The organism is Pseudomonas proteolytica (genome assembly GCF_007858275.1).
GTDB lineage: Bacteria > Pseudomonadota > Gammaproteobacteria > Pseudomonadales > Pseudomonadaceae > Aquipseudomonas > Aquipseudomonas proteolytica.
In genome coordinates this window covers 57,672-114,302 of the sequence record NZ_VFEV01000018.1, presented here as the reverse complement: position 1 = coordinate 114,302, position 56,631 = coordinate 57,672, and the positions used below count along the sequence as shown (strand labels likewise).

Annotated in this window: 56 protein-coding genes (2 of these 56 running past the window's edge); 33 read left to right on the top strand and 23 right to left on the bottom strand. The window is 60.8% G+C overall.

What is annotated here, in order from left to right:
* On the bottom strand, positions 1-986 hold the 5' portion of the coding sequence (locus tag FIV38_RS15110; protein WP_092236413.1) for a nitrite/sulfite reductase. Its footprint begins 685 nt before the window's first position; the window shows 986 of its 1,671 coding nt (coding positions 1-986); its start codon is at positions 984-986; its stop codon lies beyond the left edge, outside the window.
* A 239-nt stretch (positions 987-1,225) separates the two neighbouring features.
* Between FIV38_RS15110 and ccoN the strand changes: the two genes are divergently transcribed.
* Positions 1,226-2,653 carry a cytochrome-c oxidase, cbb3-type subunit I gene (gene ccoN / locus FIV38_RS15105; protein WP_029294717.1) on the top strand — a complete coding sequence of 476 codons (1,428 nt, stop codon included), beginning with the start codon at positions 1,226-1,228 and terminating at the stop codon, positions 2,651-2,653.
* Positions 2,653-2,874, top strand: coding sequence for a CcoQ/FixQ family Cbb3-type cytochrome c oxidase assembly chaperone (locus FIV38_RS15100; RefSeq protein WP_092236410.1), 222 nt, complete (start codon positions 2,653-2,655; stop codon positions 2,872-2,874). The genes ccoN and FIV38_RS15100 overlap by 1 nt, the downstream gene beginning before the upstream one ends.
* Positions 2,875-3,039: 165 nt before the next feature.
* On the opposite strand, the gene FIV38_RS15095 is transcribed toward FIV38_RS15100, so the two are convergent.
* Positions 3,040-3,534 carry a hypothetical protein gene (locus FIV38_RS15095; protein ID WP_029294714.1) on the bottom strand — a complete coding sequence of 165 codons (495 nt, stop codon included), beginning with the start codon at positions 3,532-3,534 and terminating at the stop codon, positions 3,040-3,042.
* Positions 3,535-3,653: 119 nt separating this feature from the next.
* Between FIV38_RS15095 and FIV38_RS15090 the strand changes: the two genes are divergently transcribed.
* Positions 3,654-4,355, top strand: a complete 702-nt coding sequence (locus FIV38_RS15090) for an aspartate/glutamate racemase family protein (protein WP_092236407.1) — start codon at positions 3,654-3,656, stop codon at positions 4,353-4,355.
* On the opposite strand, the gene FIV38_RS15085 is transcribed toward FIV38_RS15090, so the two are convergent.
* The 3 genes from FIV38_RS15085 to FIV38_RS15075 all read right to left on the bottom strand — a co-directional run bounded on the left by FIV38_RS15085 (position 4,343) and on the right by FIV38_RS15075 (position 7,519).
* Positions 4,343-4,855 carry a GNAT family N-acetyltransferase gene (locus tag FIV38_RS15085; RefSeq protein ID WP_092236404.1) on the bottom strand — a complete coding sequence of 171 codons (513 nt, stop codon included), beginning with the start codon at positions 4,853-4,855 and terminating at the stop codon, positions 4,343-4,345. The two genes, FIV38_RS15090 and FIV38_RS15085, sit on opposite strands and share 13 nt — an antisense overlap.
* A gap of 60 nt (positions 4,856-4,915) precedes the next feature.
* Positions 4,916-6,064: a glycerate kinase gene (locus tag FIV38_RS15080; protein ID WP_092236401.1), complete on the bottom strand. Its 1,149-nt coding sequence runs from the start codon at positions 6,062-6,064 to the stop codon at positions 4,916-4,918.
* Positions 6,065-6,412: 348 nt separating this feature from the next.
* On the bottom strand, positions 6,413-7,519 hold the full coding sequence (locus tag FIV38_RS15075) for a sugar diacid recognition domain-containing protein (protein ID WP_092236399.1): 1,107 nt from the start codon (positions 7,517-7,519) through the stop codon (positions 6,413-6,415).
* A gap of 170 nt (positions 7,520-7,689) precedes the next feature.
* On the opposite strand from FIV38_RS15075, the gene FIV38_RS15070 reads away from it, so the two are divergent.
* From FIV38_RS15070 to FIV38_RS15015, 10 genes are all read left to right on the top strand, one after another.
* Positions 7,690-8,988, top strand: a complete 1,299-nt coding sequence (locus tag FIV38_RS15070; protein ID WP_092236396.1) for an MFS transporter — start codon at positions 7,690-7,692, stop codon at positions 8,986-8,988.
* Positions 8,989-9,414: 426 nt separating this feature from the next.
* Positions 9,415-11,544 carry a TonB-dependent receptor family protein gene (locus tag FIV38_RS15060; RefSeq protein ID WP_235861040.1) on the top strand — a complete coding sequence of 710 codons (2,130 nt, stop codon included), beginning with the start codon at positions 9,415-9,417 and terminating at the stop codon, positions 11,542-11,544.
* Between the two features lie 16 nt (positions 11,545-11,560).
* Positions 11,561-13,273: an ABC transporter substrate-binding protein gene (locus FIV38_RS15055; RefSeq protein ID WP_092236393.1), complete on the top strand. Its 1,713-nt coding sequence runs from the start codon at positions 11,561-11,563 to the stop codon at positions 13,271-13,273.
* Positions 13,270-14,193 (top strand): ABC transporter permease, encoded by a 924-nt coding sequence (locus tag FIV38_RS15050; protein ID WP_029294693.1) that lies wholly within the window; start codon positions 13,270-13,272, stop codon positions 14,191-14,193. The genes FIV38_RS15055 and FIV38_RS15050 overlap by 4 nt, the downstream gene beginning before the upstream one ends.
* Before the next feature lie 186 nt (positions 14,194-14,379).
* Positions 14,380-15,621, top strand: a complete 1,242-nt coding sequence (locus tag FIV38_RS15040) for an acyl-CoA dehydrogenase family protein (RefSeq protein WP_092236389.1) — start codon at positions 14,380-14,382, stop codon at positions 15,619-15,621.
* 14 nt (positions 15,622-15,635) lie between these two features.
* The gene (locus FIV38_RS15035; protein WP_092236386.1) at positions 15,636-16,973 is read left to right on the top strand and encodes an LLM class flavin-dependent oxidoreductase; all 1,338 of its coding nucleotides are present in this window, start codon (positions 15,636-15,638) and stop codon (positions 16,971-16,973) included.
* 175 nt (positions 16,974-17,148) lie between these two features.
* The gene (locus tag FIV38_RS15030) at positions 17,149-17,916 is read left to right on the top strand and encodes an ABC transporter permease (RefSeq protein WP_235861039.1); all 768 of its coding nucleotides are present in this window, start codon (positions 17,149-17,151) and stop codon (positions 17,914-17,916) included.
* A complete protein-coding gene (locus FIV38_RS15025) occupies positions 17,913-19,553 on the top strand; it encodes a dipeptide ABC transporter ATP-binding protein (protein WP_029294685.1) in 1,641 nt (546 codons plus the stop codon). Before FIV38_RS15030 ends, FIV38_RS15025 begins: the two co-directional genes overlap by 4 nt.
* A gap of 8 nt (positions 19,554-19,561) precedes the next feature.
* The gene (locus tag FIV38_RS15020; protein ID WP_092236381.1) at positions 19,562-20,734 is read left to right on the top strand and encodes an acyl-CoA dehydrogenase family protein; all 1,173 of its coding nucleotides are present in this window, start codon (positions 19,562-19,564) and stop codon (positions 20,732-20,734) included.
* 54 nt (positions 20,735-20,788) lie between these two features.
* Entirely contained in the window at positions 20,789-21,799 is a 1,011-nt protein-coding gene (locus FIV38_RS15015) for an aldo/keto reductase (RefSeq protein ID WP_092236378.1), read from the top strand.
* 64 nt (positions 21,800-21,863) lie between these two features.
* On the opposite strand, the gene FIV38_RS15010 is transcribed toward FIV38_RS15015, so the two are convergent.
* Both FIV38_RS15010 and FIV38_RS15005 read right to left on the bottom strand, forming a co-directional pair.
* Entirely contained in the window at positions 21,864-24,638 is a 2,775-nt protein-coding gene (locus tag FIV38_RS15010) for a hypothetical protein (protein ID WP_092236375.1), read from the bottom strand.
* Positions 24,639-24,784: 146 nt separating this feature from the next.
* On the bottom strand, positions 24,785-25,261 hold the full coding sequence (locus tag FIV38_RS15005; RefSeq protein WP_029294676.1) for an Lrp/AsnC family transcriptional regulator: 477 nt from the start codon (positions 25,259-25,261) through the stop codon (positions 24,785-24,787).
* A 133-nt stretch (positions 25,262-25,394) separates the two neighbouring features.
* On the opposite strand from FIV38_RS15005, the gene rarD reads away from it, so the two are divergent.
* Positions 25,395-26,276, top strand: a complete 882-nt coding sequence (gene rarD, locus FIV38_RS15000) for an EamA family transporter RarD (RefSeq protein WP_092236372.1) — start codon at positions 25,395-25,397, stop codon at positions 26,274-26,276.
* 47 nt (positions 26,277-26,323) lie between these two features.
* Here the strand turns inward: rarD and hppD are convergent, their stop codons facing one another.
* Positions 26,324-27,400 carry a 4-hydroxyphenylpyruvate dioxygenase gene (gene hppD, locus FIV38_RS14995; RefSeq protein ID WP_029294672.1) on the bottom strand — a complete coding sequence of 359 codons (1,077 nt, stop codon included), beginning with the start codon at positions 27,398-27,400 and terminating at the stop codon, positions 26,324-26,326.
* A gap of 269 nt (positions 27,401-27,669) precedes the next feature.
* On the bottom strand, positions 27,670-28,599 hold the full coding sequence (locus tag FIV38_RS14990) for a DMT family transporter (RefSeq protein WP_092236369.1): 930 nt from the start codon (positions 28,597-28,599) through the stop codon (positions 27,670-27,672).
* 78 nt (positions 28,600-28,677) lie between these two features.
* On the opposite strand from FIV38_RS14990, the gene FIV38_RS14985 reads away from it, so the two are divergent.
* From FIV38_RS14985 to FIV38_RS14975, 3 genes are all read left to right on the top strand, one after another.
* Positions 28,678-29,565 carry a LysR family transcriptional regulator gene (locus FIV38_RS14985; protein ID WP_092236365.1) on the top strand — a complete coding sequence of 296 codons (888 nt, stop codon included), beginning with the start codon at positions 28,678-28,680 and terminating at the stop codon, positions 29,563-29,565.
* Positions 29,566-29,779: 214 nt separating this feature from the next.
* On the top strand, positions 29,780-31,321 hold the full coding sequence (locus FIV38_RS14980; RefSeq protein WP_092236363.1) for an EAL domain-containing protein: 1,542 nt from the start codon (positions 29,780-29,782) through the stop codon (positions 31,319-31,321).
* Between the two features lie 198 nt (positions 31,322-31,519).
* Positions 31,520-31,885: a histone-like nucleoid-structuring protein, MvaT/MvaU family gene (locus FIV38_RS14975; RefSeq protein WP_092236360.1), complete on the top strand. Its 366-nt coding sequence runs from the start codon at positions 31,520-31,522 to the stop codon at positions 31,883-31,885.
* A gap of 200 nt (positions 31,886-32,085) precedes the next feature.
* On the opposite strand, the gene FIV38_RS14970 is transcribed toward FIV38_RS14975, so the two are convergent.
* Positions 32,086-32,622: a DUF4946 domain-containing protein gene (locus tag FIV38_RS14970; protein WP_092236358.1), complete on the bottom strand. Its 537-nt coding sequence runs from the start codon at positions 32,620-32,622 to the stop codon at positions 32,086-32,088.
* 192 nt (positions 32,623-32,814) lie between these two features.
* On the opposite strand from FIV38_RS14970, the gene gloA reads away from it, so the two are divergent.
* The gene (gene gloA / locus FIV38_RS14965; RefSeq protein WP_092236355.1) at positions 32,815-33,336 is read left to right on the top strand and encodes a lactoylglutathione lyase; all 522 of its coding nucleotides are present in this window, start codon (positions 32,815-32,817) and stop codon (positions 33,334-33,336) included.
* Positions 33,337-33,424: 88 nt separating this feature from the next.
* Here gloA and ahpF read toward each other — a convergent pair whose 3' ends face one another.
* The 3 genes from ahpF to FIV38_RS14950 form a co-directional block, all read right to left on the bottom strand.
* The gene (ahpF, locus tag FIV38_RS14960) at positions 33,425-34,978 is read right to left on the bottom strand and encodes an alkyl hydroperoxide reductase subunit F (protein ID WP_092236353.1); all 1,554 of its coding nucleotides are present in this window, start codon (positions 34,976-34,978) and stop codon (positions 33,425-33,427) included.
* A 127-nt stretch (positions 34,979-35,105) separates the two neighbouring features.
* The gene (gene ahpC, locus FIV38_RS14955) at positions 35,106-35,669 is read right to left on the bottom strand and encodes an alkyl hydroperoxide reductase subunit C (RefSeq protein WP_010210361.1); all 564 of its coding nucleotides are present in this window, start codon (positions 35,667-35,669) and stop codon (positions 35,106-35,108) included.
* A 132-nt stretch (positions 35,670-35,801) separates the two neighbouring features.
* Complete coding sequence (locus tag FIV38_RS14950; protein WP_029294651.1) at positions 35,802-36,734, bottom strand: site-specific integrase; 933 nt, start codon at positions 36,732-36,734, stop codon at positions 35,802-35,804.
* Positions 36,735-36,930: 196 nt separating this feature from the next.
* Between FIV38_RS14950 and FIV38_RS14945 the strand changes: the two genes are divergently transcribed.
* Entirely contained in the window at positions 36,931-37,938 is a 1,008-nt protein-coding gene (locus FIV38_RS14945) for a DNA-binding protein (RefSeq protein WP_092236350.1), read from the top strand.
* Here the strand turns inward: FIV38_RS14945 and gorA are convergent, their stop codons facing one another.
* Together gorA and galU are read right to left on the bottom strand one after the other, a co-directional pair.
* Positions 37,939-39,297 carry a glutathione-disulfide reductase gene (gene gorA / locus FIV38_RS14940; RefSeq protein ID WP_092236348.1) on the bottom strand — a complete coding sequence of 453 codons (1,359 nt, stop codon included), beginning with the start codon at positions 39,295-39,297 and terminating at the stop codon, positions 37,939-37,941. It abuts the gene before it with no gap.
* A gap of 101 nt (positions 39,298-39,398) precedes the next feature.
* Positions 39,399-40,238 carry a UTP--glucose-1-phosphate uridylyltransferase GalU gene (galU, locus tag FIV38_RS14935; RefSeq protein WP_029294645.1) on the bottom strand — a complete coding sequence of 280 codons (840 nt, stop codon included), beginning with the start codon at positions 40,236-40,238 and terminating at the stop codon, positions 39,399-39,401.
* 309 nt (positions 40,239-40,547) lie between these two features.
* Here galU and FIV38_RS14930 point away from each other — a divergent pair, with 309 nt between their 5' ends.
* Together FIV38_RS14930 and FIV38_RS14925 are read left to right on the top strand one after the other, a co-directional pair.
* A complete protein-coding gene (locus FIV38_RS14930) occupies positions 40,548-40,733 on the top strand; it encodes a hypothetical protein (RefSeq protein WP_049713265.1) in 186 nt (61 codons plus the stop codon).
* Between the two features lie 144 nt (positions 40,734-40,877).
* Entirely contained in the window at positions 40,878-41,159 is a 282-nt protein-coding gene (locus tag FIV38_RS14925; RefSeq protein WP_029294641.1) for a YgdI/YgdR family lipoprotein, read from the top strand.
* 9 nt (positions 41,160-41,168) lie between these two features.
* Here FIV38_RS14925 and FIV38_RS14920 read toward each other — a convergent pair whose 3' ends face one another.
* The 4 genes from FIV38_RS14920 to FIV38_RS14905 form a co-directional block, all read right to left on the bottom strand.
* Positions 41,169-41,399, bottom strand: coding sequence for a hypothetical protein (locus FIV38_RS14920; protein WP_029294639.1), 231 nt, complete (start codon positions 41,397-41,399; stop codon positions 41,169-41,171).
* Between the two features lie 74 nt (positions 41,400-41,473).
* Positions 41,474-42,397 (bottom strand): c-type cytochrome, encoded by a 924-nt coding sequence (locus FIV38_RS14915; RefSeq protein ID WP_092236345.1) that lies wholly within the window; start codon positions 42,395-42,397, stop codon positions 41,474-41,476.
* Positions 42,394-43,044, bottom strand: coding sequence for a c-type cytochrome (locus tag FIV38_RS14910; protein WP_029294635.1), 651 nt, complete (start codon positions 43,042-43,044; stop codon positions 42,394-42,396). Before FIV38_RS14910 ends, FIV38_RS14915 begins: the two co-directional genes overlap by 4 nt.
* A gap of 182 nt (positions 43,045-43,226) precedes the next feature.
* Entirely contained in the window at positions 43,227-43,577 is a 351-nt protein-coding gene (locus FIV38_RS14905) for a hypothetical protein (protein ID WP_029294633.1), read from the bottom strand.
* A gap of 213 nt (positions 43,578-43,790) precedes the next feature.
* Between FIV38_RS14905 and FIV38_RS14900 the strand changes: the two genes are divergently transcribed.
* The 11 genes from FIV38_RS14900 (at position 43,791) to FIV38_RS14855 (ending at position 54,168) form a co-directional block, all read left to right on the top strand.
* The gene (locus FIV38_RS14900) at positions 43,791-44,093 is read left to right on the top strand and encodes a DUF1883 domain-containing protein (RefSeq protein ID WP_003173824.1); all 303 of its coding nucleotides are present in this window, start codon (positions 43,791-43,793) and stop codon (positions 44,091-44,093) included.
* Positions 44,094-44,119: 26 nt separating this feature from the next.
* Positions 44,120-44,287: a hypothetical protein gene (locus FIV38_RS29975; RefSeq protein ID WP_092236342.1), complete on the top strand. Its 168-nt coding sequence runs from the start codon at positions 44,120-44,122 to the stop codon at positions 44,285-44,287.
* 32 nt (positions 44,288-44,319) lie between these two features.
* Positions 44,320-44,988 (top strand): DNA oxidative demethylase AlkB, encoded by a 669-nt coding sequence (alkB, locus tag FIV38_RS14895; protein ID WP_092236339.1) that lies wholly within the window; start codon positions 44,320-44,322, stop codon positions 44,986-44,988.
* A 575-nt stretch (positions 44,989-45,563) separates the two neighbouring features.
* The gene (gene ada, locus FIV38_RS14890; RefSeq protein ID WP_092236336.1) at positions 45,564-46,640 is read left to right on the top strand and encodes a bifunctional DNA-binding transcriptional regulator/O6-methylguanine-DNA methyltransferase Ada; all 1,077 of its coding nucleotides are present in this window, start codon (positions 45,564-45,566) and stop codon (positions 46,638-46,640) included.
* 70 nt (positions 46,641-46,710) lie between these two features.
* Entirely contained in the window at positions 46,711-47,775 is a 1,065-nt protein-coding gene (locus tag FIV38_RS14885) for an NAD(P)H-dependent flavin oxidoreductase (RefSeq protein ID WP_092236334.1), read from the top strand.
* Between the two features lie 113 nt (positions 47,776-47,888).
* Positions 47,889-48,644, top strand: coding sequence for a molybdate ABC transporter substrate-binding protein (gene modA, locus FIV38_RS14880; RefSeq protein ID WP_371923826.1), 756 nt, complete (start codon positions 47,889-47,891; stop codon positions 48,642-48,644).
* Positions 48,645-49,325 carry a molybdate ABC transporter permease subunit gene (modB, locus tag FIV38_RS14875; RefSeq protein ID WP_070996299.1) on the top strand — a complete coding sequence of 227 codons (681 nt, stop codon included), beginning with the start codon at positions 48,645-48,647 and terminating at the stop codon, positions 49,323-49,325.
* On the top strand, positions 49,325-50,410 hold the full coding sequence (gene modC / locus FIV38_RS14870) for a molybdenum ABC transporter ATP-binding protein (RefSeq protein ID WP_092236331.1): 1,086 nt from the start codon (positions 49,325-49,327) through the stop codon (positions 50,408-50,410). Before modB ends, modC begins: the two co-directional genes overlap by 1 nt.
* Positions 50,411-50,476: 66 nt before the next feature.
* Complete coding sequence (locus FIV38_RS14865; RefSeq protein WP_092236327.1) at positions 50,477-51,493, top strand: DNA topoisomerase IB; 1,017 nt, start codon at positions 50,477-50,479, stop codon at positions 51,491-51,493.
* 255 nt (positions 51,494-51,748) lie between these two features.
* Positions 51,749-53,383, top strand: a complete 1,635-nt coding sequence (locus tag FIV38_RS14860; RefSeq protein WP_092236324.1) for an ABC-F family ATP-binding cassette domain-containing protein — start codon at positions 51,749-51,751, stop codon at positions 53,381-53,383.
* A gap of 80 nt (positions 53,384-53,463) precedes the next feature.
* Positions 53,464-54,168 (top strand): YoaK family protein, encoded by a 705-nt coding sequence (locus tag FIV38_RS14855; RefSeq protein WP_029294615.1) that lies wholly within the window; start codon positions 53,464-53,466, stop codon positions 54,166-54,168.
* A 137-nt stretch (positions 54,169-54,305) separates the two neighbouring features.
* Here the strand turns inward: FIV38_RS14855 and FIV38_RS14850 are convergent, their stop codons facing one another.
* The 4 genes from FIV38_RS14850 to FIV38_RS14835 form a co-directional block, all read right to left on the bottom strand.
* Positions 54,306-54,659 carry a hypothetical protein gene (locus FIV38_RS14850; protein ID WP_029294612.1) on the bottom strand — a complete coding sequence of 118 codons (354 nt, stop codon included), beginning with the start codon at positions 54,657-54,659 and terminating at the stop codon, positions 54,306-54,308.
* 69 nt (positions 54,660-54,728) lie between these two features.
* A complete protein-coding gene (locus FIV38_RS14845) occupies positions 54,729-55,040 on the bottom strand; it encodes an AzlD domain-containing protein (protein ID WP_092236320.1) in 312 nt (103 codons plus the stop codon).
* The gene (locus tag FIV38_RS14840; RefSeq protein ID WP_070996350.1) at positions 55,037-55,732 is read right to left on the bottom strand and encodes an AzlC family ABC transporter permease; all 696 of its coding nucleotides are present in this window, start codon (positions 55,730-55,732) and stop codon (positions 55,037-55,039) included. The genes FIV38_RS14845 and FIV38_RS14840 overlap by 4 nt, the downstream gene beginning before the upstream one ends.
* 191 nt (positions 55,733-55,923) lie before the next feature.
* A complete protein-coding gene (locus tag FIV38_RS14835) occupies positions 55,924-56,139 on the bottom strand; it encodes a hypothetical protein (RefSeq protein WP_003212603.1) in 216 nt (71 codons plus the stop codon).
* Positions 56,140-56,281: 142 nt separating this feature from the next.
* On the opposite strand from FIV38_RS14835, the gene FIV38_RS14830 reads away from it, so the two are divergent.
* On the top strand, positions 56,282-56,631 hold the 5' end (the start) of the coding sequence (locus FIV38_RS14830) for an arsenic transporter (RefSeq protein ID WP_070996302.1). Its footprint extends 934 nt past the window's final position; the window shows 350 of its 1,284 coding nt (coding positions 1-350); its start codon is at positions 56,282-56,284; its stop codon lies beyond the right edge, outside the window.

The following is a 56,631-nucleotide window of genomic DNA, read 5'->3' as shown; positions in this document are numbered from 1 at the left end:
TGGGGCTGCACATTACGCGTCACCCAACGTGCGAACGCCGGGCTGTCAGCCATCTGCGTGCCATAGTCCAGGTCGGTATCGGGCAGTGCCTGATAGGGCGGTGGCACAAAGGCTGCGGCCACGCGCTGGTACTCGTCCGTGGTCAGTTGCGCCGGGCCGTCGCGCAGGTGCTGCCACTCCTCTTCCACTTCCCGGGAAAACGCCTCGATGCCCAGGGCCTTGACCAGGATCTTGATCCGCGCCTTGTACTTGTTATCGCGTCGGCCATGGCGGTTATACACCCGCAATACCGCCTCGACATAAGACAGCAGGTGCTGCCAGGACAAGCCGTCGCGAATCTGCAACCCGAGGATCGGCGTGCGCCCAAGGCCACCGCCTACCAGCACGCGCAACAGCATCTGGCCGTCGGTATCCGGATAAAGATAGAGACCGATGTCATGCATCATGATCGCCGCCCGGTCCTGGTGTGCCGAACAGATGGCGATCTTGAACTTGCGCGGCAAGAACAGGAATTCGGGGTTGATGGTCGACCACTGCCGCAGGATTTCCGCGAGCGGGCGCGGGTCCAGCAGCTCGTCGGCGGCCACCCCGGCAAAGGCTTCGGTGGTGATGTTGCGCACGCAATTGCCGGAAGTCTGGATCGCATGCATGTCGACTTCGGCCAGGCGCTGCAGGATGTCGGGCACCTGCTGTAGCTCGATCCAGTTGAACTGCATGTTCTGGCGCGTGGTGAAGTGGCCGTAGCCGCGATCGTAATCCCGGGCAATGCTCGCCAGGGTGCGCAACTGCTGTGCACCGAGGGTGCCGTAGGGAATCGCCACACGCAGCATGTACGCATGTTTTTGCAGGTACAGGCCGTTTTGCAGGCGCAGCGGCAGGAACTCTTCTTCGCTCAAGTCGCCAGCGATAAACCGTTCGACCTGATCACGGAATTGCGCCACACGCTCGAATACCAGCGCCCGGTCGTACTCATCGTACCGATACATCTCGCTACCTCATCATGGCTGACCGCGCTCGACGGCAGCGGTTTCTATGGGGGCGACTATGCACCTACAGCTCAAGACGTCACAGATTCAGCTAAAAACTAAAAAACCATATCAGCCATGGAATACCCTATGTTTTCAGGGATGTATTCTGATCCGTATTAATGTAGTTTTTCTGAGCCTGTTTTGTTTTTCATGGATTTACTACAGTGCCCGGGACTTGAAACCGTGGAAGACTGACCATGAGCACAGCATCAACCGGGCAGGCCTATAACTATAAGGTTGTCCGTCAATTCGTCATCGCTACCGTGGTATGGGGCGTTATCGGCATGGCCATGGGGGTGTGGATCGCCTCGCAACTGGTGTGGCCGGACATGAACCTGGACCTGCCCTGGACCACGTTCGGCCGGTTGCGACCGCTGCACACCAGCCTGGTGATTTTCGGCTTTGCCGGCAGCGCGCAATTTGCCGCCAGTTACTACGCGGTACAGCGCACCTGCCAGGTGCGCCTGTACTCCGATTGGCTCGCCGCCTTCACGTTCTGGGGTTGGCAGTCGGTGATCGTGATCATGCTGGTCACCCTGCCCCTGGGCTACACCACCACCAAGGAATACGCCGAGATCGAGTTCTCCGGTGCGGTGTGGATGACCGTGGTGTGGGTGGCCTATGCGATTGTGTTCTTCACCACCGTGGTGCAGCGCAAGACCCAGCACATCTATGTCGGCAACTGGTTCTTCGGCGCGTTTATCGTGGTGATCGCCATGCTGCACGTGGTCAACCACCTGTCGATCCCGGTGGACTGGTTCAAGTCCTATCCAGTGTATTCCGGCGCCACCGACGCCATGGTGCAGTGGTGGTACGGGCATAACGCGGTAGGGTTCTTCCTGACCACCGGGTTCCTGGGGATGATGTATTACTTCGTGCCCAAGCAGGTCGGGCGGCCGGTGTACTCCTATCGCCTGTCCATCGTGCACTTCTGGGCGTTGATCACCCTGTATATCTGGGCCGGCCCCCACCACCTGCACTACACCGCGCTGCCAGACTGGGCGCAGTCGCTGGGCATGGCCATGTCGCTGATCCTGCTGGCACCCAGCTGGGGCGGGATGATCAACGGCATGATGACCCTCTCGGGCGCGTGGCATAAATTGCGCACCGACCCGATCCTGCGGTTCTTGGTGTTGTCGCTGGCGTTCTACGGCATGTCGACCTTCGAAGGGCCGATGATGGCGATCAAGACGGTCAACGCCCTGTCCCACTACACCGACTGGACCATCGGCCACGTACACGCCGGCGCCCTGGGCTGGGTGGCGATGATCACCTTTGGCTCGCTGTACCACATGATCCCCAAAGTCTTCGGCCGCGAGCAGATGTACAGCGTGCCGCTGATCAACCTGCACTTCTGGCTGGCCACCATCGGCACGGTGCTGTACATCGCCTCGATGTGGGTCAACGGCATCACTCAAGGCCTGATGTGGCGGGCGGTCAACGACGATGGCACCCTCACCTACTCCTTCGTCGAAGCGTTGCAGGCCAGCCACCCGGGGTTTGTCGTACGGTTTGCCGGGGGCGTGTTCTTCCTCGGCGGCATGTTGCTGATGGCCTACAACACCTGGCGCACCGTGCGCGTCGCGGACTTGAAGGTGGCGCACCGTGATGCGCAGATCGCCTGATGTGGGAGATCATCCTCAACCTGGCGGCGGTCATCTGCCTATATGGCACCGTGGAATATTGCCTTCGGGACCAGTCGGGGGAAGCCTTGGATGAGGCCAGTCTGATTCCGTTTGCCGACGACCCGGAAGTGGCACGCCGGGTGAAGTTGGCGACGGGCAAACAGGTCAAGGCAGTGGCGCCTGAAGAGGCCAAGCCCGGTTGGGGCAACGTAGAGGTCTGAAGGCCTGAAGGCCTGTTGAGCTTTGTGTGGGAGCGGGCTTGTGTGGGAGCGGGCTTGCCCGCGATGACGGTGTGTCAGTCAAGTATTCCTAACCTGACACACCGCCTTCGCGGGCAAGCCCACTCCCACATAAAGCCCCTCCCCAGCGCCCAGATTTACTTGGGATCAGCCGCGTTCGCGAGGAATCAGGCTCTGCAACTGCAAGGCCAGGAAATTGGCATCGAAGGTGAAGGTATCCGGGTCTTTCAAGCCATTGGTTTTCTTCCATAGCCAGTCGTCAGATCCCGGCAGCAGCACGAGGGAAATGCTGCCGTAGCGGGCCGCCGTCAGCCCAATGACGGACAACGAAATCAAGCCACCCGCCCCCATCACATCCGGTACGAACTCCACCGGTTTGCCAGCAATATGAATGGTCAACTTCTCGGTCTTGAACGTCGAAGTCTCCACCGGCACGCTCGGCCCGGACGCCACATAGGCCTCACGCTGCACCTGCAGTAAACCGTCGCTCTTGACCGGCGCCAGCCATTGCTCGATATGACCGTACAGCTCGGTGATTTTCTGGGTCCAGTGGGCTGACTGCACCTCGAACTGTTGGCGCTTGTGCGCTTCGCTGTCGGCGTAATGACGAAGCATCTCGCCCAGTTGCTGTACATCGTCCATTGCGGTGTTCCTCGGGGACTGCAAACAACGATCATGGCAGATGCAGCCACCGCGCGTATGACTAACGCTCGCGGGTTGAGTAAGGTGTGGCTTTCGCCCAACAGCTTGGAGAGTTTCGCATGCGCACCATCGGCCTTATCGGCGGCATGAGCTGGGAGTCCAGCGCCGAGTACTACCGGATCATCAACCAGCAGGTCCGCGACCGATTGGGGCCATTGCGCTCGGCACAAATGCTGCTGTACAGCGTCGACTTCGGTCCGGTGGAACAAGCCCAGCACGCCGGGCGCTGGGATGACACGGCGCTGATCCTGCAAGACGCCGCACGTCGTCTGCAAGCGGGTGGCGCCGACTGCATCGTGCTGTGTACCAACACCATGCATTTGGTCGCACCGCAGATCGAAGCGGCCGTGTCGGTGCCGTTCCTGCACATTGCCGATGCGGCGGGCGCGGCGGCGGTCAAGGCCGATACCCTGACCGTCGGCCTGCTGGGCACGGCGTTTACCATGGAACAGGACTTTCTCAAGACGCGCCTGGCGGCCCAGGGCTTGAACGTACTGGTGCCCGACGCGCAAGAACGCCGCGCCGTGCACCGGATCATCTATGAAGAGTTGTGCGTCGGGGTCATCAGCGAGGCGTCACGCCAGGTTTACCAACAGGCCATCGCGAACCTCGCGGCCCGTGGCGCCCAGGCGATTATCCTGGGGTGTACCGAGATTGGCCTGTTGATCAAGCCCGAGCACAGCGACCTGCCCTTGCTCGACACCACCGAGCTGCATGCGCAGGCTGCGGTGGCGTTTGCCCTGGGGGATCAGGCGGTCTGACGCAGGCGGGACATGCTCAGGGCATCGACCCATACGCCGTCACGCACGGCGTAATCGCGCAACCGGCCTTCGGTCTCGAAACCAAACTTGCGGTACAGCGCCTGGGCCGGCTCATTGTCGACATACACCGTCAGCTCCACCCGGTGCAGGTTCATCCAGTTGTCAGCCACCTCCAGCGCCGCACCCAATAACTGGCTGCCCACCCCCTGGCCCTGCCAGGCCACTGCCACCCCCATGCCGATGCTGCCGACATGGCTCTGGCGACTGCGCGCATATTGCTCCAGGGTGCAACTGCCAATCACCTCGCCTGCGTGCACCGCCACCAGCCTGAGCAGTCGCTCATTGGTATCGGCCAGGCGCTTGCGCCAGATTTCCAGTGACTGGAAAGGCATCTGCAGCACCTGACGGCACACGGCCGGGTCGTTGTAGAGCGCCTGCATGCCTTCGAGATGGCTTTCGGCAAAGCGCTGGATCACGATCTTGCTGTCGGGTACAGGCATTGTGTTTCATCCTTTGAAAGACAAGTGGCCGATCAGTGTAGGGGGCAGCGACAAGCGCTGTCATCCGCGACTGCGTTGTGCACCCAGCCGCCACACCCGTGCAATATCCGCCGCCCGTTCACGCAACAGCCTCGGCGCTTCGCTGCAGGCCTGCTCCAGGCTCATCGGCCCACCTGGCAAGGCGAACGCGGCGTCGACGCCATGGGCGTACATTTGCTCGTAGCCCTCGCCCAGCGTCCCGGCGATCACAATCACGGGAACGCCGTGCTGCTTGGCCACCCGTGCCACGCCAAACGGGGTTTTGCCGCGCAGGGTCTGGGCGTCGAAGCGGCCTTCGCCGGTGATGACCAGGTCGGCGCCGCTTACCGCATCTTCCAGGCCCACCAATTCGGCGACCACGTCCACACCTGCGCGAAACTGCGCACCGAGGAAGGCTTTGGCAGCAAAGCCCAGGCCCCCCGCGGCGCCGCTGCCCGGCTCGTCGCGCACGTCCCGGGGCAACACCTCGGCGCAGTGGTCGGCGAAGTGTCCCAGGGCCTGGTCCAGTTGCTCGACATGGCGTGCAGTGGCGCCTTTTTGCGGGCCGAAAATCGCCGAGGCGCCGTGGGGGCCGCACAGGGGGTTGTTGACGTCAGCGGCGATCTCGAAGCGCACCTGGGCCAGCCGCGAATCCATCGATTCAAGATTGATGCGAGCCAACTGCGCCAGGGCCAGGCCGCCGCGCGCCAGCGTTGCGCCTTGGGCGTCGAGCAGTTGCACGCCAAGGGCCTGCATGGCACCGGCGCCGCCGTCATTGGTGGCGCTGCCGCCAATCGCCAGGATGATCCGCTGGGCCCCGGCATCCAGGGCGGCGCGGATCAGCTCACCAGTGCCGAAGGTGCTGCTGGAACAGGCATCGCGCTGCCCCGGCGGGACCAGTTGCAAGCCGCTGGCTTCGGCCATCTCGATGATTGCCGTGGCACTCTCGGCCAACCAGCCCCAGCGGGCCTCAACGGTCCCGCCCAACGGGCCTTGCACGGTGCAACTGCGCAATTGGCCATGGCAGGCGGCGAGTACCGACTCCACCGTGCCCTCACCACCGTCCGCCATCGGGCACTTGATCAGCTCCGCATCGGGCCAGACCTGGGCCAACCCTTGGGCAATGGCCTGGGCTACGCCTTCGGCACTCAGGCTGTCCTTGAACGAGTCGGGGGCGATGATGACTTTCATGGGCTTTCTCCGGTTTTTATGACACCCATGCTGCCAGCTGGCACCGGCAATGACGCCTGTCCGATGCACAAGCGTGGCTGGGGTTTATTGTTCATTTGGACAAAACCTGCACAAACCATGGCTAACCTTTGGCCAGTAAGCTTACCTGTGGCCAGGGGGCTTGCTTGTGGCGAGCGGGCTTGCCCCGCGCTGGGCTGCGTAGCAGCCCCAATAAGCCCACCGAGTTTTACCAGGTAGTCCGAGGGTGCAGGGTTTGGGGCTGCTGCGCAGCCCAGCGCGGGGCAAGCCCGCTCGCCACAGACAAGCCACAGCCATATCCATAGCCATATCCATAGCCGCAGCCCAGGATCAGAGGTGCGGGCCTTGGGGCAGCAGTTGCACCCCAAGGTACAGTGCAAGCATGCCATCCAGGGTCAAGGGGTCGACACCACTCAACTCGGCAATGCGTTCCATGCGGTAGCGCAGGCTGTTGCGGTGGATGCCCAAGGCGTCGGCGCAGGCCTGGCTTTGTCCGTCGTGCTCGCACCAACTGCGCAGCGTGGCCTGCAACTGGCCGTTGCTGTCCTTGGCCAGGACCTTGCGCAACGGGTTGAGTAACTCGTCCAGCGCATCGTCGTTGCGATGACGCCAGAGCATCACTGGCAACCGGTAGCGATTGAGGGTCAGCAGGCGCGACTGGGGTAGCACGTCGCGGCCATAGGCGAGCAAGTCCGCCACGCGACGATAACAGCGGCGCAAGCCCGTCAATCCATCGGCCTGACCACCCACGGCTACCCGCAAGACGTTCCAGCCCGAGGCATCGAGCTTTTCCAGCAGGCGCGGGTTGTCGATCGGCACCGTCGCAGGGCGACACCACAGCAACGAAAACTGCGCGGAGCTGACGCACCAGCTGTCCGGGTAACGCGATGCCAGCCAGGCCGCCAGGGTTTCGGCGCTCTGGCCGGGGCCCAGTTCAAACAGATAGGGGGTGCGCGGCAACTGCGGCTTGAGCCCCAGGTGCTGGGCCTCATCCACCAGGCGCGGTGATTCGCCACTGTCGGCCAGCAGCAACGCCAGCAGATCATCACAGCGTTGGCGCCGCCACTGTTGCTCGGCCTGTTGATGGCGTTGGCTGACCAGCATTTCGGCGGTCATGCGCACCAGCTCCGCATAGGTGCGCAGCAGCTGCGGTTCACCACTGATGCCCAGCACTCCGATCAGGCGCTGGTCATGCAGCAACGGCAGGTTGATCCCCGGCGCCACGCCCTTGAGATGCTTGGCGGTCTGGCTGTCGATTTCCACCACGCGACCGTTGGCCAACACCAATTGCGCGCCTTCATGGCGGGTATTGATCCGCTCCGGCTCGCCGCTGCCGAGGATCAGGCCCTGGCTGTCCATGACGTTGACGTTATAGGGCAAAATGGCCATCGTGCGATTGACGATATCCTGCGCCAGGTCATGATCGAGTTCGAACATGGGGCTAAATTCCTTGAAAGCGCTGCATTAAGCGATTGTTCAAAGGCACAGCGCAATGGATCGATCGCTGTGCGGGGGCACAAAGACACGGCACCGTCCCGTGACCGAGACTCTTGGGGCGATCAACGTTACCCTCGCATCGCGAAAAATCATAATAAAGAGAGAACGCCATGTCACAGAGCGCCGCCGCTACCCAGGCCAACGATGACGACAAAAACGCCGTCTACAAGCGCATCACCCTGCGCCTGATCCCCTTCATTTTCATCTGCTATCTGTTCAACTACCTTGACCGCGTCAACGTCGGCTTTGCCAAGCTGCAGATGCTCGACGCCTTGAAGTTCAGCGAGACCGTGTACGGCCTCGGTGCCGGGATTTTCTTTATCGGCTACGTGCTGTGCGGCGTACCCAGCAACCTGGCGCTGACCAAGTTCGGGCCACGGCGCTGGATTGCGCTGATGATGATCACCTGGGGCACCCTGTCCACCTGCCTGTTGTTTGTCACCACACCGACGCACTTCTACACCTTGCGCCTGTTTACCGGTGCCGCCGAAGCGGGCTTCTTCCCGGGGGTGGTGCTGTACCTCTCGCAGTGGTTCCCGACCTTCCGCCGTGGGCGGATCATGGCACTGTTCATGTCGGCGATCCCGGTGTCGGGCCTGCTCGGCAGCCCGTTCTCCGGCTGGATCCTCAACCACTTCGCGGCCGGCCAGGGTGGCCTCGCGGGCTGGCAGTGGATGTTCCTGCTGCAAGGTGTGCCGACGGTCATCCTCGGTGCCCTCGCCTACTTCCTGCTCAGCGACAGTTTTGCCAATGCCAAGTGGCTGACCGCCCATGAGCGCGCGGTGCTCGAGGCCGACCTGGCCAACAAGCCCAAGACCACCACAGATTCGCTGCTGGAAGTGTTCAAGAACCCGGCGATCTGGGCGTTTGGCCTGATCTACTTCTGCATTCAGAGCGGCGTGTACGCCATCAACTTCTGGCTGCCGTCGATCATCAAGAACATGGGCTTTAGCGATAACCTGGTAATTGGCTGGCTCAGTGCGATTCCCTACCTGCTGGCGGCGGTGTTCATGCTGGTAGTGGGCCGCTCTGCCGACCTGCGCAAGGAGCGACGTTGGCATTTGGTGGTGCCGATGCTGATGGGCGCTGTCGGCCTGATCATCGCAGTAAACTTCGCCACCACCCCGGCCATTGCCATCCTCGGCCTGACCATCGCCACCATGGGCGCCCTCACCGGCCTGCCGATGTTCTGGCCGGTGCCCACCGCCATGCTCAGCGCCGGCGCAGCAGCGGGAGGCCTGGCGTTGATCAACTCCATGGGCCAGATGGCGGGCTTCCTGAGCCCGTATGTGGTGGGTTTTGTGAAGGATGCCACCGGATCAACCGACCTGGCGTTGTACTTGCTGGCAGCGGTGATTGTCGCGGGTAGCGTGCTGGCGTTGCGCATGACCCGTACCCTGAAGGCCTGACACGCTCAAAAACATGTAGGAGCCGCTTTTTGTGGGAGCGGGCTTGCTCGCGAAGGCGGTGGATCAGTCAACCTATGTATTGACTGAGACACCGCTTTCGCGAGCAAGCCCGCTCCCACATTTGGTTCGGTGTTTACAGCAGGCCGCCGCTGTCGAGGCCGGTGATATCTGTGCCGAGTTGCTCGGCGAATGATCTAACCTCATAACCAAAACCGCTCTAGTACGGGCTCCTCAGTACTGTTCAAAATCGAACAGTGGTTCAACACAGGTGTCGTTTTTTGGCATAAGCGAACCGCTGATTAAAACCAAATACCCCACAAAAACCCGCTTTGGCTCTTGGCATGCTTTCTGCTCTATCCCTGCCAGAGATTGACTATACGAATAGAAACTCGCCTCCACTCGTAGCCAATCACAGGGAATGCACAATTGAAGTTGATCTCAAGGCCTCTGCCTCAACTCTCCTCCAGCTCGTTTAAAACCGTCAGTGCCCTGACCTTGATCCTCGCCTCCCAATGGGCCCACGCCGAGGATTCGCGCCTGCAGACCGTAACGGTGCAGGCGAGCAAGGTCACCGCCAGCGAAGAAGCCCAGCTCAAGCTCGACGAGGTGGCCGGCGGCGTCAGCCTGGTCAAGGCCGCCGATGTCGAACGCGGCCGCTCGGCGACCCTGGAAGACACCCTCGCCTATCAGCCCGGCGTGTACGCGCAGTCGGCGGGCGGCAACGATGCCATCAAGATTTCCATACGCGGCTCCGGGGCCAATACCTCCCCTGGGTACTTTCGCGAAGGCACCAAGTTCCTGTTCGATGGCCTGGCCCTGACCGGCTCCGGCGGCACGCCTTATGAGCTGCTGGAAACCCAGGGCTTGGACTACACCGAAGTACTGCGCGGGGCCAATGCCTTCCAGTACGGCGCGCTGTCGCTGGGTGGCGCGATCAATATGGTGACCCACTCTGGCCTGACTGCACCGGGCAATCACGCACGCTTGGAGGCCGGCAGCTTTGGCTGGCGCAAGCAGCAACTGAGCACCGGCGGCGTGGTGGGCAATGGTGACTACTACGTCAGCCTGAGCAACTCCGCACGCGACGGTTACCAGGACTGGACCTTCACCAAGGCCAAGGGCGTGGTCACCAACTTCGGCTACCGCTTCAACCCCAAGCTGGAGACCCGGCTGTTCGTACGCTACCGCGAGGAATACCACGAAAGCTCCGGCACCCTGACCAAGGCCCAGCTCAAGCACAACTCGTCGCGAACCAACCCGGTGGCCCTGGCCAGCCGCGATGATTCGACCAAGCGCGGGTCGACCTGGGTCGGCAGCAAGACCACCTATACCTTCGACGATGACGCGACCCTGGATTTTGGCCTGGTCTATCACAACTATCCGCAGGTGCTGTACCGCAAGAGCACGGTCAACCCCAACTACTGGGACTGGCGCGACCTGAACCTGTCGCTGACCTACAACCGCAGCGACCAGATCCAGGGCCATACCAGCAATACGTCCCTGAGCCTGACCAGCACCCAGCACCTGCAGGCCGGGGTCAAGACCTACAATGGCAACCCCGCCTCCAGCACCTACGGCGCCCTGCAGAAACAGACGCGCTACACCGGCTCGTTCGACCGCGTGTTTGCCGCCGGCAACGACCTGCAACTGACCGATCGCCTGTGGTTGTCCACCGGGCTGTCGCTGAGCCAGATCAAGCGCGATATCGAAGTGCTTTACTCGGACCGCGCCAATACGTCGCCCTACCCTGACCACTACGACTACGACAGTTGGAACGTCGCGCCGCGCCTGGGCTTGCGCTATGAAATCACGCCCAACTTCCAGGTGTTCGGCAACGTCAGCCGCTCCATCGACCCGCCCAGCAGTTGGTCGTCTTCAGGCTCTGGGGTGGCCAGCAACTACGCCAAGACCCTCACCGAGCAGAAGGCCAATACCGTTGAGTTTGGCGTGCGCGGCAAAGCCGGGATTTTCGACGGCAGCCTGGCGGTGTACCGCTCGTGGATCAAGGATGAACTGCTCACCGTCGAGGTGATTCCAGCCACCAACACCACCGCGGCGGTCAACTCCACCTCCAACGCCAGCCCGACCATCCACCAGGGCGTCGAAGCCGGCCTGGATACCGAGCTGTGGCACAGCGCGCGCGGCGAAACAGTCAGCCTGCGCCAGGCCTACACCCTCAATGACTTCTACTACCGCAACGACGCACGCTTTGGCTCCAACGAGCTGCCGGGGCTGCCCAAGCACGTGTACCAGGCCGAGCTGCAATACCGCCATCCCGACGGGTTCTATGCCGGGGTCAATGTGCGCTCGGTATCGAGTACCGCCGTGGACTACGCCAACACCCTGTATGCGCCCTCCTACACGATCTTCGGCGCCAAGCTGGGGTACGAAGCCCCAAGCAAGAAATGGCAGGTGTACCTGGACGTGAAAAACCTCACCGACCAGAACTACGTTACTGCCATCCAGCCGATCTACGACGCCCAGGGCAAGGACGTTGCCGCGCTGTATCCAGGGGACGGCTTTGGTGCCTTCACCGGTGTGGCGTTCAACTTCTAAGGTGGGAGCTTTCACGATGCCGATCAATCACTGGAGCAGGTTCGGCCTGCTCCTGGGGTTGCTGCTGGTGAGCGCCTGCTCGCCGGACGCCCCACCGCCCAGCTCGGTGCAGCGGGTGGACGGGCACCTGGACGCCCAGGGCCTGCTCAGCTATGACCCCAGCGACTACCACGAAACCCGCCAGGGCACGCCGGGCGGCACCTTGCGCGTGTCGGCGGCGTTGGATACCGGCACCTTCGATGTGCATTCCAGTTACCACGGCAACGTGCAATGGCTGGCGCGCATCGTCTACGACTGCCTGCTGTATCAGGACGAGAACGGCAAGATTTCGCCCTGGCTCGCCAAGTCCTGGGACGTCTCGCCGGATGGCAAGACCTACACCTTCCACCTGCGTGACGACGTGACCTTCAGCGACGGCGAAAAATTCAATGCCGAGGCGTTGCGGGTCAACCTGGAGCATATGCGCGACCCGGCCACCAAATCACCGCTGGCCGCCGCGTATATCGCGCCCTACGTCGACGGCCGGATCATCGACGACTACACCTTCGAAGCGCACCTGCGCGAACCTTACTCGCCGTTCCTGTATGTGCTGGCGCAGTCCTGGCTGAGCATGGTCTCGCCCAAACAGATCCGTGAAGCGCCCAAGAGTATTGCCGAACACCCCATCGGCTCCGGGCCGTTCGTGCTGCAAAGCTATACCCGCGAACAAGGGGCGACCTTTACCAGGCGCGCCGATTACCACTGGGCCCCACCGGTCACCCGGCACATCGGCCCGGCCTACCTGGACCGTATCGAGCTGAGCATCGTCCCCGAGGCCATGACCCGCTACAGCACCCTGCAATCCAAGCGTTCTGACTTCACCCTGGATGCCCCGGCGCAGAATACGGCGGCAATGCGCGCCTCGCAGAACCTGGTGGTACGCAACCGGATTCGCATGGCCAGCCCTTACCGCAGCCTCACGTTCAACACCCTGCGCTTCCCGTTCGACGATGTACGGGTGCGCAAAGCCGTCGCCCAGGCCATCGACCGTGACGGCCTGGCCTGGATCGCCGGGTTCGGCGAGTTCCTGCCCAAGAGCGATTACCTGGCGGTGAACACGCCGTTCTACGATCCGGCCTACCGCGATGTACTAAAGTACGACGTCGACGCCGCCAACCGCCAACTGGACGAGGCCGGCTGGACCGCGCGCGATGCCGAGGGCTATCGGGTCAAGAATGGCCGGCGCCTGTCGGCGCACTTGCTGGGTTTTGAAAGCCCGCCGTTCCCCAGCAGCGTCGCGGTGGCGGTGCAGGCGGATGCGAAAAAAGTCGGCATGCAATTCATCATTGAAATGATGCCCCTGGCCCAGCTCACCGACCGCCGCACTGCGGGCAACTACGACGCCATCGGCGGTGGCTATTGGCACACCAACACCCCCGACGGCCTGTACATCCTGTACCACAGCGACTCACGGGCCTCGCCCACCAAAAGCGGTAACAACCTCAGCAACCTCAGCGACCCGCGCCTGGACCAACTGCTCAGCGCCGCCCGCCGTTCCCACGACCCGCGAGAACTGCAGGCCCTCTACAGCGCCGCGCAACAACGCCTGACCGAAGTGGTGCCAGCGGTGCCGGACTTCGAGAGCCAGGTGCTGATTGCCTATCGCACGGCGGTCAAGGGGCTGATCTTCGACACCGTGCACAACACCCCATTCTTTACCAGCGTATGGCTGGACCAGGAGGCACCATGAAACGGCTTGCCGCTCGACTACTGGCCGGCGTGGGCGTGCTGTGGGGCGCGGCCACCCTGACCTTCGTCGCCATTCATTTCAGTGCCGGCGACCCGGTGCTGGCGATTCTCGGCGGGCCGGATGCCATTCCCACCCCGCAGCAACTGGCCCAGGTCCGCGAGGAATACGGCTTCGACCAGCCACTGTGGGTGCAATACGGACGCTACGTGGGCCGCATTGCCCAGGGTGATTTTGGCGAGTCGTACCGCCTGCGCATTCCCGTGACCGAAGCCATCGGCAAGCAGATCGGCGCCACGTTGCAACTGGCCCTGAGCGCTGCACTGTTGGCCATCGGCCTGGCGCTGGCCAGCGCGGTGCTCACCGCCAAGCGCAACCCCTGGGTACGCCGCGTGGCGTCGGCCAGCGAGCTGGTGCTGTCGTCATCGCCGTCGTTCGTGCTGGGGATTTTGCTGTTGCTGGTGTTTTCGTTCCAGTGGCCGGTATTGCCGCCGGCAGGCTCCAACGGCTGGCAAACCCTGATCCTGCCGACCATCGCCCTGGCCCTGCCGATTGCCGGGATGCTCAGCCAGGTGCTGCGCCAGGAACTGGAAGACATCCTCGAACAACCCTTTATCGCCATGGCCCGCGCGCGCGGCCTGTCGCAGACCGCGGTTCGCCTGCGCCATGCACTGCGCCATGCCTTGGTGCCGCTGGTGACCCTGTCCGGGTTCATCTTCGCCAGCCTGCTGGGGGGAGCGGTGGTCACCGAAATGCTGTTCGCCCGCCAGGGTATCGGGCGAATGATGCTCGATGCCGCCGTGGCCAAGGATGCGCCGGTGGTACTGGGGATCACGTTGTTGGCGGCGCTGGTTTATGTGGTGGTGAACCTGTTGGTGGATGTGCTCAACGGGTTGATTGACCCACGGGTTAAACCGCGATGAACACCGAATTTTATGTGGGGGGTTGGCTTGTGTGGGAGCGGGCTTGCTCGCGAAGGCGGCGTTTCAGTCAATACATAGGTTGACTGATCCAACGCCTTCGCGAGCAAGCCCGCTCCCACAAAAGCCCGCTCCCACATTGGATCGTCGTCAGCTTTGAATGACTTAATTTCAGATTAGGAACCGAACATGAGCAACACCCAACTGCACGAACGCTTCGCCCCGGTTTTCCAGCGCATTGCCCAGGGCGCGGTGCAGCGTGAACAGGAGCGGACCCTGGCCTTCGACGCCGTCGGCTGGTTGAAACACGCCGGCTTCGGTGCCTTGCGCGTACCGCGTAGCCAGGGCGGCCTGGGCGCCAGCCTGCCCGAGTTGTTCGCCTTGCTCACCGAGTTGGGCAGCGCCGACTCGAACCTGCCGCAGATTGTGCGCGCGCATTTCGGCTTCGTCGAAGGCCGGCTGGTGAGCCAGGACAGTGAATCCCAGGCGTACTGGTTCCCCAAGGTAGTCGAAGGGCAATTGTGGGGCGCAGCCATGGCCGAGCGCAGTGACACCACCACCAACTCGGTGACGCTCAAACCCACCGCCGCAGGCTGGCAACTGGACGGGCAAAAGTACTACTGCACCGGCACCTTGTATGCCGACTGGATCGCCGTGGCCGCCGCCGACGGTGCCGACTTTATCAGCGTGGTGGTGCCCACCGATGCGCCCGGCGTGACCCGCGTGGATGACTGGGACGGGTTTGGCCAGCGCCTGAGCGGCAGCGGCACCACGCGCTTCGACCAGGTGGCGGTGCCCGAGCATCAGGTACTGCGGCGCTTCAAGCCCGGCGAATTGCGGGCCGAGTCGTATATCTCGGCGTTCTACCAGTTGTTCCACCTGGCGACCCTGGCCGGGATCGCTCGGGCCGCGCTGCGCGATGCCGTGGAGTTTGTCCAGGGCCGCACCCGCGCCTTTGGCATCCCCGGGCAATCCAGCCCGCGCCTGGACCCGCTGGTGCAACGGGTGATCGGCAAGCTGTCGAGCCTGGCCTATGCCGCCGACAGCCTGGTACAGACCACCGCGCAGGTGCTGCAAACCACCCATGAGGCCGTGCTCGACGGCTCCATCAGCGAAGCGCACTACGTCGACGCCGATGTGCGTACCTACCAGGCACAGCAAGTGATCCTGCCGCTGGTGCTGGAAGCCACCAGCCTGCTGTTCGAAGTCGGCGGCGCCTCGGCCACCAGCCAAGTGCGGCGCCTCGACCGGCATTGGCGCAATGCCCGCACCCTGGCCTCGCACAACCCGGCGATCTACCGCGAACGGGCCCTAGGCGATTTCTATCTCAACGACGTCAGCCCCGCTGCCGCCTGGCGCGCCGCCCAGGAACAAGCCGTGGCCGACAACCCCGAGCATGCCAGCGCGCGCGATGAAGCCAGCGCCGTCTAACCCCAGGAACCTGCATGAAAAAGCACATGAGCATTGGCATGAACATCCTCGGTTTCGGCGCGCACGCGGCGGCCTGGCGGGTCGGCGAAGTGCCGGCGGATGCCTATCTGGATGTGGAGTACTACCGCAATATCGCGCGTATTGCCGAGCGCGGCTGCCTGGATGCAATCTTCCTGGCCGACGGCCCGGCGCTGGTGGGCGATGTGGCCACGCAGCCGGTGGGCCGCCTGGAACCGACCATCCTGTTGACTGCCGTGGCCCTGGCCACGCAACACATCGGCGTGATCGCCACCGCCTCCAGCACCTATAACGATCCCTACAACCTGGCCCGGCGCTTTGCCTCCCTGGACCATATCAGCGCGGGCCGCGCGGCCTGGAATGTGGTGACCAACGCCACCGATGCCGCCGCACAGAATTTTGGCCTGACCAACCAGCTGCAGCACGCGCAGCGCTATGCCCGCGCCGAGGAGTTTATCGAGATCGCGTGCAAGCTCTGGGACAGCTGGGAGGACGACGCGATCATCGGCGATGCCGGCAGCGGGCGCTACGCACACCCCGACAAGATCCACAGCCAGGACTTTGTCGGCCAGCACTTCTCCATCAAGGGCCCGCTGAACCTGCCCCGCTCGCCCCAGGGCCGCCCGGTGCTGGTGCAGGCAGGCTCATCGGAAGGCGGCAAGGCCCTGGGCTCGCGGTATGCCGATGCCATTTTCACCACCCAGACCAGCCTGGAAGATGGCCTGCACTTCTACCGCGACATGAAGCAACGCGCCGCGCACTGGGGGCGCAACCCCGAGCACCTGAAAATCATGCCGGGCCTGTCCACAGTGATCGGCAGCAGCGAGGCCGAAGCCCATGCGCGCTTTGATCAACTCAATGCCTACCACGGCGAACATGGCCTGATCCAGCAGGTGGCTGCGCGGGTCGGCATCCCGGCCGAAGAGCTGGAGCTGGATGCGCCGCTGCCGTGGGCGCGGATCGGTGAAGTGGGCACTTATGAGCAAGGCTCCCAGGGGTTTCTCGAAGCCCAGCTCAACCTGGCCCGCCGCGAAGGCCTGACGGTGCGTGAACTGTCCCGACGCATCCTGGTCGGCCATCGGCTGCTGGTGGGCACCCCGGAACAGGTGGCCGACACCCTCGAACACTGGTTCCTCGCGGGCGCGGCCGATGGCTTCAACATCATGCCGGACATGTTTCCCTCGGGGGTCGAGGTGTTTGTCGATGAGGTGGTGCCGCTGCTGCGCAAGCGCGGGGTGTTCCGCCATGAATACAGCGGTAGCACGTTGCGTGAGCATTTGGGCTTGCCGTACCCGCAAAGCCAGTATGCAAGGAGCCGCCATGAAACCCACTAACCCTGTGGCGAGCGGGCTTGCCCGCGCGGGGCTGCGCAGCCCTCCCGGCCCTCTACCGGGCAACCCCGCTCTGCGCGCTATGTTGGGGCTGCTTCGCCGCCCAACGCGGGCAAGCCCACTCGCCACGAGGGGGGACGCGACTGTCAGGCCTGGGTTGGCCCTGGCCTGGCTGTTTTTGATCGCGCTTTTACTCGCCGCCATTGCCCCCCATTGGCTGACCGGCGTCGACCCACTGGCCGCCGCCGCCCGCAACGCCTACCTGCCCCCCAGCAGCAGCCACTGGCTGGGCACCGATGAAAACGGGCGCGATGTACTCGCCCGCTTGATCCACGGGGTGCGTCCTTCGCTGTTGATGGGCCTGGTGTCCACGGCCATCGGCCTCGGCGTCGGGATCATCCTCGGCTTGGCGGCGGGACTTGGCCCGCGCCTGGTGGATGGCGCAATCATGCGTTTGATCGATGTGTTGCTGGCGTTTCCCGACCTGCTGTTGGCCCTGGTGATCATCACGTTCTGGGGCCAGGGCCTGTGGATCACGCTGATCGCGGTGGGCGTGGCGAGCATCCCGCGCTTTGCGCGAATGGTGCGTGCGCAGACCCTGGTAGTGCGCGATGCGCCCTACGTCGAAGCCGCCACCACCCTCGGCCGGCATCGTGCAGCCGTGGTGTTGCGGCATGTGCTGCCCAATGCGATCAAACCGATCCTGATCCTCGCCACCATTGGTATCGGGCACAACATCATCACCGGCGCGGCCTTGAGTTTCTTAGGCTTTGGCGCCTCGCCGCCCGCGCCGGAATGGGGTTCGATGCTCGCCATGGGCCGCAATTACCTGGCCAATGCCTGGTGGTTGGTGGCCTGGCCGAGCGTGGCAATCATCCTGACGGTGGTGTCGATCACCGCCATTGGCCGTGACTGGCTGGCACGCAGTGAGGGTAAATCCCGATGAGTACGTTAGTGCAAGTGCAAGACCTGCGGGTGCAGTTTGGCCACACACCGATTATCAAGGGCATATCGTTCAGCCTGGCCGCCGGTGAATGCCTGGCGCTGGTGGGCGAGTCTGGCTCGGGCAAAACCGTCACCTCACGCACCCTCAGCGGCCTGAGCGGCGCCGGCTCACGGGTACAGGCCGAACGCCTGGCGTTTGCCGACATCGACCTGCGCCAGTTGGACGACCGTGCCTGGCAGACCCTGCGCGGTGCGCAGATCGGCTTTGTGATGCAAGACGCCCTCGGCTCCCTCGACCCCCTGCGCCCGGTGGGCAAGGAGATTGCCGAACCGTTGCGCTTGCACACGCAACTGGATCGCGATGCGCGCCAGGCGCGGGTCATCGAGTTGCTACGTTCGGTGGGTGTCCCACAACCGGAACTGCGCGCGTTGCAGTACCCCCATCAACTGTCGGGCGGGCTGCGCCAACGGGCCCTGATCGCCTCGGCGATTGCCGCAGGCCCGCGGCTGTTGATTGCCGATGAGCCGACCACGGCGCTGGACGCCACGGTACAGGCGCAAGTCCTGGCGCTGCTGGAATCCCTGCGTTCCCAGGCCATGGCGATGCTGGTGGTCAGCCATGACCTGGCGGTGGTGTCGCGCCTGGCGGACCGGGTGGCGGTGATGCATCACGGGGTGATTGTCGAGCAGGGCCCGGTGGAGGCGATCCTGCATGATCCGCAGCACCCTTACACCCAATCGCTGCTGCGGGCTGGGCGCGCCGTGCATTTCCAACGACCGAACCGGGCGGCGCCGAAGGTGGCGAGTGTCGAGCGTTTCGACCTGCCGTTGATCGAGGCGCGCAACCTGCAAAAAACCTTTATCGGCCCCGACGGCCAGCCCCATGTCGCGGTACACAACGCCAGCTTCAGCCTGCGGGCTGGGGAAACCCTGGGGATTGTCGGCGAGTCCGGCAGTGGCAAGACCACCCTCACCCGCATGCTGCTAGGGCTGGAACGCCCGGACGCCGGCGATGTGTGGCTTAACGGGCGGCCCTGGAGCGCACTCAACGATCAGCAACGCCGCCAACTGCGCCAGCGCATCCAGGTGGTGTTCCAGGACCCGCAAAGCTCGTTTGACCCGCGCTACACCGTGGCCCGGGTGCTGAACGAGGCGCTGCAAGTGGCGGGCCTGCCACGCCGCGAATGGCCGGCACGCACCCTGGAGCTGCTGGAGTTGGTGCGCCTGGATGCCAGCGTGCTCGACCGCCGCCCCTTGGAGCTTTCCGGCGGCCAGCGGCAACGTATCGCCATTGCCCGGGCGCTGGCGCCCAACCCCCAAGTGCTGGTGTGCGACGAGCCGGTGTCGGCCCTGGATGTGTCGGTGCAGGCGCAGATCCTCGCGCTGCTGGCCGACCTCAAGTCACGCCTGAAACTGGCCTGCCTGTTCATCTCCCACGACCTGGGCGTGATCAACCAGGTCAGCGAACGGGTGCTGGTGATGAAGGACGGCGAAGTCGTGGAAAGCGGCACCGTGCGCGACGTATTTGACCACCCCCAACATGCCTACACCCGCGCCCTGCTCGACGCCATCCCGCAGATCGACCGGCCGGCCCCGGTGCCCGAGCACCACTTCATTACCTATGCCATTGCCATATAAGGATTGTCATGAGCTTTTTGTCCGTGCCAGAGCTGTTGCAGCGTGCCGCTGTGTTATTGCCGCAGATCGCCGAGGGCGCCGCCGAACGCGAGCGCACCCGGCAACTGCCCCATGAGCAGATCCGCCAGCTGGCCGCAGCACGCCTGCTGACCCTGCGGATTCCCCAGCGCTATGGCGGCAGCGAGTCCAGTGTGCGCGAGGTGGTGCAGTTGGTGATCGACCTGGCGGCGGTAGATTCCAATATCGCCCAGTCCCTGCGCCCCAGCTTTGCCTTTATCGAGAGCTTGCTGGTGCAAAAGTCCGAAGCCGAGCGCCAGTTATGGTTTGCCCACTACCTGCAGGGCGAGGTGTTCGGCAACGCCGGCTGGGAAGTCGGCGGTGCCAACGGCCAGGTCAGCGCGCGGATCGTGCCGGAGGGCGAACACTTTCGCGCCAATGGCAGCAAGTACTACAGCACTGGCGCGCTGTATGCCGATTGGGTCAGCGCAGTAGCCCTGGATGAAAACGAGGAGCCGGTGTCATTCGTGGTGCCCCGCGACCGCGAAGGCCTGGAACTGGTGGATGATTTCGACGCCATGGGCCAGCGCCTGACGGCCAGCGGCACCACGCGCCTGAACAACGTGCTGGTGCGCCGCGAAGAAATCCGCACACGGGTGGTGGAGGAAGGCCAGCGTTCGATCATCACGCCGTTCCTGCAACTGTTCCTCGGCGCGGTGCAGGCCGGCATCGCGCGCAATGCCTTGAACGATGCGGTGGCCTTTGCCAAGGAACATGCGCGGCCGATCAAGCACAGCAGCGCCAGCCGCTCGGTGGACGATCCCTATGTGGAGTTTTCCGTGGGTGAGATCTCGGCACGCGCGTTTGCCGCTGAAGCCGTGGTGTTGCGTGCGGCTGACCGCATCGACGCCGCGTGGGCCAATGCGCTGGATCACCAGTCGGTGACCCGCGCAGCCATTGACGTGGCCCAGGCGCAATACATCGCCGCCGAGTCGGCACTCAAGGCCGCGGAACTGCTGTTCGACGTGGGCGGCGCTTCCACTACCGGGCGCAGCCATAACCTCGACCGGCACTGGCGCAATGCGCGCACCGTGGCCAACCACAATCCGCGGCACTGGAAGGCCGCGGTGGTCGGCGCCTATCGGCTCAAGGACACCGAGCCACCGACGTCGGGCTTGTTCTAGAGCCTTGCTCTCTGGTATTGCATAGCAACTGTCTGCGCTTTTGAGGAGTTCACCATGATTTACCGCACGCTGGGCCAGTCCGGGCTCAAGGTCAGCCCACTGACCCTGGGCACCATGATGTTTGGCGAACAGACCAACACCGAAGACTCGCTGCGCATCATCGACAAGGCCTGGGACCAGGGCATCAACTTCATCGACACCGCCGACGTCTACACCGGCGGGCGCTCGGAAGAAATTGTCGGCGAAGCCATCAGCCGGCATCGCGACGATTGGGTCGTGGCCTCCAAAGTCGGTTTCGGCCCGCCGGACGGCCTGCCCAACCGCAGCGGCCTGAGCCGCAAGCGCATTTTCAACGCACTGGAGGCCAGCCTCACCCGCCTCGACACTGACTACCTGGACATCTACTACCTGCACCGCGAAGACCACGCCACCCCATTGGAGGTCACGATTTCGGCGATTGGCGATCTGATCCGCCAGGGCAAGATCCGTTATTGGGGACTTTCCAACTACCGGGGCTGGCGCATCGCCGAAGTGGTACGCGTGGCCGAACGCCTGGGGGTAGACCGGCCGATCATCAGCCAGCCGTTGTACAACATCGTCAACCGCCAGGCCGAGGTGGAACAGATCACTGCAGCGGCGGCCTATGGCCTGGGCGTGGTGCCCTACAGCCCGCTGGCCCGTGGCGTGCTCAGTGGCAAGTACGCACCGGACATCACCCCCGAAGCCGGCAGCCGCGCCGCCCGCCAGGACAAACGCATCCTGGAAACCGAATGGCGCGTGGAATCGCTGCGCATCGCCCAGCAGATCCAGCAATACACCCAAGGGCGTGGCGTGGGGATTGTCGAGTTTGCGATTGCCTGGGTCCTGAACAACCAGGCCGTCAGCTCGGCGATTGTCGGGCCGCGTACCGAGGCGCAGTGGGACGCCTATACCGGGGCGCTCGAGGTGAAGATCAGTGCTGAGGACGAGGCGTTTATTGATTCGCTGGTGACGCCGGGGCATGCGTCGACACCGGGGTTCAATGATGTGGGGCACTTTGTCTCGGGGCGAGCTGTACGGCCTTGACGGATGATCTGAGTAAAACGGGGGAAGAGCTTCCCCCGCATTAAACGTGACTGACAGTCGAGCGCTATAGGGGCTGGTCGAAAAAGCTGTTTGGGTTGATGCTCCCGCTCTGCACATAGAAGTCCGAGTCACTAAAGACACTGACGTCATACTCAGGCATCGCGCGATCGGCACCAAAAGGTTTGAATGTACTCCCCACTTTTCCGCTGTTGAGCAGGCTCTCTAATGCTTTCTCCATAGCCTGCTGCGTTGGAAACTTGGCCAGCCCGAAATTCGGATCGTAAAAAAAGAAACTTTTATTATTATTTTCTACAATCACCCCGGCAATAACGCCATGTCCCTTATCACTTATTTTAAATGTGGTGGTCACCGTGGCATTGCCCAGCTCTCCGATAATATCCTTGTAGGTCATCCTCTTAACCGGTTGACTGCCATGAAAACTGTAAGCGACATTATCATGCAGCGAACTAAGATTCTTTCTGAAATTCAGGATCTTGGGATCTTTTGACGCAGCTGTAGCCTTATATAAGTTAGCAATCAGCACATCTTCTTTCCCCTGAGATATAGCCAGGGCCATGCTATTCGAGAGGGCAGCACACTCACCATTACTTAACACATCAACTTCTGACAGGTAAAGATTTTGTGGCATTCCCTTAGCGGTACCGCCTGCAGCCTCGACCTCACTTTTAAAATGTAAAAAATCCTCAAGACTTTTACCCGCCTTACGTTTTTCCAGAACCCTGACCAAGACACCTATTTGTTCGGAGGTTCGCTCGGGCTTCAACGCGAGCTCTTTGAGCTGATAACTTTTCATGCCTTTATAGTAGCCATTGATACTGTCCGGGCTTCCGCTATTGTAACCTCGCTCATAACTTGCACTATCAGGACCGTATTTTGCATTATCCATTTTAACTCTGAACTTATCGTTAATAAATGGATCTACGGGCTGCGAGCTTTCTCCGAAGAAATATTCTTTCAAACCGTCAATTCTGTTCTGACTGGAAGGTGTAGAAGACGAGCCAACTCTTGCTTCCCAGACACCGGCTTCATTAGGCTTAGCGACAGTGCTGCTGCTTACCAGTTTCGATGGATCTTTTGGGTCTGGCACCCGTAGCAGGTAGTGCGTCCCGTCCCCGGCATCCGGTTTATCAGCAGCAAAATATTTGCTGCCATTAAACTCTATCTCACGTATCCCCGCGTCACTCCTGGATAACGAAGCCGTATTGAGTCTGAACTGCTTGACTCCCTTGCCAATATCATCGGCCGCGTTCCCCGCCCATTTAATCCCCTGCACACCGCCCTCCCATTTGACTCCCGAAACGCCAGGACTGCGAGTAAAACCAAGCATCTTTTTTGTAAAGGTGGAAAGCGGAGGAAACGCCGATTTCACGGCCCGAACAGCCCCTTTGCTCAAACTGGACGCCACTTCTCCGACAGGTAACGTGAAAGAAAGCAGGTCTACCCATATCTTGGCAACGCCCTCTATGGGGCGGCCTGCAATGATGGCCTCGATGCCGTGCCAGAGGGGAACAAATCCCTTCAGGAACTCTCGACGCTTACCCCTGGACGCACTGAGTTCCTTATAATTTTTCCTATCGTCTTTTTCGGCCTGAGTTACACGTTCGGGATCCTCTTCTGCCATATACAGCAGATCCAGATCTTTAGCATAAAACAACTTCTCCGAGATATTATTTGCAATGTCATTGGATCGCTTGGAGGATAAGGTTTGCGGCGTGGCTTGTTCGCCTGAACTGGGCTCGGCATCGGAAAACTTGCCAAGAGGCTCTAACGTATAGAGCTTCGCATGAAAAACCTCGTTATTCGGCCGAAGATCGGACTGGCTATCAACCCTAGGTTGATACTGAGCGCCCTGTAGACTTGGCTTGTCCCACACAGAAAACTCTTTGGAATAACTGCCGTCTTCAAGTTTTTTTTGCCCAATTGCACTACTCCCATTGAAAACGCCAGCATAATTATTATGCTTGCGTGCAATGCCGCGCGCAGGGTCAATTTCATAGATCGTTGTTTTTCCCTTATACACTGCTTTAATCAAAAAACTTCCACGTTCCAGGTCGTCTTTGTCCCCGGGGGGCTTCAGCGCATAAGTGCTTACCGCACCATGCTCTATGGCGATCCGGTCTTCCGGGCTCAACGTCGAAATCAGTTGTTTTATAAGAACACCGTAAGCCTTTTTTTTGTTTGCAAGATCAGCCTTGAAGTCGTCAGCAAACCTCTTGTCGTCATAGAGGGCGGTTGGGTACTTCTTATTATCCGGATCGTTGTGCCCAGCGATGGGCGACACCCACTGCGTCCCGGTAAAGTAATTTTTGCGCATAGGCATTGGAGTCGTAAGACTGGTAATGGACTTTGCCATCTCCTCCAGATGTAAATCGAGCGCCGACGCTGCTTTGTGAATATCATCTTTTGAGTAGTCGTTTTTTTTCGCAAGAATGCCATTGGCCACGGCCCAATCCAACGCAGGTGCAATTCTTGTCGACGCAATCAGCGCCTCTTGCCCTGGCGTCGTAGCCTCAGCACTCATTTTGCCGGGATAAGCGATCAACTGCTCCCGAGTCATCCGCTTGGAAGACCCCGGTTCAATCATTTCGGCAAGATTGATACCGTGCTGGTAATTCACCCAACCTGCGGAGGTTTTGGCTAACCCATCCCCAGCATCTTCGCTCGCCGCTTGAGGCTGTCCTGCCGGGCCCACCGCCGATGCCGACGAGCCGACAGAACGCAGGTCGCGCCTCCCCCCGTCTTGAACTGCACGCGTATCCTCAGGAGGAAGAGTTGGATACCGCGTAGATGGCAAGCTATTCACATCGGTTTTCATCATCAGTCATCTTCTTTTGACGGAGTTTTCCCTGGCTCACGTGAGACGCACAGCCTGGATTACCGATGTATGTGAATGTTGCCTACAAATTTGTTCCAGATGATGGATGACAAAGTGTTACCAAGTTTTCACGGGGCCCGATGAACCGCTTAGCCCAGCGGCACATCCAGGCTGACCTTGACCCGGTCCATCACCACGATGCTGCGAAACCATTTGATATTGCGGTTCTCGTAGAACAGCGTGCGCGCCAGGGTTTCGTAGGCCTTCATGGTTTCCACCACGACCACCAGCATAAAGTCCGCATCGCCGGTAACGTAATAGCACTGCTGCACCTCGGGGATCGACATCTGCGCCTTGAGCACGTCGAGGTCTTCGATATGGGTGCGCTCGGCGTGCACTTCCACCAGGATCGTAATCGGCTTGCCCACCGCATCCTGATTGACCACCGCCGTATTCGCGCTGATCGCCCCGCTCTGTTCCATGCGTTTGATGCGCCGCTGTACCGCTGCGGTCGACAGGTTGACCTGCTCGCCAATCACCCGCAGCGCGGTGGTGTTGTCCCGTTGCAGGTGCTTGAGAATCGCGCGGTCGAAATCATCCAGGGGCGGCGTAGGGTTGACGGGCATGCTGGCGAACCTTGGGCGTGAGAAAATTTCCCATAAGATGCCGTAAAACAGAGCAAACGTCTCACCTCAAAAGCAATATATTCCCACCTGAAATTACCCCCTCTTTTGTTTGAATCGGTTTGGCGAGGACTGCGTGTCTAAAGGCGTTGTTTTATCGGTAGCGGCCTCGGTGTTGTTTGCCGTGATGTATTACTTCACATCACTGCTCACGCCCTTGAGTGGCCTGGAGATTTTCGGTTGGCGCATGTTGCTGACCGTGCCGTGCATGACGGTGTTCATGGTGGTCAGCGGTGAGTGGCGCCACGTGTGGGAGTTGCTGCGTTTGCTTGCGGGCAAACCGCAGCTGATCGGTGGGATTGTGCTGTCGTCGGTGCTGCTGGGGGTGCAGCTGTGGCTGTTTATGTGGGCACCGCTCAATGGCCGCAGCCTGGATGTCTCCCTGGGCTACTTCCTGCTGCCACTGACCATGGTCCTCACCGGGCGCCTGGTGTATGGCGAAAAGCTCTCGCGGCTGCAACTGATCGCGGTGGTGTTGGCGGCGATTGGCGTGCTTAACGAGTTGTACCAGGTGGGCGGCTTCTCCTGGGCGACGCTGCTGGTGATCATCGGTTATCCGATCTACTTCGTGCTGCGCAAACGCTTGGCGACCGACCACTTGGGCGGCCTGTGGCTGGATATGGCGCTGATGCTGCCGGTGGCGCTGTGGTTTGTCCAAAGTGGCGAGCAGGGCTTCGCCGTGCTGGATGCACACAAAGGCTTATATGGGTTGATCCCGATGCTCGGGCTGATCAGTGCTTCGGCGCTGGTGTGCTACATCATCGCCAGCCGGCTGTTGGCGTTCAGCCTGTTCGGCCTGCTCAGCTATGTGGAGCCGGTACTGTTGCTGGGGGTGGCGCTGCTACTGGGGGAAAGTATCGGGGCGGGTGAGTGGTTGACCTATATCCCGATCTGGCTGGCAGTGATGGTGTTGGTGTTTGAAGGGTTCAAGCACCTGATGCGGCAGCGTAGAGCCTGACCCAATAACTGTAGGAGCGAGCTTGCTCGCTCCTACAAAAAGCCCTGTCAGTCGGTGGTCAGTACGCCGCGACGAACCTGGTCACGTTCGATGGATTCGAACAGGGCCTTGAAGTTGCCTTCGCCAAAGCCGTCATCCCCTTTGCGCTGGATGAACTCGAAGAACACCGGGCCCATCAAGGTTTCCGAGAAGATCTGCAGCAGCAGGCGCTTGTCGCCGGCCACGGACGAGCCGTCCAGCAAAATACCCCGGGCCTGCAATTGGTCTACCGGTTCGCCGTGGTTTGGCAGGCGGCCTTCGAGCATTTCGTAGTAGGTGTCTGGCGGCGCGGTCATGAAGCGCATGCCGATCTTCTTCAACGCGTCCCAGGTCTTGACCAGGTCTTCGGTGAGGAAGGCTACGTGCTGGATGCCCTCGCCGTTGAACTGCATCAGGAACTCTTCGATCTGGCCTGCGCCCTTGGACGACTCTTCGTTCAACGGGATGCGGATCATGCCATCCGGGGCGCTCATGGCCTTGGAGGTCAGGCCGGTGTATTCACCCTTGATGTCGAAGTAGCGCGCTTCACGGAAGTTGAACAGCTTCTCGTAGAAGTTGGCCCAGTAGACCATGCGCCCGCGATAGACGTTGTGGGTCAGGTGGTCGATAACCTTCAGGCCTGCGCCCACCGGGTTGCGGTCCACACCGTCGATAAACACGAAGTCGATATCGTAGATCGAGCTGCCTTCGCCGAAACGGTCGATCAGGTACAGCGGCGCGCCGCCGATGCCCTTGATGGCCGGCAGGTTCAGTTCCATCGGGCCGGTTTCGATATGGATCGGCTGGGCGCCAAGTTCCAGGGCGCGGGTGTAAGCCTGTTGCGAGTCCTTGACGCGGAACGCCATGCCACACACCGACGGACCATGCTCGGCGGCAAAGTACGAAGCGATGCTGTTGGGCTCGTTGTTGAGGATCAGGTTGATCGCGCCCTGGCGGTACAGGTGCACGTTTTTCGAGCGGTGGGTCGCGACCTTGGTGAAACCCATGATCTCGAAGATCGGTTCCAGGGTGCCCGGGGTCGGCGATGCGAATTCAATGAATTCAAAGCCCATCAGGCCCATTGGGTTTTCGTATAGATCTGCCATGATTTGGCGCCTCATCATCTTTTTAGAATTAAGTAAATTAATTGCCAGCAAGGATGAGGTAGGTAGGTGGCGCACAGGAAATGCCCCGCACGCTGCGGGCGAGGAAGTCACCGTAGATGAGTTGGAACCCGAGTAGCTTCATGGTTGGATCATTCTCTTACGGGCGTCTCTGACGGACGAGGCCTGCATGGAAACAGGCGCTTATTCTTGTATGCGTAAACCGATTCTACACAGCGTAAACAGCTTTGTCCGTATTCCTTATCAAATCCCTATGCCCTGGCGGGCGCAAGGGGTTTATTGCCCAGGTAGATGCCCAGCAGGATCAACGCCCCACCGAAGCACATCGCAGTGCTCAGTTGCTCGTCGAGCAGCAACGCGCCACACACCACGGCCGTCAGCGGGTTGAGGGCGATAAACACACCGGCGCGGGTCGCGCCGATACGCCGGATACCGTCGTAATAACCGATGTAGGCCAGGGCCGAACCCAATACGCCGAGGTAAAGCAGGCCCAACAGATGCGGCCAATGGATGGCATCCAGCGCTTGCACGGTCAACCGGCCAGTCACCAGGGTGGCGAGGCACAGCATCAAGGTGCCCAGCAGCACCGACCAGGTCACCGTCTGCAAGGGGCCAAGGCTATGGTTCAGCGTGCGTGAACCCAGGGAATACACGCCCCAACTCACCACACAGCCAAAAATCAACAGGTCGCCGATCCACGCATCTGCCCTGCCCTGCAACAGCAATGGGTTGTGGCTGACAATCACACACGTGGCGCCCCCCAGGCACAGCGCGATGCCCAGCACTTGGCGGCGCCCCAACCGCTCCTTGAACCACCAGCATGACGCCAGGCCAATCACCGCCGGATTGAAGGCCACAATCAAGGAGGCGCGCGAGGCATTGATAAAATGCAGGCCATAGAAGAAACACAGGTTGTAGAAGAAGATCCCGAAAAAACCCAGCAGCACCAACCGCACCATTTGCGCAGGCGTAGGGCACGCCAGGGGGATCCGGGCAAATGCCATGAACAGCAGTAACGCCAGGCTGGCCAGGATAAAGCGCAGACTGGCTGTCAGCAGCGGATCCAGATCCGCGGCGAGAAATCGGCCGGCAACAAAAGTGCCGCCCCAGATCATGGTGACGGCCGCGAGCTTGGCGTAGGTCAGGCGGTCGCCAGCAAGCACAAAGGTTGAACTGAGCATAAGGATCCTGGGTATCTGGCAGGCTGATTGGCGTATTCTTTTCCTAATGCCAAGTCATCGTAAAATGAGCAAAACCTCATGACCCTCACACAATTGGAAATCTTCTCGCTGGTGGCACAACTGCAGGGTTTCACCAGCGCCGCCCATCGGCTGGGCATCAGCCAGTCGGCGGTGTCCCATGCCATCAAGTCTTTGGAGCAGGAACTGGGGGTGGATCTGTTCCGTCGCCAGCAGTCACGGGTCGAACTCAGCGATATCGGCCAGCAATTGCTGTTGAGGGCGCGGGCGATGCTGGGGCTGGCCAGTACCTTGCAACAGGAAGCAGCCGATGCCCGAGGCATGAAAAGCGGGACGCTGCGCATCGGCTCCTTCGGGCCAACCGCGTCCATTCACCTGCTGCCCAGGATCCTTGAACACTTTCGCCAGGCCCACCCGGGAATCGAGGTGCATGTGGATGAGGGCCCCGACCGTCAAGTGCTGCAATGGCTGGAAGAGCGACGCATCGACGTGGGTTTTGTGGTGTTGGAACAGGAGCGCCTGGACACCTTTGCGCTGTTCGAAGACCAGATGGTCGCCCTGCTTCCCGTAGGGCATGCCCTCGCCCTCCAGGCCAGCGTAAAACTCAAGGACTTGTGTCACGACCCGTTTGTCCTGACCGAGGCCGGTTCTTCGGAGTTGGTAGAGCGCTTATTCCACAGTGCCCGGCTCAAACCCAACGTGCGCTACCGCTGTTCGCAGCTGCTCAGTACCCTGGACACCGTCAGCCGGGGTGCGGGCGTGAGCGTGGTGGCCCAGGCCTCGCTGCCCCAGGACGATCAGCCACGCTACGTGCAGCGGCCATTAGCGCCCAGGGTGGCGCGGCAAATCGGCTTGGCGGTGCTGGACCGGCGCCAGTCGTCTCCGGCAACCCTGGCATTTATCCAGATGGCGCAGAGCGTGACCGCTGATTTTTTGTCAGGACGGTGACTCATCCAAGCAGTGACGCAATAGACCAGACAGCCTTTCCCCGTCAAAATGTGTTGCAAGGTTTGGCAAAGATACCCACACGCACAGCGAGTCAAGTGGCTAGATCAACGTGCGGCAGATGCTAATTTCCAGAGGCCAACTATCCTCCAGATATCCGACGTATTGCCTGTAGCCGTTACCAGGCGTCTCCCTCATTCCGCTACAGGCTGCATACATGCCACTTACCCTCAAAGGCCCGCGCAAACGCGCTGCCCGTTACTCGATCTCCATACTGTGCGGCCTGCTGCCGATTCTGCTGGGTGTGCTCATCCTGTATGTGCAGGCACAACGCACCCTGGAGCAAAGCACCGAGCAGACAGCCCTTGAGGCCGTGCGCCAATTCGACCTGATGCTCGATAACACCGCCCTCGCCGCCCAGGAACTGCTGCCACTGGCCGGCAAGGACTGTGACAACGCAGCGCAACTGGCGCTGCGCGAGCAAGTCACGCGGCGACCGTTCGTGCGCGCAACCACATTGTCCTGGCAAAAAACCATTTATTGCACGTCGTTGTTTGGCGGCGATCGTGTATCGGCGGTCAACCCCGACGACTACGTCAATGGCCGCCTGTGGCTGATGAATGGCAACCCGGTCACGCCCAATACCGCGCTGCTGGTGTACCGGCTGGTGGAAGGTGACAAGGCGGCGTTTGCCTCGATTGACGGCTATCACCTGACTAATGCCCTGCGCCTGATCAGCCGTTACGCCGACCTCGTGTTGCAGGTGGGGCCCAATTGGTTGGGCAGCGACGGCCAAGTCCGCACCAGCGCGCCGCCGGTCTTTGCCGTGGCCCATCACCAACTCGGTTCCCAGCGTTATGCCTACAGCGTGGAAGCCGGGATGCCCGAAGGTGAAGTGTGGCGTTACATGGAGGCGCGCTACCCGGCATTGTTCAGCCTGGTGGTGTTTTTCGGGGTGCTGGCAGGCGCGCTCGCGCACTGGCTGCAAAAGCGCTCTTCGGCCCCCACCCATGAACTGCAGCGGGCGCTGGGCGCCAATGAATTCGTGCCGTACTACCAACCAGTGGTTCACGGCGACAGCCTGCAATGGGCCGGCTGTGAAGTGCTGATGCGCTGGCAGCATCCAAAGGAAGGCCTGGTACGCCCGGACCTGTTTATCCCCCTGGCCGAGCACTCCGGGCTGATCGTGCCCATGACCCGCGCGCTGATGCGCCAGGTTGCCACACAACTGGCGTCCCATGCCGACCGACTGGGCGAGAACTTCCACGTGGGCATCAATATCACCGCCCGGCATTGCCAGGACCTGGAGTTGGTGCAGGATTGCCGGGAGTTCCTCGCAGCCTTCAAGCCGGGCCAGGTCCTGCTGACCCTGGAGCTGACCGAGCGCGAACTGATCGAACCCACCGACGTCACCCGCCAGTTGTTCCAGGCCTTGCACGAACTGGGGGTGATGATTGCCATTGATGACTTCGGCACTGGGCACTCCAGCCTCGGTTACTTGCGCAACTTCAATGTTGACTACTTGAAGATTGATCAAAGCTTCGTGGCGATGATCGGAGCCGATGCTTTATCGCGGCATATACTCGACAGCATCATCGAGTTATCGGGCAAGCTTGACTTGGGCATCGTCGCCGAAGGCGTGGAAACCCAAGAGCAGTGCGATTATCTGGCGGCACAAGGCGTGGACTTTTTGCAGGGTTACCTGTTTGGCCGCCCAGTGCCGTTTGACGCATTCATTCAATCTTTGCGTGGCGCTTGAATATCGATCTAGCATCATTGTGAAATATTGTTATTTATACAAAAGACATGATTTACTCGTGACTCATTAACTACTACAATTTTTCCTGCCTGCGCTGAATTGGCAGGAGAGCCACATTTACCGAGTCATGCTGAGGCTCTTGGCTTATAGCTTTGTTTACAGTTGGTATCAGCCAAATACACTATTGGAGTAAAGATTTTGTCCAGACTCGCCGAATTTCGCGCAGCAGAAAAAGCCCTTCAAGAACAGCTCGCCCAGCTGGAATCCCTGAAGAACGACGCTGGCTTGAAGAAAGAAATCGAATTTGAAGAAAAGCTTCAAGGGCTGATGAAAACCTACGGCAAGAGCCTGCGCGACATCATTTCCATCCTTGATCCAAACCCGGGCAAATCGGGGATTCAGGTGGCCACCGCCCCTAAAACCCGTCGCGCACGTGTAGTCAAGGTGTATCACAACCCACACACTGGCGAACTGATTGAAACCAAGGGCGGCAACCACCGCGGCTTGAAGGCCTGGAAAGAACAGTACGGCGCAGCCACTGTAGATTCCTGGTTGCGCGGCTAATACCGACGCACTAATAAAAGCCCCGCAGATGCGGGGCTTTTTTTGTGTGCGCTGCGATTTTCACGACCTGCCGCTTTCGCAAGTGAACTTCTAAATACATTCCACTTCGTACACATTCAGCGACCCGTGGCTCTACGCTACGGCCCCATAGTTATGTGTTTTTTCTCACGCAACCATGTCAGCCATCTAGCCATCGCCGATCAAAGTTTCAGGCTTGCACGCACCGCGCTGACTTCGTCTTTGCTCGACTCATAAGCCTGCGCTTGTCCGGCGTATGAAAAAACATAGGCCTTATTCGTATCAATAGCGCCCACCAGTGTTTGCGAGAGCACATGCCGACCGTTCTCGGTAATCACGCAGGTAGTTTCCAGCGCTTCAAGATGACTTAAGGTGGTCGCGTGCATCTTGTTGCAGACACTTTGATAACCACTGCGGGCAAAGTCCTTCTGGATGGACTTGCGCATCTCCAGCAATACACCTTGCAGATTGACCACATGCCCTGGCTCGATCGGCGTGCCCGTCAGCTCCATGACCATCAGCGTCTCGCCATTTTCATCGTTCTTTATCGCGCGCTGACGGGAAACCGGTGACGGCTTGGCCGGCGTATCGGCATCCGCGACAACCTCCTCCACCTGCCAGCCACTGGGCCAATGAATTTCGGGCTCGGCCGCCAATACAGAGGTACAACCGAAGATCAGGCAAAAGGTGGTCAACAATGGTTTGCTCAATCGGCTCATTGCAAAAAACACTCGAAGTTCAAGCCGCAAAGTTTGAGCCTGAGCATGGGCCGCTCGCAAGGCCCGCGTGAGTTTTTCATTTGGCGCGGCCCGCGCAGCTTGCGTATCATGGTTTCGCTGCACAGATCTGCCGCAAGCCAAAGGGCCGCTCAATCCACGAGCTGCGCCTGCCCCATTTTTTCTGGAGGGCCCATGAGCCTGCACGAATTGAACACCTTCCCGGGCGTAACCGCCCAACCCGACACCGCGACTTCGAACTTCGTGTTCAACCACACCATGCTGCGGGTCAAGGACATCACCAAGTCGCTGGACTTCTATACCCGCGTCCTGGGTTTCTCCCTGGTTGAGAAACGCGACTTCCCGGAAGCCGAATTCAGCCTGTACTTCCTCGCCCTGGTCGACAAGGCGCAAATCCCGGCCGATGCCGCCGCGCGCACCCAGTGGATGAAGTCTATCCCAGGCATCCTGGAACTGACCCACAACCACGGCACCGAAAACGATGCCGATTTCTCCTACCACAATGGCAACACCGACCCACGTGGCTTTGGCCATATCTGCATTTCGGTGCCAGATATCGTTGCAGCCTGCGAACGGTTTGAAGCGCTGGGCTGTGATTTCCAGAAACGCCTGACCGATGGCCGCATGAAAAGCCTGGCGTTTATCAAGGACCCGGATGCTTACTGGGTCGAGATCATCCAGCCAGCACCGCTGTAAACGGGTGCATACCTCTATAGGAGCCGGCTTGCCGGCGAGCTCCCACAAAAAAACCCATGATCGCTCATGGGTTTTTTAGTTTCAGGCCTTACGCTCGGATCAGGTGATCAAAAGCACTCAGGGAAGCCTTGGCGCCCTCACCCACGGCAATCACGATCTGCTTGTACGGCACGGTCGTTACGTCACCGGCGGCAAATACGCCTAGCAGTGAAGTCTCGCCACGGGCATCGACAATGATCTCACCACGGGGCGACAGCTCCACGGTGCCCTTGAGCCAATCGGTGTTGGGCAGCAAACCGATCTGCACAAAGATGCCTTCCAGGTCGATGGTCTTGAACTCGCCGGTATCGCGATCCTTGTAGGCCAGGCCGGTGACTTTCTGGCCATCACCCTTGACCTCACTGGTCAACGCACTGGTGATCACGTCAACGTTCGGCAGGCTGTAGAGCTTGCGCTGCAACACGGCGTCGGCGCGCAACTTGCTGTCGAACTCGAGCAAGGTCACGTGGCTGACAATACCGGCCAAGTCGATGGCCGCTTCAACGCCGGAGTTACCGCCGCCAATTACCGCCACACGCTTGCCCTTGAACAGCGGACCATCGCAGTGCGGGCAGAAGCACACGCCCTTGGCCTTGTATTCCTGCTCGCCCGGCACACCCATTTCGCGCCAGCGCGCACCGGTCGCCAGGATCACGGTCTTGGACTTGAGAGTCGCGCCACTTTCAAAGCGAATTTCGTGCAGTTCGCCGGGATTTTTCGCCGGGATCAAGCTGCTGGCGCGCTGCAGGTTCATGATATCCACGTCGTACTGACGCACGTGGGCTTCCAGGGCGCTGGCCAGTTTCGGGCCTTCGGTTTCCTGCACCGAGATAAAGTTCTCGATGGACATGGTGTCCAGCACTTGCCCGCCAAAACGCTCGGCGGCTACACCGGTACGGATGCCTTTACGCGCAGCGTAGATGGCGGCCGCAGAGCCGGCTGGGCCACCACCGACCACCAACACATCAAAAGCGTCTTTGGCGCTGATTTTCTCGGCTGCTTTTTCGATGCCGCTGGTGTCGAGCTTGGCGAGGATTTCTTCCAGGCCCATGCGACCCTGGCCGAAGTTCACGCCATTGAGGTAGACGCTAGGGACCGCCATGACCTGACGCTCGTCGACTTCAGCCTGGAACAACGCGCCGTCGATAGCAACGTGGCGGATGTTCGGGTTGAGTACGGCCATCAAGTTCAACGCCTGGACCACGTCCGGGCAGTTCTGGCAGGACAGCGAGAAGTAAGTCTCGAAGTTGAACTCACCTTTAAGGCTACGAATCTGTTCAATCACTTCGACACTGGCCTTCGAAGGGTGGCCACCGACTTGCAACAGGGCCAGCACCAACGAAGTGAATTCATGGCCCATGGGGATGCCGGCAAAACGCAGGCTGATATCGGCACCCGGGCGGTTGATGGAGAACGATGGCTTGCGCCCGTCATTACCATCGGTGTTCAGGGTAATCAGCGTAGTGAGGCTGGTTACGTCCTGCAAAAGGGCAAGCATTTCCTGGGATTTCGCACCGTCGTCGAGGGAGGCGACGATCTCGATCGGCTGGGTGACCCGTTCCAGGTATGACTTCAACTGAGCTTTAAGATTGGCGTCCAACATACGGGCGATTTCCTATTAATTCGGTTTATTGCGGACAAAAAAACGCCCGAGCGAATCTCGCCCGGGCGTTTTGAGGGCGGATGCAGCTTACTTAGGTGCGGTAATCCGCCCTTGATACATCACAGACTTAGATCTTGCCGACCAGGTCCAGGGACGGAGCCAGGGTGGCCTCGCCTTCTTTCCACTTGGCTGGGCACACTTCGCCTGGGTGGGCAGCGACGTACTGGGCAGCCTTGATTTTGCGCAGCAGCTCGGAAGCGTCACGGCCAACACCGCCGTCGTTCAGTTCAACGATCTTGATCTGGCCTTCCGGGTTGATCACGAAAGTGCCACGGTCTGCCAGGCCAGCTTCTTCGATCAGCACGTCAAAGTTGCGGGAGATGGTCAGGGTCGGGTCGCCGATCATGGTGTACTGGATCTTGCCGATGGCTGGCGAGGTGTTGTGCCAGGCAGCGTGGGCAAAGTGGGTGTCGGTGGAAACGCTGTAGATCTCGACGCCCAGTTTCTGGAATTCGGCGTAGTTGTCAGCCAGGTCTTCCAGTTCGGTTGGGCAGACGAAAGTGAAGTCGGCTGGGTAAAAGAATACGACAGACCACTTGCCTTTCAGGTCAGCGTCCGACACGTCTACGAAGTTGCCGTTTTTGTAAGCGGTCGCTTTGAACGGTTTTACTTGGCTGTTGATGATAGGCATCGTTGACTCTCCGTCAGGGGTTAGTAAGTTGATGGGTGAATCCTACCCAGTCTCATTGCCGATGGCTCATTGGCAAACCTGATGCTGCCGATTGGTTTTGACTATCAACCAACTGTATTAATAGAAGAAATCTTAAAGCAGCGGATCGCGGGCCAACGTCATGCCAAGAAAGGGCGTCGCTTCAACATAGCGCATGGCTGACTTCATGTCCTTCCAGCCGACATACGTCATCAACGACTTCAAATCCCAGCCGCTGCGATGGGCCCAGGTGGCAAAGCCACGGCGCAGGGAGTGGCTGGTGTACTGCTCGGCGGCAATGCCTGCTCGCTCAAGGGCCTGGCGCAGCAATGGGATCACGCTATTGGCATGCAACCCCTCCTCGCCCAGGTTGCCCCAGCGATCAATCCCGCGAAACACTGGGCCGCGTACCAGGGCCGAGGCGCTAAGCCATTCGCTATAGGCCTGCACCGGGCACAGGCGCAGCAGCGCCGGGGCTTGATAGGTCTTACCGAGGTTTTCGCGATCACTCTTGCTGCGTGGCAAGTACAAGGTGATGCCCGCTCCCGGCACCGCCTGCACGTGTTCGATCTGCAGCCGACACAACTCATCACTGCGAAAGCCGCGCCAAAAGCCCAGCAGGATCAATGCCCCATCGCGCTTGGCGCGCAGCCAGCGCGGTCGATCGTCTTCTGCCCGTGCCAGCTCAGCTTCACCCGCCAGGTAACTGACCACCTGCTCCAGATGCTGGAGCTGCAAGGGTTCGGCCTGTTTTTCCTGGGCGGGATGCAGAGCGCGGATGCCCTTGAGCACTTTGCGCACCACCGGCGCCTTGGTGGGGTCTGGAAAGCCCTGGCTGGTGTGCCATTGCGCCAGCGCCGAAAGCCGCAGCTTCAACGTGTTGACCGCGAGCACCCCGGCATGGGCCACCAGGTATCGCGCCACACTGTCGCTGGTGGCCGGCAGGAAGCCGCCCCAACTCACTTCAAAGTGTTCGATGGCAGCGCGATAGCTGCGGCGGGTGTTATCGCGGGTGGCGGCGTTCAGGTAACGATCTAGATCACTCATACCGCTATCGCCGGCAAGCCGGCTCCTACAAGGGTTGGTGTACGGGTGCTGGGCTCGGATGGGGGCCGGCAACCGCTGACAAGGGATAATACGCCAATATCCCATGTGTAAAATCATGAATTCAAACGTATTTTAATTTGTGATATGGTATGTATCTACATAGTACATACCACAGTATCAAATCGACGGAGACCCCATGGCTCGCGGCGGCATCAATAAAGCAGTAGTTCAAACGGCACGCCTGGCAATCCTCGCCCGCGGCGAAAACCCCAGCATCGACGCCGTACGCATCGAGATGGGCAATACCGGCTCGAAAACCACCATCCACCGCTATTTGAAGGAGCTGGACGAGAGCGAAACCCGCCTCACCATCACCGAAGCGCCCATCGACGATGAGCTTGGCGAACTGGTCGCACGCCTGGCCCAGCGCCTCAAAGAGAAAGCCCAGGAGCCCATCGACCTGGCGCTGGCGCAGTTCGAACAGCACAAAAGCGCCCTGCTCGCCCAAATAGAAGCGCTTGAAGCGGCGCGCAGCCAACTCCAGCAGCAATTCGATATCCAGGCCGCCGCCCTCGCCGAAGAAAGCGCCGCCCTGCAAACCGCCAGCACCAGTTTGCAGACCGAGCAAACCCGTAACGCCGGGTTAAGCCAGGCGTGCAGCGATTACGAGCTGCGGATTTCGGATAAGGACGAACAGATTCGTTCGCTGGAAGAAAAACACCTGCACGCGCGCGATGCCCTTGAGCACTACCGCAACGCGATCAAAGACCAGCGCGAGCAGGAACAACGCCGCCACGAAGGCCAGTTGCAGCAGCTCCAGGCCGAGTTGCGCCAGGCACAGCAGAGCGCCATAGTGCGCCAGGATGAAATCACCCAGTTGCATCGTGATAATGAGCGGCTATTGATCGAACACCGAGTCACGGCCAAGGAATTGACCGCCTTGCAGGAACAAAGCCGCAAAGATCAGGCCCAGCAGCTCAAGTTAAGCGAACAGGTGAGCCTGATTGATAGCGAACGCACCCTGCTCCAGGAGCGTCTGCGGGTAGCCGTGCTGGACAGTCAGTCACGCCAGGAGGCACTTGCCGAGCAACAGCACACTCACAAAACCCTGGAACTGGACCTGATCAAGGCCCAGGCCACCATCGAGGCGCTGCGCCTGGCCACCGTCGTTGCAACGGCGCCAGAGGCAGCAACCGAAAGCTGATCAGTCAGCCACTGGTGTGCGCATGGTGACGAATTCTTCCGCCGCCGTAGGATGCACGCCGATGGTCTCGTCGAAATGCTGCTTGGTCGCCCCCGCCTTGAGGGCGATCGCCAGGCCCTGGACGATCTCGCCCGCATCCGGCCCGACCATGTGGCAACCCAGCACCTTGTCGGTGTCGGCGTCCACCACTAGCTTCATCAGCGTGCGCTCCTGGCATTCGGTCAGTGTCAACTTCATTGGCCGGAAGCGGCTTTCGAAGATCTGCACGTTATGCCCATCGGCCCGGGCTTGTTCTTCGCTCAGGCCCACGGTGCCGATATTCGGCAGGCTGAACACCGCCGTAGGAATCATCGCGTAGTCCACCGGGCGATACTGCTCAGGCTTGAACAGGCGACGCGCCACGGCCATGCCTTCGGCCAGTGCCACCGGGGTCAATTGCACGCGACCAATCACGTCACCAATGGCCAGGATCGAAGGCTCGGCAGTCTGGTACAACTCGTCGACCTCGACAAAACCACGCTTGTCCAGTTTGACCCCTGTGTGCTCCAGGCCCAGGTTATCCAGCATCGGGCGCCGACCGGTGGCGTAGAACACACAATCAGCCTCCAGCACACGACCGTCTTTCAAGGTGGCCTTGAGGCTGCCATCGGCCTGCTTGTCGATACGCGCGATATCGGCGTTGAATTGCAGGTCCAGGCCGCGTTTGGTCAGCTCTTCCTGCAAGTGCTTGCGCACCGCACCATCGAACCCTCGCAGGAACAGATCACCGCGATACAGCAGCGACGTCTGTGCGCCCAAGCCATGGAAAATCCCGGCGAACTCCACCGCGATGTAACCACCGCCAACCACCAGCACTCGCTTGGGCAGCTCTTTAAGGAAGAACGCCTCGTTGGAGCCAATGGCGTGCTCATGCCCTGGAATTTCGGGAATCTGCGGCCAGCCGCCGGTGGCGATCAGGATGTTTTTGGCAGTGAAACGCTGGCCGTTGATCTCGACCTCGTGGGGCCCGGTCAGGCGCGCATGGCCTTCGTGCAGGGTCACACCACTGTTGACCAGCAGGTTACGGTAGATGCCGTTGAGGCGATTGATTTCGCGATCCTTGTTGGCGATCAGTGTCGCCCAATCAAAGCTCGCCTCGCCCAGGGACCAGCCAAAGCCGCTGGCCTGCTCGAAGTCTTCGGCATAGTGCGCACCGTAGACCAGCAGCTTTTTCGGCACGCAGCCTACGTTGACGCAAGTCCCGCCCAGGTAGCGGCTTTCCGCCACGGCCACCTTTGCGCCAAACCCGGCGGCAAACCGCGCCGCTCGCACACCGCCGGAACCGGCGCCAATTACATACAGATCAAAATCGTAGGCCATTTCACTCTCCTCGGCAGGGCATCAGGATACCCGCTTGCGCCCAAAAAACCAGAAAGCCACCCGAAGGTGGCTTTCTTGAGGTTCAACAGGCAATGCTTGAATCAGTAAGCCTTGCCAGTTTTGTAGAAGTGCTCGTAGCAGAAGTTGGTCGCCTCGATGTAGCCTTCAGCGCCACCGCAGTCAAAACGACGGCCCTTGAACTTGTAGGCAATTACGCAACCGTCCTTCGCCTGCTTCAACAAGGCGTCGGTGATCTGGATTTCGCCGCCCTTGCCTGGCTCGGTTTCTTCGATCAGCTTGAAGATATCCGGGGTCAGGATGTAGCGACCGATGATCGCCAGGTTCGACGGGGCATCTTCCGGCGCCGGCTTCTCGACCATGTCGCGTACACGGATCAGGCCATCGCCAATGTCGTCGCCAGCGATCACGCCGTACTTGTTGGTTTCCGAAGGATCGACTTCCTGCACCGCAACGATGGTGCAGCGGTATTTCTGGTACAGCTTGACCATCTGGGTCAAGACGCCGTCGCCTTCCAGGTTGACGCACAGGTCGTCCGCCAGGACTACAGCAAACGGCTCGTCACCGATCAGTGGGCGACCAGTAAGGATTGCATGGCCCAGGCCTTTCATCTGAGTTTGGCGAGTGTAGGAGAACGAACACTCGTCGAGCAGCTTGCGGATACCAACCAGGTATTTTTCCTTGTCGGTGCCCTTGATCTGGTTTTCCAGCTCATAGCTGATGTCGAAGTGGTCTTCCAGGGCGCGCTTGCCACGACCGGTAACGATGGAGATTTCGTTCAGGCCGGCATCCAGTGCCTCTTCGACGCCGTACTGGATCAGTGGCTTGTTTACCACCGGCAGCATTTCTTTAGGCATGGCCTTGGTCGCTGGCAGGAAGCGAGTGCCGTAACCGGCTGCTGGGAACAAGCATTTCTTGATCATATAAGTCCTTAATAAGGGCTGTGCGTACGAAATTCGGCGCAGTCTAATCAGGCCGCAGCGACCTTACAATGGGCGCTGCTGGCGTTGCGATGTCAACATAGAGAAAAAATGTCGGCGTTAGTTCCGCCCGTGTGTAAACAAGCGAACCCAATAGCGGCGGAAAAACATCCCGCCCCCCCGATTTCAAAGGGCCGTATTCTTTTTAGCACGCTTTAGGGGGTTCGGCACTGACCTGCAACAACTTGCGCGCCCCCATGGCATTTGGCGCTATCATTGCTCGCTTGAACCAGACCACGAGATTGTTAATAGATGTCAGAACCAAAAGGCGTAAACGGCTACCTGATCACCCAGCGAGCAGACGGCTGGCACCTGATCAATTTTCATGGCGACAGCGTTGCCGGGGCATTCGCTACCGAAAGCCAGGCGATTGCAGTAGCCGAAGTGTTTGTGGATGAGGCCGGCCACGCGTCGAGCAAACGACCAAAGGGCAAATAAGCCCTTGCGATTGCGCAAAAAGCCCCGGTGAACGGGGCTTTTTTGTGATTGTCTGTACCTTGATGGCCGTTGGCTATAATCTCGCTGAAAACGCCCCACGACAGTGTCTGCGCCCCCTTAACATTTCTCAACGACGAACCTTACATGAACAAGATTCTGGCACTGATCTCGGTACTGGCGCTCGCCGGCTGCACCACCACTTCCGACATTTACCTGAAAAACGGCGAACAAGGCCTGACCATTGATTGTTCAGGCGAGGCCAACTCCTGGGCCAGCTGCTACGAGAAGGCCGACGCCTCTTGCGCGGGTACCGGATACCGTATCGTCGGCACCGAAGGCACGCCAGCCTTGAAGGACAGCGACAAGACCCTGGGCGCCGATGTGGGCAACTTCAAGGGCCGCAGTGTGGTAGTGGTCTGCAAGTAAACCGGGCGCTTACATGTGAATCTCGGCGAACTTGATGCCAAGGCCGCGGATGGTGTCGATCAGGTCATCCAGCTTCTCAAACGATTCGACCTCATCATGATCATCCACCAGGAAAAAGCTGCGCCCGCCGCTTTTCTTGAAAAACACGATCCACTCCCCTGAATTGGCCGGATTTTGAATCACATGGGTCGCAGAGATGTGACCCTCTGCATGCCGCTCTTTGACACGTTCACGCTTCATAATTGGTTTTCCAGAATGACAATGCCGCTCAAACCCCGGGGTTTGAGCGGCATTTTTTGTGTTCAGGCAGTAGTTTAACGGATGCCTTGGCCAATCAGCACGCCATCGACCGTTTGCCCGTACAGGTTCACCCCATCATTGGCGTGAAACTTGACGCGGGTTTTCTCCACGGAGCCGTCCACCAGTCGCGGGTCCTGCGGGCGCTCATGGCGATTGACGTAGGCAGCCACGTCCCAGGCCTGCTGGTCGGTCAAGCTCCCGCCCTTACCCAGCGGCATGTTGTGCTTGATAAAAGAAGCCGCCGTGTTGATCCGATGCATACCGGCGCCCCAGTTGTAGGAATCCTTACCCCACAACGGTGGCATCACGTAGTTGTCGCCCACCTTCTGCCCCTGCCCCTCGGCGCCATGGCACACCGCACACTGCGCCTTGTACACCTCGGCACCTTGCGCCAGGTTGTAGCCTTTGGCCGGCTGTGGCACCTCGGGATAGCCGCGCCCCGGCAGCTCCACGCCCAAGGGTGCCTTGCTCGCCAGCCAGTAGGCATACGTCGACAGCGCGGTAATCTCGTGACTGTCGGCTGCCGGAGGCTTGCCGCCGTTCATGCTGAACTGGAAACAGCCCTGCAGACGTTCGGCGAACGTGTTGACCTTGTCGTTCTTTTTTCGGTACGCGGGGTACATCGGGTAGGCGCCCCACAGCGGCGCCGAATTGGCCAAACGTCCCTGATCCAGGTGGCAGTTGCTGCAGTTAAGGCCGTTGCCGACAAACTGTGGCGCCAGGCGCTTGGTATCGACGAACAACGCATAGCCCTGCATCACCAGCTTGCCGTAGGCGTTGTCGGGCAATTCGCTTTCCTGAGGCGGCTGGAACGCCGTGGCGGCAGGCACCGCAGCGGGCACCTTCAGTTGCGACTGATCTTCCATGGCAATCGGTGCCGCCCAGGCAGGCGCACTGATCAACGCGACAAACACGGGGGCAAATGACAGCTTCTTCATGGTTTGACCTCCTGGCCAGGCAAGGAGGCGAAATAGTTTGCGATCCCCTGCACTTCATCATCAGTCAGGGATTTGGCCACATGCCCCATCAAGTCATTGGGATCATTGTGGCGGGTGCCACTGCGCCAGGCATTGAGCTGAGCAGCCAGATAAGCCGCAGACTGCCCTGACAACGGCGGGAACGCCTCGCCCACCCCCACACCCGACGGGCCATGGCAACTGACACACGCGGGGATCTGCCGCTCCCAGGCGCCTTGCAACGCCAGCTTTTCGGCAGGATTGGTGGGGGTAGCGCTGCGATGCCCGGCTGGCACAACCGGCGCCGGCATCGCCGCCAGTGTCTGGCTCACCGCAGCGATTTCTTCCTCGGTCAGCGCCTTGGCCAGCGACGTCATCACCGGGTTGCTGCGCGCGCCACTCCTGAAATCATGCAGTTGTTTGCTCAAATAACCCGCTGGCAACCCCGCCAGCCTGGGAAACCCCGCAGCAGCCAACCCCAGGCCATCCGCCCCGTGGCACGCCATGCACGCGGCAGCGCCAGGCTGCGCGCCACCTTCACTGAATACCTTTTTGCCCTCCAGCGCTTGCGCGCTGCCGAGCATGAGTAGCAAGGCGCCACCCATCAACACTCTCTCCACAGACATCATCACGACTCCATTTTTATAGTTATATGCTTAGACCTACAATGAATAAGCCTACAAATGGTAGGGTAATGAGCTGACAGTCACAACCGCAGCGTAAGAAATTGCGGACAATAAAAAGCCCGGCACTGCAACCGCAGGCCGGGCTTCTTGATCGGAGTTGATCGCGTATGAGCGGCGCCGTGAACTCAGCCGGAAATGCAGTCTTCCGCAGCTTTTTTCACGTCACCCGGACGAATCGGCACATTGGACATGCTCTCGTAGAGCTTGATGCTGCTACCGCTGGAGCGGTCTTCGATTTCAAAAATGGCCGAAGGGTCAGCCGAAAACTTCTGAGGCACAATCACCCGCACACCTTCCTTGTGAGGTTCGATCTGCGACGGACGGCGGGTCGACGACAGTTTTTGCACCACACACGCCGCGTATTCCTGCGGTTTTTTCCCGGAGATAACCGCCAGTGTCGGCGGTGTCTGCTTGATGTCTGAAACCGAAGCACATCCACCTATTGCCAGGGCCAGAACCAATACACTCCACTTCATACAAAACCTCCGATAAAGACCCTACGACAGCGGGGATGGTATTTTTCTCCCGCCCACGTAGGATTTATCCCTGATATATCGGTAAATAACTGTTTTAAATTGTCGAAGACGTCGACGACGACCCGATAATAAACGTGCTGGGGCTGATAAACTCCATCTTAACCTACGTATCGTTCTGATTTTTCAGAAAAAGCCCTTCTGGAGACACCCCCCATGAAATTCATCCACCAGCGCGAACACTTGAACGAAGGGGATATTGTCGTCATTGAATGCTCGCAGACCTGCAATATCCGTCTGATGAGCGATGCGAATTTTCGCAGTTTTAAAAACGGCGGTCGCCACACTTATCACGGCGGTGCATTCGACAAGTTCCCGGCCAAGATCACCGCGCCGAGCACCGGGTTCTGGAACATTACCCTGGACGTGGTAACGCGCCGTGCCATCAGCGTTACGCGCAAGCCGGCGTTGTCCCATAAAATCCGCATTGTTCGCCGCACCAGCACCAAACTCAGCTGATTGCGCCCCACGCCACAGGAACGACCGTGACTCAAACCACTAAATACGTCATCAAGTACAAACTCAACGGCGAGCGCCGCTTCGAATTTGCCCAGTTACACGCGGCGAGCATCGAAGAAGCCCAACAAGCCTTGGCCAAGATTCACGATGCCAGTGACCAGATAACTGAAATCACTGTGAGCAAGGCCCTGTAAAATCCTCACCCGCAACGGAGTGATTGTGCAACATGGACCCTCATTCCACCGGTGATCTGTTCAGCGACGAGGCCTTGCAGCAGCCGGCCCGTCGCGAGCAGATTGGCGAACAGTCTTACGTCCTCAGGGGCTATGCCCTGCCCTGGCTTGAGCGCTTGTTACCGGAGTTGCGTGCGGTACTGGCCCAGTCACCGTTCCGGCAAATGGTCACCCCCGGTGGCTTTACCATGTCGGCCGCGCTGAGCAGTTGCGGTGACCTGGGCTGGACCACTGACCGCCAAGGCTATCGCTACAGCCCCATCGACCCCGAGCGCCATCAGCCCTGGCCGGCATTGCCGAACGTCCTGCGCGAGTTGGCGACAACGGCAGCGGCCGCTGCGGGGTTCGAGGGCTTTGCCCCGGACGCCTGCCTGATCAACCGCTACGTTCCAGGCGCAAGGATGTCGCTGCACCAAGACAAAAACGAGCGCGACTTCAGCGCGCCTGTGGTCTCGCTTTCCCTGGGGCTGCCGGCGGTGTTTCTGTTTGGTGGGCATCAGCGCAGTGACAAGACCCAGAAAACTTCCCTGTTCCATGGCGATGTGGTGGTCTGGGGCGGTGTCGACCGCCTGCGCTTTCATGGCGTGCTGCCGATCAAACACGGCGTACACCCGCGCATGGGCCCACAACGGATCAACCTGACGTTTCGCAAGGCAGGCTGACCTTGAAAACTGGCACTTCGGTGTGCCTGGTAGAACTTGGGGGGGCTCTTGGGGCTGCTGCGCAGCCCAGCGCGGGGCAAGCCCGCTCGCCACAGGAAGCCTGCGATCCACAGTAAGTTGCGACCCTGTGGCGAGGGGGCTTGCCGGAACGCCGTATCGCCCCCGTTGGGCTGCGGCAGCAGCCCCAAAACCAGCGACCTCGGTGTAGCTGACAGAACATGGTGAGGCTATTGGGGCGGCTTCGCCACCCAGCGCGGGGCAAGCCCGCTCGCCACAGGAAGCCTGCGATCCACCGTAAGTTGCAACCCTGTGGCGAGGGGGCTTGCCGGAACGCCGTATCGCCCCCGTTGGGCTGCGGCAGCAGCCCTAAAACCAGCCACCTCGGTGTAGCTGGCAGAACATGGTGAGGCTATTGGGGCGGCTTCGCCACCCAGCGCGGGGCAAGCCCGCTCGCCACATTGAGCGCGCTACGGCAAGCGTCATTGCCAGGGTGAATTCGACCGCAAGTAACGGAGTGTCCAACTCCACCTCAGCGGTTATTCTGGGTGCCACTGTTGCGCTGTCGAGCCATTGCCATGACCACTGAAGATGACCTGCGTTGGGCCGCGATTGTCGCCCGCGATGCCACAGCGGACCTGACGTTCGTCTACGGGGTCAAGACCACCGGCGTGTATTGCCGCCCCAGCAGCAGCGCACGTCAGCCACTGCGCAAGAACGTCGAGTTTTTCGACACCCCGCAGCAGGCCGAAGCAGCCGGCTACCGCCCCAATAAACGTACCTCGGCCGATCAGACCCAGGTCGCGCAGCGCCATGCGCACCTGGTCGCTGCGGCCTGCCGTCACATCGAACAGGCCCAGGCGCTGCCCTCCCTGGAGGACCTGGCCAACGGCGCCGGCCTGAGCCCGTTCCATTTCCATCGGGTGTTCAAGACCCTGACCGGGTTGACGCCGAGGGGCTACGCCCGCGCCCATCGCTCACGCAAGCTCAGGGCTCACCTGCTGGACAATCAGTCGGTGACCGACGCGCTGTACGATGCAGGCTTCAACTCCAACAGCCGCTTCTACGCGTCAGCCAACCAGTTGCTTGGCATGAAGCCCAGCGACTACAAGGCCGGTGGCACCCATAACGACATTCACTTCGCTGTCGGCGAGTGTTCGCTGGGCGCAATTCTGGTGGCCCAGAGCAATCGTGGCGTGTGTGCCATCTTGCTGGGCGATGATCCGGATCAGCTGGCGCGCGACCTGCAAGACCAGTTCCCCCAGGCCAATGTGATCGGCGCCGACCCCGACTTTGAACAGTTGATTGCCCAGGTGGTGGGGTTTATCGAAGCTCCGGCCCTGGGCCTGAACCTGCCCCTGGACCTGCGCGGCACCGCCTTCCAGGAGCGGGTCTGGCAGGCCTTGCGGGAAATTCCGGTAGGCAGCACGGCCAGCTATGCCGAGATCGCCCAGCGCATCGGCGCGCCCACGGCCTTTCGCGCCGTGGCCCAGGCCTGCGGCGCCAATTGCCTGGCCGTGGCGATTCCCTGTCACCGCGTGGTCCGCAGCGATGGCCATCTTTCGGGTTACCGGTGGGGCGTGGAGCGCAAGCGGCAGTTGCTCCAGCGCGAACACAACACCCCGCATGAACAATCGTCGACGTCCAGTGAATAATACAGACTGGCCTTGCCTGGGCCGCCCCTGTTAAAAGGGCCAGACCGTTAATCCACTGGAGAAGCACCCCATGAGCATCTGGCCAGACACGCGGATTCTTGACCTGCTGGGCATTGAACTGCCGATCATCCAGGCGCCCATGGCCGGCAGCACCAGCCCGCAGATGGTGATCGCCGCAAGCCAGGCCGGCGCCCTGGGCTCCATGCCTGCCGCCACCTTGAGCATCGATCAACTGCGCCAGGCCCTGACCACCATTCGCCAGGCCAGCGAGCGCCCGCTGAACGTCAATTTCTTCTGCCATCAGCCGCCGGTCCCCGACTCCGAGCGCGATCACCAGTGGAAGCAGATCCTGGAGCCGTATTACCGGGAATTGGGCGCCGATTTTGACGCGCCCACTCCGGTCTCCAATCGCGCACCGTTCGATAATGCCGCCTGTGAAGTGGTGGAAGAGTTTCGCCCGCAGGTCGTCAGTTTCCACTTCGGCCTGCCGGAAAAGTCTCTGCTCGATCGGGTCAAGGCCACCGGTGCAAAAGTGCTGTCGTCCGCGACCACGGTTGAAGAAGCGATCTGGCTGGAACAGCATGGCTGCGATGCAATCATCGCCATGGGCTATGAGGCCGGCGGGCATCGCGGGATGTTCCTCAACGACCGCCTGACCAGCCAGATTGGCACCATGGCCCTGGTGCCCCAGGTGGTGGATGCGGTCAACGTGCCGGTGATCGCCGCCGGCGGGATCGGTGATGCACGAGGGATCGTCGCCGCCTTCGCCCTTGGCGCCTCGGCCGTGCAGATTGGTACGGCCTACCTGTTCACGCCCGAGGCCACTATCACGCCCTCCCACCATCAGGCGCTGCATAGTGCCCCGGCCAACGAAACGGCACTGACCAACCTGTTCACCGGCCGCCCGGCGCGAGGGATCGTCAATCGGGTGATGCGCGAACTGGGGCCAATTAACCCCACAGCCCCGGCGTTTCCCTTGGCCGGTGGTGCGTTGATGCCGTTGCGCGCCCTGGATGAAGCCGACTTCAGCAGCCTGTGGGCCGGCCAGGCGTTGCGCCTGGGCCAGGATCTGCCAACACGCGAGCTGACCCTGAGGCTGGCCCGCCAGGCGCTGGCACAACTCAACAAGGGCTAGACCCCTGAGGCAACTTTGCACTGTACCGACGATGGCGAACCGCTATATATTCACGTACATAGCGACTAACTCTAACAAGCCGCCACGTCGGCACTCCAAGGAGCTGCTTCATGATGATCCGCGCCTCACGCCTGGCCCCTACCGCCCTGATCGCCCTCTTTACATTGGGCTCGGCACAGGCCGACGAAGTCCAGGTGGCGGTCGCCGCCAACTTCACCGCACCGATCCAGGCCATCGCCGCTGATTTCGAAAAGGACACTGGCCACACGTTGGTCGCTGCCTACGGGGCCACCGGGCAGTTCTATACCCAGATCAAGAACGGCGCGCCGTTTGAAGTGTTCCTCAGCGCTGACGACACCACCCCGCAAAAACTCGAAAGCGAAGGCGACACCGTCAAGGGTTCGCGCTTCACCTACGCGGTGGGCACCCTGGCGCTGTGGTCGGCCAAGGAAGGTTATGTGGATGCCAAGGGCGCAGTGCTGAAGAAAAATGAGTACCAGCACCTGTCCATTGCCAACCCGAAAGCTGCACCCTACGGCCTCGCTGCCACCCAGGTGCTGGCCAAACTAGGCCTGACCGAACAGGTCAAGAGCAAGCTCGTCGAAGGGCAGAACATCACCCAGGCCTATCAGTTCGTGTCCACCGGCAATGCCGAATTGGGCTTTGTGGCCTTGTCGCAGATCTACAAAGACGGCAAAGTCAGCAGCGGCTCGGCATGGATCGTCCCTGGCGAAATGCATGACCCGATCAAACAGGACGCGGTGATCCTCAACAAAGGCAAGGACAACCCGGCCGCCAAGGCATTGGTTGACTACCTCAAGGGGCCTAAAGCCGCTGCCGTTATCAAATCCTACGGTTATCAACTGTAAATGCCGCTATCGAGTGCCGATTTTTCCGCGATCTGGCTGACCCTGAAACTAGCGTCGCTGACCACCGTGATTCTGCTGATCATCGGCACTCCCATCGCCCTATGGCTGTCGCACACGCGCTCCTGGTGGCGCGGGCCGATAGGCGCGGTGGTCGCCCTGCCGCTGGTGCTGCCGCCGACGGTGATTGGTTTCTACCTGCTACTGACCATGGGGCCCCACGGTTACCTCGGGCAGTTCACCCAATGGCTGGGGCTGGGCACCTTGACCTTCAGCTTTGCCGGCCTGGTGATTGGCTCGGTGATCTACTCCATGCCGTTTGTGGTGCAACCGTTGCAAAACGCGTTCTCGGCCATTGGCAGCCGGCCCCTGGAAGTCGCTGCCACCCTGCGAGCCAATCCCTGGGATACGTTTTTCAGCGTGATCCTGCCGCTGGCCCGCCCCGGGTTTATCACCGCGTCGATCCTTGGCTTTGCCCATACCGTGGGCGAGTTCGGCGTGGTGCTGATGATCGGTGGCAATATCCCCGACAAGACCCGCGTGGTCTCGGTGCAGATCTACGACCATGTCGAAGCCATGGAGTACGCCCAGGCCCACTGGTTGGCCGGGGCCATGGTGGTGTTTTCTTTCCTGGTGCTGCTGGCGCTCTACTCCAGCCGTAAAACCAAGGCAGGCTGGAGCTGATGTCGATGATTGAAGTGCGCCTGCAACTGAACTATTCCGGGTTTGCCCTGGATGTTGACCTGAAGCTGCCGGGGCGCGGCGTCACCGCGCTCTACGGGCATTCGGGCTCGGGCAAAACCACGTGCCTGCGCTGCATTGCCGGGCTGGAGCGGGCCGGCGATGGTTTTGTGCAGATCAACGATCAGGTCTGGCAAGACAGCCGCAACGGTGTATTTGTGCCACCGCACAAGCGTGCCCTCGGCTATGTGTTTCAAGAGGCGAGCCTGTTTCCCCACCTGTCGGTGCTGGCCAACCTGGAGTTCGGCCTCAAGCGCATCCCCAAGGGCCAGCGCCGCGTAGACCTGGCCCACGCCACGCAATTGCTGGGCATCGGCCACCTGCTCGATCGCCATCCGCAGCATTTGTCTGGCGGCGAGCGCCAACGCGTCGGCATCGCCCGCGCGCTGCTCACCAGCCCGCAGCTATTGCTGATGGACGAACCCCTGGCCGCCCTCGACAGCCAGCGCAAAGGCGAAATCCTGCCGTACCTGGAGCGCCTGCACGACCAACTGGAAATCCCGGTGTTGTACGTCAGCCATGCCCAGGATGAAGTGGCGCGCCTGGCCGATCACATTGTCCTGCTCAGTGAGGGCAAGGCCCTGGCCAGCGGCCCGATCGGCGAAACCCTGGCGCGGCTCGACCTGCCGCTGGCCCGTGGCGACGATGCCGGCGTGGTTATCAATGGAACCGTCAGCAGCCATGACGCCCACTACCAACTGCTGACCCTGCAACTGCCCGACAGCCCGCTGCAAATGCGCGTGGCCCATGCCCCGCTCGACCTGGGCAAGCACCTGCGGTTCAAGGTCCAGGCCCGGGATGTCAGCCTCAGCCTGCAACCCGGGGAGCACAGCAGCATCCTCAACTGCTTGCCCGTGACCGTGACCCAGGAGATCCCCGCCGACAACAGCGCCCATGTGCTGGTGCGGCTCGACGCGGCGGGCACACCACTGCTGGCGCGGATCACCCGTTACTCGCGGGACCAACTGCAGGTGCACCCCGGCCAGGCACTGTGGGCACAGATCAAGGCGGTCGCGGTACTGGCTTGAACGGACGGCACAGGGCTGCGGTCAATCAGCCATACCGGCCTGATTTGTTGCCAAGGACTCTGCCCCATGCCCGACTCCAGCCTGCCCGTGGACCTGCCCCGTGACCTGCACTATGTTGACGACACTCAACCAGGCTTGAGCCGCCGCAAACTGCGGGGCAAGTTCCAGTATTTCGATAGTCACGGCCAACGCCTGACCGACGCCGCCGAAATCCAGCGGATCAACGCCCTCGCTATCCCGCCGGCCTATACCGCCGTATGGATCTGCGCCGATCCCAAGGGGCACCTGCAGGCCACCGGGCGTGACGCCCGGGGCCGCAAGCAATACCGCTATCACCCACGCTGGCGCGAAGTGCGCGACAGCGACAAGTACTCACGGCTGCAGGCGTTCGGCAATGCGCTGCCCAAACTGCGCAAGCAGCTGCAAGCACAGGTCGAGGCGCCGGGGTTCAATCGGGAGAAGGTCCTGGCTACCGTGGTGCTATTGCTCGATGCCACGTTGATCCGCGTCGGCAACAGCCAATACGCCCGCGATAACCGCTCCTATGGCCTGACCACGTTGCGCACCCGTCACGTGGATATCAAGGGCAGCGAAATCCAGTTCCAGTTCCGTGGCAAGAGCGGTGTCGAGCACCAGGTCAGCATCAAGGATCGGCGCCTGGCGAGCGTGCTCAAACGCTGCCTGGAGTTGCCGGGGCAGAACCTGTTCCAGTACCTGGACGCAGACGGCGAGCGGCATACCGTCAGCTCCACTGACGTCAACGCGTACCTGCACAGCCTCACTGGGGCCGACTTTACCGCCAAGGACTATCGCACCTGGGCCGGCAGCGCCCAGGCCCTGGCAGTCTTGCGCGAACTGGCATGGCAACCGGAATCGGATGCCAAAAGGCATGTGGTGCAGATGGTCAAGAATGTCGCCCGGCAGCTTGGCAACACCCCGGCGGTGTGCCGCAAGTGCTACATCCACCCGGCCGTGCTCGAGCACTTCAGCCTGGGCGCGCTGGCGAAGCTGCCCAGGCCCAGGGTACGCAAGGGCCTGAAGGCCGAAGAAGTCGGGCTGGCGATGTTTCTCGAACAACTGTAGGAGCGAGCTTGCTCGAGAAAAACTCGAGGGCACCGCGTTTATCCTGCATACACGCGCTTCGCGAGCAAGCTCGCTCCTACAGGCGGCATTGACCTTGCCAAAGGCGTAGGAAATATGCCGCAACTGCGCTAGGCTATCGGACCTTTCCTACCGCAGGATGACCGCCGACGTGAACAACTAAGCCTTCCAACATGTAAACGCAACGAGCCGCCTGGCGCGCTTGTTGGCTTGTGCCACATTGTTCTGGAGGTGCTGATGACTGACGTCAACCGGCTGCCTGTACTTGTTTCCTTGCATCACGTGGGTTTCCAATTCGCCAATGGCGAGACGCTGTTGGAAGACATCAACTTCTCTATCGATCACGTCCCCACCGGGATTGTCGGCCGTAATGGCATGGGCAAGAGTGTGTTGGCCCGTCTGTTGGCCGGCGTGCTTGAGCCATCGCATGGCGTTATCAAGTCCTCGGCCCGCATCGCCTATGTCCCACAAAGCATTGAGCTGCTGCCAGGGCAGACCGTGGCCCAGGTCAGCGGTTGTGCGCAGATCCTGGCCGCCCTTGAACGCCTGGCAAAGGGTCAAGCGCAAGCTGACGACCTGGAACTGATCGACGATCGCTGGGACCTGGCCGAGCGCCTGCGCCAGGCGCTCGACGGTGCCGGCCTGGCGCAGATCAGTCCCGCTCAACCCGCCGCACAACTGAGCGGCGGCCAATTGGCCAGGATCGCCCTGATTGGCGCCCTGTTGCGTGCGCCGCAGTTGCTGATTCTCGACGAACCCACCAACCATCTCGACAGCGCCGGTCGCGACTGGCTGTTGGCGACCCTCAGCGCCTGGCGCGGTGGCCTGGTGGTGGTCAGCCATGACCGGCGCCTGCTCAATAGCCTGGGGCGGATCATCGAGCTGTCACCCCTCGGGGCCCGGCTCTATGGCGGCAACTACGACGACTATCGTGCGCAGCGCGATGCCGAACAACACGCCGCCCAGGCGGCCCTGGAACACGCCCGGCTGGATCGGCGGCGTGAGCATCAACGCTTGAAAAAGGATATCGACAGCTTCCAGCGCCACGCCGCCAGCGCCCGTAAATATGCGCAGACCGCCAATGTCGACGCCTTCACCAAATCCAGGTGGAAAGGCGCCGCCAACGAAATCGTCAGTAACGTGCGCAGCGCCCATGTGCAGCAAAAGCAGGCGTTGAATGAACGCGTACGCACCGCCCACGAACGGGTGGTGGACGAAACGCCGACCTTCCTCGCCTTGCCCGGCACGCCCCTGCCCGCAGGTCGCCAAGTGCTGACCCTGACCGACTGCCAGTTGCCCTGGCTCGATCCGCACGCGCCAAGCACCTTTATCAACGCGAGCCTGAGCGGGCCGGTGCGGGTCGCGGTCCATGGGCCCAATGGCTGCGGCAAGTCCACCCTGCTCAAACTGCTGGCGGGTCAATGGCAACCCATCAGCGGCCAATGCACGGTTCATGTGCCCTGTGCCTATCTCGACCAGCAGTTGACCCTGCTCGACGATGGGCAATCGATCGTCGAACAACTCAAATTGATGGACACACCCCTGGCCGAAGCCCAACTGCGCACTCGCCTGGCGCTGTTGCAACTGGACGCGTTGCGCGTCACCCAACCCATCGGCCAACTCAGCGGGGGTGAGCGCTTGAAGGCGGCGATGGCGATTGCTTTATGGCGCAAGATCCCCGCGCAACTGCTGCTCCTGGACGAGCCCACCAACCATCTGGACCTGGAGTCGGTGATGGCCTTCGAGCAGGCTTTACAGGGGTTTGCCGGCGCGCTGATTGCGGTCTCCCATGACGCGGCGTTTCTCAACGCGCTCAAACCGACCCATGTCCTGACCTGGGACGCCATGGGCTGGCGCCTGGAGGTGCACTGAAGGATGTGCCAAGTCATTGCAGTTAACCCGAAAGCGTCCTACGTTAGTGGCCGGATAATCTCATTGAGGAACCTCTCGCCGTGCTGCCCTCCTCCCCTAAACCCCTGATCAATACCGCCCTGCAGCACCAGCACAAATGGCGGGGGCGCATCGGCCTGACACTGGTGGCCAGCCTCTCGGTGCTGGCCGGCATGACCGACGCCATCGGCTTTATGGCCAGTGGGGATTTTGTCTCGTTCATGAGTGGCAACACCACGCGGCTGGCGGTGGCGATCAGTGAAGGCGACCTGGGGCTGACCGGGCGCCTCACCCTGCTGGTGGCGACGTTTATCCTGGGCAATGCGCTGGGGGTGATCATCAGCCGCATCAGCAAGCGCCACGCGTTGCCGCTGTTGCTGTGTATCGCCACGCTGCTGTGCGGCGCCGCCGCGTGGCCGATGGCCGAGCAATTACCCGCGGTGCTGGCCGCGATCATCGCCATGGGCATGCTTAATGCGGCGGTGGAACAGGTCAATGGCCTGCCCGTGGGGCTGACTTACGTGACCGGCGCGTTGTCGCGTTTCGGTCGCGGGCTGGGGCGCTGGATGCTGGGGGAGCGCCGTAATGGCTGGCGCGTGCAGTTGATCCCGTGGGCCGGGATGTTTGTCGGCGCGGTGATTGGCGCCTTGCTCGAACATCAGCTGGGGATCAAGGCCCTGCTGGTCAGCGGCCTGTTGTCGGCGCTGCTGGGGCTGGTGTCGCTGAAGATTCCGCGGCGCTGGCACCTGGGCTATATGCCACGCTGAAAAGGTGCTTGCCCGACATTTAGGCCTCGACATCCATGTGCTGGTAAAGAGCCATCATGTCGGGCAAGCGCGGGCATTTTAAGGCAAAGCCGGCGGGGTGTCCGCCGGGCATTTCTGAAGAATTCTAAGGAAGCAACTTACAGACAGGTCGCAGCAGCGGCCAGGCGGCGCTTGGCCGCGAAATTATCTTCGGCAGCGTAGTAACTGACGGTAGTGCTGCTGCCGACACTGCGCACGTCGACAAAGTAGTCACCGCCCGTGGTGTAGACCGTATGGCCCCCGCCTTGCGCCGGCTCCATAAAGCCGCCGGCATCCACACCGAACACCGCCTCGTCCTGCCAGCCGAACTGGATGCACTGGGCGACGACCAATGCGGCCTTGTCTGAGGCCAGGGTTTTATAGGGCGCGCCAGAGCGTGCGTCTTTCATCTTCGAACCTGCGCAACCGGCCAGCGCCGCCAGGACCAACGCACCTATCACTACCTTCCGCATGCCATCGCTTCCTTGAAAAAACGCGACTTTACCATTGAAACCTCGTGGCGATAGCCGTCACAGGAACACTTAAAGCAACCAGCGGAACAGATAGAACAGCGCCATGCTCAGCAGCACCGTGGTCAACACGCTGCGGGTCCAGAACATCAAGGCCACCGCGCAGACCCCGGCCAACAAGTAAGGGTTGGTGGGGCTCAGGTTGAGCTTGTGCTCGGAGAGGAAAATGATCGGCCCGCAAATGGCCGTCAACATGCCGGGCACCGCGAACCCGAGAAACTCCCGCGCGCCGCGATTCAGGCGCACCGGCAAGCGCGGCTCAAGAAACAGGTAACGGTTGAAAAACACCGCCAGGCCCATGCCGATAATCATCACAAAAATCATTGCTGCCCCACTCCCAAGCGTTTGCAGGCATACCCTGCACACATCCCCAGCAACCCCGACACCACCACCGCCGACTCCCAGTGCCAGTAACTGAGCAGCACCGAAAACAGCAAGGCCACCGCCACGCACACCACCGTTGGCACATCACGCACCACCGGGGTGATCAAGGCGATAAAGGTTGCGGCGATGGAGAACTCCAGGCCCAGTTGATCGAGGTTGGGGATGCTCTTGCCGAGCACGATGCCGGCCAGGGTAAACAGGTTCCAGGCCACATAGAACGTCAGGCCCACGCCCAGGGCATACCAACGGTTGAAGGTCTGGCGGTCATATTGGCTGACCAACGCGAAGAACTCATCCGTGAGCAAAAAGCCCAGGCTCATGCGCCACCGCGCCGGCAAAGGCGACAGGGTGGCGCGCATATGCATGCCATACAGCAAGTGCTGGGAGGTCAGCAGCAACGTGGTGAGCAAAATGGCAATCAGACTGGCGCCGCTCTTGACCATGCCAATCGCCACCAACTGCGCGGCACCGGCGAACACAATGGCCGACAGGCCCTGGCTTTCCAGCGGGGTGAACTGGGCGTCAATCGCCAGGGAGCCGGCCAACAGGCCCCATGGGGCGCAGGCCAATGAAAGAGGAATGATCGCAATCGCGCCGCGGGCGAAAGCGTAATGCGGCAAGGCAGTAGGCATGGACAACAGGCTCATCGACAGACAGTCGATAAGCATGGCAGCGCCAACCCGGATTGTCTTGAACGATCTTGCAGCAGGCAACGCCCCGGCGCAGGGACAGAGGGTTGCCCAGCAGGGCTATTGCTGCAGGGCCGTGGCAGCCTTATCAATAAATGCCGCCACTTCACCGGCCCTGGAGGCACGTGCCATTATCACGCCAGTTTGACCGACACCCGCTCCACCGCATCCCTGGCCTCCCGCAGTTCGTGGGCATCCTGGTTAAGGCGGTGGATGGTGTTGAGCAGCCGCTGACGCAGCACTTCATCGCTGAGTTTTTCGACCGCGCGCATCAAGTCGAAAGCCGCGGTTTCGTTGTTGTCCGCGACAGAATCGAGGGTCTTGCGCAGGTTACGAGTGGCACGGGTCACACAGTTACTTCCTTTATCACCAATGGCGGGCACTTTAGGACAGTTGTGTTTCATTTTAATTTCAAGCACTTGCCACGCAATCCCAGTACCTTGTCACAGGTCAATCAAATGTCGAATCGCCACCCCGCGGAGAATGTCCTTGATGCTTGCTGCCGTCGCCATCTTCCTGTTCACCATTGTGCTGGTCATCTGGCAACCCAAAGGCCTTGGGGTAGGCTGGAGTGCGTCAATGGGGGCGATCCTCGCCCTGGCCTGTGGCGTGATCAGCCTGGCAGACATCCCGGTGGTGTGGCAGATCATCTGGAATGCCACCGGTACCTTCGTCGCCCTGATTATCATCAGCCTGATCCTCGACGAGGCCGGTTTTTTCGCCTGGGCCGCGTTGCACGTCGCACGCTGGGGCCGTGGCCGAGGCCGGCGGCTGTTCGCTTACATGGTGCTGCTGGGCGCGCTGGTCTCGGCGTTGTTCGCCAATGACGGCGCGGCCCTGAT

Bases quoted from the DNA above. Each gene is read 5' to 3' on its own strand.
- ccoN (WP_029294717.1), top strand. From the start codon at position 1,226: ATGAGCACAGCATCAACCGGGCAGGCCTATAACTATAAGGTTGTCCGT.
- FIV38_RS15100 (WP_092236410.1), top strand. From the start codon at position 2,653: ATGTGGGAGATCATCCTCAACCTGGCGGCGGTCATCTGCCTATATGGC.
- FIV38_RS15095 (WP_029294714.1), bottom strand. From the start codon at position 3,534: ATGGACGATGTACAGCAACTGGGCGAGATGCTTCGTCATTACGCCGAC.
- FIV38_RS15090 (WP_092236407.1), top strand. From the start codon at position 3,654: ATGCGCACCATCGGCCTTATCGGCGGCATGAGCTGGGAGTCCAGCGCC.
- FIV38_RS15085 (WP_092236404.1), bottom strand. From the start codon at position 4,855: ATGCCTGTACCCGACAGCAAGATCGTGATCCAGCGCTTTGCCGAAAGC.
- FIV38_RS15080 (WP_092236401.1), bottom strand. From the start codon at position 6,064: ATGAAAGTCATCATCGCCCCCGACTCGTTCAAGGACAGCCTGAGTGCC.
- FIV38_RS15075 (WP_092236399.1), bottom strand. From the start codon at position 7,519: ATGTTCGAACTCGATCATGACCTGGCGCAGGATATCGTCAATCGCACG.
- FIV38_RS15070 (WP_092236396.1), top strand. From the start codon at position 7,690: ATGTCACAGAGCGCCGCCGCTACCCAGGCCAACGATGACGACAAAAAC.
- FIV38_RS15055 (WP_092236393.1), top strand. From the start codon at position 11,561: ATGCCGATCAATCACTGGAGCAGGTTCGGCCTGCTCCTGGGGTTGCTG.
- FIV38_RS15050 (WP_029294693.1), top strand. From the start codon at position 13,270: ATGAAACGGCTTGCCGCTCGACTACTGGCCGGCGTGGGCGTGCTGTGG.
- FIV38_RS15040 (WP_092236389.1), top strand. From the start codon at position 14,380: ATGAGCAACACCCAACTGCACGAACGCTTCGCCCCGGTTTTCCAGCGC.
- FIV38_RS15035 (WP_092236386.1), top strand. From the start codon at position 15,636: ATGAAAAAGCACATGAGCATTGGCATGAACATCCTCGGTTTCGGCGCG.
- FIV38_RS15025 (WP_029294685.1), top strand. From the start codon at position 17,913: ATGAGTACGTTAGTGCAAGTGCAAGACCTGCGGGTGCAGTTTGGCCAC.
- FIV38_RS15020 (WP_092236381.1), top strand. From the start codon at position 19,562: ATGAGCTTTTTGTCCGTGCCAGAGCTGTTGCAGCGTGCCGCTGTGTTA.
- FIV38_RS15015 (WP_092236378.1), top strand. From the start codon at position 20,789: ATGATTTACCGCACGCTGGGCCAGTCCGGGCTCAAGGTCAGCCCACTG.
- FIV38_RS15010 (WP_092236375.1), bottom strand. From the start codon at position 24,638: ATGATGAAAACCGATGTGAATAGCTTGCCATCTACGCGGTATCCAACT.
- FIV38_RS15005 (WP_029294676.1), bottom strand. From the start codon at position 25,261: ATGCCCGTCAACCCTACGCCGCCCCTGGATGATTTCGACCGCGCGATT.
- hppD (WP_029294672.1), bottom strand. From the start codon at position 27,400: ATGGCAGATCTATACGAAAACCCAATGGGCCTGATGGGCTTTGAATTC.
- FIV38_RS14990 (WP_092236369.1), bottom strand. From the start codon at position 28,599: ATGCTCAGTTCAACCTTTGTGCTTGCTGGCGACCGCCTGACCTACGCC.
- FIV38_RS14985 (WP_092236365.1), top strand. From the start codon at position 28,678: ATGACCCTCACACAATTGGAAATCTTCTCGCTGGTGGCACAACTGCAG.
- FIV38_RS14980 (WP_092236363.1), top strand. From the start codon at position 29,780: ATGCCACTTACCCTCAAAGGCCCGCGCAAACGCGCTGCCCGTTACTCG.
- FIV38_RS14970 (WP_092236358.1), bottom strand. From the start codon at position 32,622: ATGAGCCGATTGAGCAAACCATTGTTGACCACCTTTTGCCTGATCTTC.
- gloA (WP_092236355.1), top strand. From the start codon at position 32,815: ATGAGCCTGCACGAATTGAACACCTTCCCGGGCGTAACCGCCCAACCC.
- ahpF (WP_092236353.1), bottom strand. From the start codon at position 34,978: ATGTTGGACGCCAATCTTAAAGCTCAGTTGAAGTCATACCTGGAACGG.
- ahpC (WP_010210361.1), bottom strand. From the start codon at position 35,669: ATGCCTATCATCAACAGCCAAGTAAAACCGTTCAAAGCGACCGCTTAC.
- FIV38_RS14950 (WP_029294651.1), bottom strand. From the start codon at position 36,734: ATGAGTGATCTAGATCGTTACCTGAACGCCGCCACCCGCGATAACACC.
- FIV38_RS14945 (WP_092236350.1), top strand. From the start codon at position 36,931: ATGGCTCGCGGCGGCATCAATAAAGCAGTAGTTCAAACGGCACGCCTG.
- gorA (WP_092236348.1), bottom strand. From the start codon at position 39,297: ATGGCCTACGATTTTGATCTGTATGTAATTGGCGCCGGTTCCGGCGGT.
- galU (WP_029294645.1), bottom strand. From the start codon at position 40,238: ATGATCAAGAAATGCTTGTTCCCAGCAGCCGGTTACGGCACTCGCTTC.
- FIV38_RS14930 (WP_049713265.1), top strand. From the start codon at position 40,548: ATGTCAGAACCAAAAGGCGTAAACGGCTACCTGATCACCCAGCGAGCA.
- FIV38_RS14925 (WP_029294641.1), top strand. From the start codon at position 40,878: ATGAACAAGATTCTGGCACTGATCTCGGTACTGGCGCTCGCCGGCTGC.
- FIV38_RS14920 (WP_029294639.1), bottom strand. From the start codon at position 41,399: ATGAAGCGTGAACGTGTCAAAGAGCGGCATGCAGAGGGTCACATCTCT.
- FIV38_RS14915 (WP_092236345.1), bottom strand. From the start codon at position 42,397: ATGAAGAAGCTGTCATTTGCCCCCGTGTTTGTCGCGTTGATCAGTGCG.
- FIV38_RS14910 (WP_029294635.1), bottom strand. From the start codon at position 43,044: ATGATGTCTGTGGAGAGAGTGTTGATGGGTGGCGCCTTGCTACTCATG.
- FIV38_RS14905 (WP_029294633.1), bottom strand. From the start codon at position 43,577: ATGAAGTGGAGTGTATTGGTTCTGGCCCTGGCAATAGGTGGATGTGCT.
- FIV38_RS14900 (WP_003173824.1), top strand. From the start codon at position 43,791: ATGAAATTCATCCACCAGCGCGAACACTTGAACGAAGGGGATATTGTC.
- alkB (WP_092236339.1), top strand. From the start codon at position 44,320: ATGGACCCTCATTCCACCGGTGATCTGTTCAGCGACGAGGCCTTGCAG.
- ada (WP_092236336.1), top strand. From the start codon at position 45,564: ATGACCACTGAAGATGACCTGCGTTGGGCCGCGATTGTCGCCCGCGAT.
- FIV38_RS14885 (WP_092236334.1), top strand. From the start codon at position 46,711: ATGAGCATCTGGCCAGACACGCGGATTCTTGACCTGCTGGGCATTGAA.
- modA (WP_371923826.1), top strand. From the start codon at position 47,889: ATGATCCGCGCCTCACGCCTGGCCCCTACCGCCCTGATCGCCCTCTTT.
- modB (WP_070996299.1), top strand. From the start codon at position 48,645: ATGCCGCTATCGAGTGCCGATTTTTCCGCGATCTGGCTGACCCTGAAA.
- modC (WP_092236331.1), top strand. From the start codon at position 49,325: ATGTCGATGATTGAAGTGCGCCTGCAACTGAACTATTCCGGGTTTGCC.
- FIV38_RS14865 (WP_092236327.1), top strand. From the start codon at position 50,477: ATGCCCGACTCCAGCCTGCCCGTGGACCTGCCCCGTGACCTGCACTAT.
- FIV38_RS14860 (WP_092236324.1), top strand. From the start codon at position 51,749: ATGACTGACGTCAACCGGCTGCCTGTACTTGTTTCCTTGCATCACGTG.
- FIV38_RS14850 (WP_029294612.1), bottom strand. From the start codon at position 54,659: ATGCGGAAGGTAGTGATAGGTGCGTTGGTCCTGGCGGCGCTGGCCGGT.
- FIV38_RS14845 (WP_092236320.1), bottom strand. From the start codon at position 55,040: ATGATTTTTGTGATGATTATCGGCATGGGCCTGGCGGTGTTTTTCAAC.
- FIV38_RS14840 (WP_070996350.1), bottom strand. From the start codon at position 55,732: ATGCCTACTGCCTTGCCGCATTACGCTTTCGCCCGCGGCGCGATTGCG.